We start from the raw sequence: 57410 nt of genomic DNA, 5'->3' as shown, positions 1-57410 counted from the left end.
TTGACCCGGCGCGGGAGTAGCGGAAGAACGCCCGCTCGGCGAGGAACGTCTGCCTGCACGACTCGCGCATCTCGGCGAGCGCGCCCTGGAGGCTGCGCGGGCACTGCTGGGCGACGACCACGGCGGCCTGCACCTCGGCGGCGGCTCGGGACTGCTCGACAGCGGTCCCCTGTCCGATCCGGGCCGGGGCCGGGGCCGGCGCGGGGGCCGTGCGCTCGATGGGCTGGGTCACAGGTACTCCTCGTCTCGGATGGCGGCCCAGGTGGGCAGAGAGATGGGGACGGGCTGGTCGGCGTAGCCGGGCCAGCGGCCCGAGGCGGTGCACTCGGCGAAGATCTGGCGGGCGCGGTGGTTGCGGGCCGCGCCGAGTTGCAGCGACGACGGCACGATCTGCGCGACCGTCACCAGGTACGGCGGCGCCTTTTCCTGCACGACCAGCAGGAACACCGCGTCCTCGCCGCCGAGGCCGCAGGCGCGGACCCCGTCGAGGTACCAGGCGGCCTGCTGGTGGTAGCCCCAGGCGGCGACCGCCTTCGTGATCCCGTCTGGGGAGGCGTCGGCGGCGGTCTTGTAGTCCGGCACGATCAGGCGCCGTCCCGGCTCCGGGGTGCGGGCCCAGTCCAGGCGGGCCCGGCACTCCACGCCGGTTGCCGCGTCCGGCCAGAACAGCGACAGCTCGGGCTGGCCGCTGCCGGGAGCGAAGAGGGCGCCGGCGACCGGGTGCTGGCGGATGGCGGCGGCCATGGCCTGCACCTGGTCGTAGTCGTCGGGCAGCAGCGCCAGGCCGCCCGCGGCCCGCACCTCCTCGCGCTCGGCGCGGGCGGCCTTCGTGCGCCAGTCGTCGAAATCGACGCGCACGAGGTCGGGGCCGTCGCCGAGGACGAGCCGGTGCGCGGCGCGCCCGTGTTCGAACGCGGCCTTCGGTTGCGGCGGGTGCTCGCGCTCGTAGGCGAACAGCGCGGGGCAGGACGGCGGCAGCAGCCGCCTCGCGCCGGTGGAGGAGAGGGCGGGGTGGGCGTGGTACTCGGCCTCGGGCATGTTCTCGACCACCCGGGGCCCGCCGGCCGGGACTTCCGTCCCGGCCGGCAGGGTGCTCGTCATCAGGCGGTACCGCCCTTCCGCTGTGCCGCCCACGTGGTGGTGCGGGTCTGGTGGGTGTCGTAGAGGCGTGGCCGGGTGCCCCCGTGGCTCGTGCACAGGTGGCCCGGCGTGGCCCCGCAGGTGGGGCAGGCCACCGCGAGCTGCGGCAGGGCCCACGCGGGCGCGCTGTCGGGGGCGGGGCGGCTCACCGGCGGCCCCCCCTCAGACGGCGCGCGGCGCGGCGGGTGAGGCGCCGGTCGCGCCACGTCGCGTCCAGGCCGAGGCGCATCAGCGCGAGTCCGGCGACGGCGGCGGCGAGGAGCCACCACGTCTGCGCCCACATCAGCCCTCACCCCCGGCGCGCTTGGCGTGGCGGCGGCGCGACCCGGCGGAGGATCGGCGGGGCCGCCCGGTGGGGTTCAGGCCCACCGGGTCACACGGCCCCGGGTGCCGGGCCGGGAGCGGGCACTCGCCACCCCGGGCCAGCGGGGCGCCACAGGTCTCGGCGGTCACCGGCCCTCACCCTCGGCGGCCGGGCGCCCGTACTCCGGGCATCCGCTGTCGTGGGTGTGGTCGTCGGAGTCGCAGGTGCACCGGTCGTGCCCGTGGACATGCCACTCGCGGCCCTCACGCCGGGCGCGGGCCAGGTCCTCCCGGCCCGGCCGGACGGCGGCCAGCTGGTCCTGCTGCTCGGCGACCGTCGCCCGGGCGGCGGCGAGCTGGTCGGTCAGGGCCTCGATCTGCCGCAGCTGGTCGGCGGCCATCTCGCGGGCCTTCTCCAGATCGCGTGCCTGCCGCTCGACCTCGGCGAGCAGTCGGGGGATGTCGGTCCGGGCACGGGCGACGAATGCCGCATCGCTGTACCCGGTATGGACATCGGCGATCACACCGTCGTGCAGCGACCCCACACCGAGCACAAGCCGCGGCTGCGCCTCTACGGCGTAGGCGCCCTGCTCGTCACGGGCGCTTCCCCAGTGGCCCGGGGTCGCGGCCTCGGCGCGAGCGCGGATCTCGTCCAGCTCGGCCGCCGTCAGCGGCGTCAGCGGCGGCTGCCCGGTCATCGCGCACCGCCCGTCGCGAGCGCGGCGTACCGGTCGTCGTCGCGGTCGAGCAGGTGCCGCAACTCCGCGCGGCCGAGCGGCAGGGCGTCGTGCAGGGCGCGCACCGCATCCGCGGCGATCAGGTGGCGCAGCGCGCGCTCCTCCCGGGCCGTGCGCAGCGGCTCCCCCGCCACCGGCACCGCCTCGAAGCCGGCGCGCGTGGGCGAGATCACGCCCAGGTGACGGCCCTCCGCGGTGGCGACGAGCACGGGGCCGTCGCCACCACGCAGGATGAGGCTGCGGCCGTCGATGGCCACATGCTTCGCCAGGCCGCTGGCGAGGACCAGCAGAGACGGGTGCGGGTCCGGGTCGAACCGCACGGAGTCGGGGATACTGGGGGCCATCGGGCCCCTCCTTCCTTCAGTGGTTGATCAGGTGGGGTTCGAGGTCGGCGCCGGTCTCTCACACCGGCGTCGGCCACCACGCCGCCTCAAGCAGCGCGCTGGGCCAGTTCGTCCGCGGCGGCCTTCGCGGCCAGCCATGCGAGGACGTCGCGCCGGTCGTAGAGCACGTCGCGCCCGATGCGGACGCCCTTCGGCCCCGTTCCGCGTCGGCGCATCTGGCGCACGGCGTCCGGCTTCTTTCGGATCAGGACGGCCACTTCGGCCGTCTTCAGGTAGGGCGAGGCGGTGCCCGTCTCGCTCATGTCAGGTCTCCTGTCGTGGGGGCTCGATTTCGGCGATTTCTCGCCCGAGAGCGGCTGCTATGCGGGCGAGCACTTCGGGTGTCGGGTTGCGCAGTCCCCGCTCGATGCGTGACAGGTGAGCAGGGGAGAGGTCGGCGGTGGCAGCGAATCGGCGCAGGCCGTAGCCACCCCGTTCGCGCAGCCGCCGGATCAGCGGTCCATCGGCTTGCACATCACTGACGATAGAAGGCGATGTGTGACGAGTCAAGACGAACATTGACGAGCATCGACTACGTAAGACGAAGTAGATGTCGACGTGTATGCAGCGTGCCTATCCGGTGGTAATGGCGGGTCCTCGTCTCGTGTCGACCGTGATTGACCGATACTGTTGCCGGTTGTTGCCCGCACCAGTCGGGTGGGGCGGGCACACACAGAGAGGTCAGCGATGAACACAGATCCGGGAGGGTGGGCGCGCCTCGCCCGAGCCCTTCGGGAGAGCCGCCGCGACAAGGGGCTCACGCAGGCCGCCCTCGCCGAGAGGGCGCATGTATCAACGTTCGCGGTCGTGGCCGCAGAGAGAGGCGAGCCACCGAAAAAGCGCATGCCACCGACGCTTCCGAAGATTGCGCGAGCGCTCGGCTGGCCCCCGCGGGCCATAGAGGCCATCCTCGAGGGCGGCGACCCGCCAGAGGGCTGGGGGCGACCTGCCGTCCTCGACGCGGAGATGCTGGAGAGCGTCATGACCAAGGCGATGGTCACCGCCACCAACCACGTCACAGCGGCCGAGATGAGGGAGGCCATCGGCATCACGATGGACGAACTGCGCCGACTAGGGGTGTTTTCACAGGCGGATGGCGTGCAACCAAACAAGACGATGTAAGACGACTAGTGACGATCCGTCTACGCAGGGATAAGCTGCCGACCCGAGCAACGGCGCTCGGGTGACGAGCGGGGAGGCGCGTCATGCACCACAGGCAGCACGTGAAACCAGTGATCGTCACCGACGAGTTCCCACCCACCGTCTCAGCCGTATGCGTCAAGATCAGCGGTCAGCCGTTCGCTGTCGTCAGTCGGGCGGCTGTCGCTGATCTTGGGCGCCACGCCGAGATCATGAGAGCGCTGACCATTGGGGGGATCAGTCGGCAGGCCATATGCGAGGTGCTCGATGGGGTACGTAGCTGACCGCTGGCACAAGAGCCGGCCGAAGCCCGGTGAGCCAGAGTGCGGCGAGCACAAGGGCAAGGTCGCCAGCCGGGCGCACGGTAAGGGGAAGCGGTGGCAGGCCCGCTATGACGGCCCCGACGGCGGGGAGCGCACCAGTCTTCACCGCACGGCGGCGGAGGCGGAGCGGGAGATCATCAAGCAGGAGTCGGCGAAGATGACCGGCTCGTGGGTGGACCCGAAGGCGGGGAAGGTCACGGTTGAGACCTATGCGTTCGACACGTGGCTGCCCGCGCAGAACATCAACGGCCGCACCGAGATTGAGTACCGCGGGGTCCTGAACCGGTACCTGGTCCCGGAGTGGGGCACGCGGGAGATCCGCTCCATCAAGCCCTCCGAGGCTGGCGCGTGGCAGCAGCTCCTTCTCGCCAAGTACGAATTGAGCGGCTCCACCCCGAACAGCGTCGCGCGCCGGGTGCGCTCCGTGTTCCGGCTCGCGGTGATCGACCGCGTGATCGCGGTCAGTCCGTTCGCGGGCATCAAGGCGCCGACGCTGGTCGAGTCCACGGTCGACCCGCCAGACCTGGCTGAGGTCCTCGGACTCGTGGACGCCGCCTACCATGTCCGGTGGCGCGCGATGATCGACCTGACCGCGATGACAGGCCTGCGATCGGGCGAGATCCGCGGGCTCCGTGTGGACCGCATCGACCGCGAGCGCGGGGTGCTTCGTGTCGAGGAGCAGCTGGTGTACGAGCGCGGGCGCGGGCTGTACTTCGACGACCTGAAGACGGGCGCCGGCCGCCGGGTTCTGCCGCTGACCGACGAGGCGCTCACGCTGCTCGCCGAGTACGTTACTGCCCACCCCCCAGCTGTGGATGGCGAGTGGGCGGGGCTCGTGTTCACGATGCCAGGGGGGGAGCCGATCGGCGAGTCGACGCTCGACTGGGCTCTGAAGAGCATCTGCCGGCGGGCCGGAGGGCCCGCACGGCATTGGCACGAGCTGAGGCATCATTACGCCTCCGTGCTCATCGCAGGCGGGGAGAATCCGAAGGTCGTACAGAAGCGCCTGGGCCACAAGGACGTGCTCACCACGCTGCGGGTGTATTCGCACCTCTGGGCGGAGGCCGAGGAGCGCACTCGCGGCGTCCTGGACGACGCGAGGCGGAAGGCGCGGGAAGCGGCTGCGGTCCGGCGGGAAGGATTCCTGTCGGGCGGAATGATTCCGGAAGGCCAGGGTACTCGCGTGGCATCTGGCCTGGTCAGTGCGTAGACCGGATACTCACCACTGGATGTTCCAGGCGGAGAACGCGAGCCAGGGCGCCTGAGCCCGGACCGCGGACCGCCGGCGCCCGGCAGCGGGCGCCCCCCGCACGAGGCCCCCGCCGCCCGAAAAGGGGGGCCGGGGCCTTCGCCACTCGTGGCGTGGCCGTCCCCGAGGGGACGGCCACGCCACACGCCGTATTTGCGGGTGTGTTCCCGGGCGTTCCGGGGCGGCGGGCGTTGAATTTCCCGCCCAGCGGGGAGGCATTCATCATCGGCCCGCCGCGAGCGGCCAACCACGCGTACGCTCACAGTAGTTGGGAGAACGCGTGGAGTGCCGAAGGGTGCCCGCGGCCGCACCGAAGGGGGTTATGCCATGGCCGATCCGCTCTCGGCCGACGCGCTGGTCGCGGCGCTGCGGGAGGAGGGCGTCACGCTGGTCGAGCACCGCGGCTGGCGCACGCACAACCGCAACGGCGCGGGGCCGTGGGGCCCGGTGCACGGGGTGATGATCCACCACACCGCCACCTCGGGCACCGAGTCCTCGGTGGAGCTGTGCTACGACGGCCGCTCCGACCTGCCGGGGCCGCTGTGCCACGGCGTGATCGCGAAGGACGGCACGGTCCACCTCGTCGGGCACGGGCGCGCCAACCACGCGGGCAAGGGGGACGGGGACGTCCTCGCCGCCGTGATCGCCGAGCGTGCACTGCCCGCGGACAACGAGGCCGACACCGACGGCAACACCCGCTTCTACGGCTTCGAGTGCGTCAACCTCGGCGACAACCGCGACCCGTGGCCGGCGGCCCAGGTCGAGGCGATCGTCCGGGCCTCGGCCGCGATCTGCCGCGCCCACGGCTGGGGCAAGGCGGGCGACACCTCGGTGATCGGCCACCTGGAGTGGCAGCCGGGCAAGATCGACCCCCGCGGCCCCGGCATCGGCATGGAGGACGTGCGCTCCCGGGTCGCCGAGCGCCTGCGGCACCCGGCCGGCTGGAGCCGGGAAGCCCCGCCCTCCGGCCAGGACAAGGAAGGAGAGGACCCCATGCCGAAGTGGTCCCTGCTCAGCACCACGGACTACGCCCGCACCGTGCGGCCGGGCGAGTGGACGACGCTCAACTTCAACCGCGCCCACGAGGGCGGCGCCTGGGTCAGCCGCGACCCCCAGCCCTCCATCCTGGTCGGCCCCGCCTACTACACGGCCTCGGTCGGCGTGCGGGTGCGGGGGCTGGCCGCGGGGCAGGAGTTCCAGATCCGGCTGGCCGAGTACCGCGAGCGGGACGACGGCGGCTACGAGCGCACCGGCAGCCTGCCCATCAGCTCCCCGGTCCACGACGCGGGCGAGGGGCACTTCTCGCACACCTGGACGGGCTTCCTCTCCGGCAGCCGCAAGGGCCGCCTGCGCGTGGAGGTGCTGAGCAACGGCGAGGGCGAGGCGACCGTGGACTGGGCCCGTGCCGAGACGCTCTACTGGCCCGCCTGAGGCGCGCGGGGCCGGGTGGCCGGGCGGGTCCCGGGGCAGTACGGTTCCGCCATGCGCTACGAGGCACGGCACAGTGCGGACCGCGGCTGGTACGTCGTCTCCGACGAGGGGCACCTCGCCCACGTTCCCGACCCCGACCCGGGCAGCCACCACCCGCGCGCCGCGCTCTTCGAACGCGAGGAGGACGCCGTGCGCTGCGCCCAGGAGCTGACCCGGCTCGGCGCGCTCAGCTGAGCCGGCGCCGGCCGGGGAAGCGGACCCGCGGGTCCGGTCCCCGCCCGCCCTGCTCGTAGAATCGGCCCCACCATGCCGTACTTCGACCACGCCGCCACCACGCCGATGCTTCCCGAGGCCATCGCGGCGATGACCGAGCAGCTGGCCCGCACCGGCAACGCCTCCGCGCTGCACGGCTCGGGAAGGCGGGCGCGGCGCGCCGTCGAGGAGGCGCGGGAGTCGCTCGCCGGCGCGCTCGGCGCCCTGCCGAGCGAGGTGGTCTTCACCGCGGGCGGCACCGAGGCGGACAACCTGGCGGTCAAGGGCCTGTACTGGGCCCGCAGGGACGCCGACCCCCGCCGCACCCGGGTGCTGGCCAGCCCCGTGGAGCACCACGCCGTGCTCGACGCCGTCCAGTGGCTCGCCGACCACGAGGGGGCCACCGTCGACTGGCTGCCGGTGGACCGTTACGGCCGGGTGCACCCGGACGCCCTGCGCGCGGCCGTCGAGCGCGGCCCTGACGAGGTCGCCCTGGTCACCGTCATGTGGGCCAACAACGAGATAGGCACCGTCCAGCCGGTGGCCGAACTCGCCGCCGTGGCCGCGGAGTACGGCATCCCGATGCACGCCGACGCGGTCCAGGCCGTCGGCCAGCTCCCGGTGGACTTCGGGGCCTGCCCGCTCGCCGCGGTCACCGTCTCCGGGCACAAGATCGGCGGCCCCTACGGCATCGGCGCCCTGCTCCTGGGCCGGGAGTGGAGCCCCACGCCCGTGCTGCACGGCGGCGGCCAGGAGCGGGAGATCCGCTCCGGCACCCTGGATGTGCCCGCCGTGACCGCCTTCGCGGTGGCCGCCGAGCTGGCCGTGGCCCGCCGCGAGCGGTTCGCCCGGGAGATCGGCGCGCTGCGCGACGAGCTGATCGCCGCGGTCCTGGCGGCCGTTCCCGACGCCGTGCTCGGCGGGGACCCGGACCCGGCCGGGCGGCTGCCGGGCAACGCGCACTTCGCCTTTCCCGGCTGTGAGGGCGACTCGCTGCTGCTGCTGCTCGACGCCCAGGGCATCGAGTGCTCCACCGGCTCGGCCTGCACCGCGGGCGTCGCGCAGCCCAGCCACGTGCTGCTCGCCGCCGGGGCCGACCGCGAACTCGCCCGCGGCACCCTGCGGTTCTCGCTCGGCCACACCTCGGTCAAGGAGGACGTGGCCGCGCTCGCCGAGGCCATCGGCCCCGCGGTGCGGCGGGCCCGCGCGGCCGGCCTGACCTGAACCGGCGCGTAGGCTTGAGGCGTGATGACCGAGACCCACCGCGAGCCGGGCCGGGCCCGGCGCCCCCTGCGGGTGCTGGCCGCCATGTCGGGCGGCGTGGACTCCGCCGTCGCCGCCGCCAGGGCCGCCGAGGCCGGGCACGAGGTGACCGGCGTCCACCTCGCCCTCTCCGCGAACCCGCAGTCCTTCCGCACCGGCGCGCGCGGCTGCTGCACCCTGGAGGACTCCCGCGACGCCAGGCGCGCCGCCGACGTCATCGGCATCCCCTTCTACGTGTGGGACCTGGCCGAGCGCTTCCGCGCCGACGTGGTGGACGACTTCGTCGCCGAGTACCGGGCGGGGCGCACGCCCAACCCGTGCCTGCGCTGCAACGAGAAGATCAAGTTCGCGGCGCTGCTCGACAAGGCGCTCGCGCTCGGCTTCGACGCGGTGTGCACCGGCCACTACGCCACCGTGCGGCGCGGCGCGGACGGCGAGCGGGAGCTGCACAGGTCCGCCGACCAGGACAAGGACCAGAGCTACGTGCTCGGGGTGCTCGACCAGCGGCAGCTGGCCCACGCCATGTTCCCGCTGGGCGACACCCGGGCCACCAAGGCGGAGATCAGGGCCGAGGCCCAGCGCCGGGGGCTCGCGGTGGCCAGGAAGCCGGACAGCCACGACATCTGCTTCATCGCCGACGGCGACACCCGGGGCTTTCTGGCCGGGCGGCTCGGCAGCGCCGAGGGCGAGATCGTGGACGAGGACGGCCGCGTGGTGGGCACCCACCAGGGCGCGCACGGCTTCACCATCGGCCAGCGCCGCGGCCTGCGGCTGGGGCATCCGGCCCCCGACGGGAAGCCGCGCTACGTGCTCGACATCTCGCCGGTGGACAACCGGGTCACGGTCGGCCCCGCCGAGTCCCTCGACGTGGTCGCGCTGACCGGAATCCGCCCCCGCTGGTGTGGCCGGACGCCCACCGGGCCCGGCGCGTACACCGCGCAGCTGCGCGCCCACGGCGGGGAGACGCCGGTGACGGCCGAACTCGCAGGCGAGGAGCTGCGGGTGCGTTTCGCCAGCCCGGTCCGCGGCGTCGCCCCTGGGCAGGCGATCGTCCTGTACGACGGGAGCAGGGTGGTGGGTTCCGCCACCATCGCCGCCACCGAGCGCCGCACCGCGCACGTCGCCTGAGCCGCCGCCCGCGGCGCGTTCAGGCGGGCGACTCCAGGTCGCGGCGGCGGTTGGCCAGCACCGGGACGGCCGCGCGGGCCCGGTCCGTCTCGGCCGCGTCCAGGGTGTGCAGCAGCAGGCCGGGGGCCGCCCCGAGCCTGGCCCTGACCTCGCCGAGCGGGGAGACCACCATGCTGTGGCCGATGCCGGTGGGCGCCCGGCCCGCCGGGGGCTTCCCCACGGTGGCGGGGTCGGCCTGCCCGGCCGCGACCACCCAGCAGGTGCTGTCCAGCGCCCGGGCGCGCACCAGCACCTCCCACTGCTCCCGCTTGCCGGGGCCGGCGCCCCAGGAGGCGGGCAGCAGGACGGCCTGCGCCCCCTGGTCCGCGAGCCGCGTGAACAGCCCGGGGAACCGCACGTCGTAGCAGGTGGCGAACCCCAGCCGCACCCCGTCCAGGTCCGCCAGCACCGTCCGGTCCCCGGGCGCGACCGTCGCGGACTCGGCGAAGCCGAAGGCGTCGTAGAGGTGCAGCTTGTCGTAGTGGGTGTCCACGCCACGGCCGGTGATCAGCAGGGTGTTGCGCACCCGCCCGTCGGGCGCCGGCGTGAACATCCCGGCGACGACCAGCACTCCGGCGCGCGCCGCGGCCTCGCGCACCCCCGTTGCCCACGGCCCGTCGAGCGGCTCGGCCACCGGCCCGAGCGGGATGCCGAACCTCGCCATCGTCGCCTCGGGGAAGACCACCGCCCCGGCCCCCGCCTCGGCGGCGGCCCGCACCCGTTCCGAGACGGTGGCCAGGTTGGCCGTCGGCGAGACGTCCGCCGCCAGCTGGCACACCGCCACGCGCACCTCTCCCACCCGGGGACCTCCTCGTCGGTTGCTCGGTTGCTCGGTTGCCCGGTTGCCCGGTTGCCCGGTTGCCCGGTTGCTCGGTTCGCCGGCGCGCGGCCCCGGCGGCGACGGCCGCCGCCGGCTCCGCGCGGGCCGTGGGAGACCATGGTCCTATGGCAACGCATGTGATCACAGGGGCGGGTTCCGGCATCGGCGCGGCCCTCGCCGGGCGGCTGGCCGAGCGGGGGGACGAGCTGTGGCTGTGGGCCCGCGACGCGGGGCGCGCCAGGGAGCTCGCGGAGCGTTTCCCCGGCGCCGGGACCCTGGTGGGCGACCTGGCCGTGCCCGAGCGGCTGTCCTGGGCGCTCGGCCACCAGTCGCCGCCCGAGCGCGTCGACTCCCTGCTGCACGCGGCGGGCGTCGTCGAGCTCGCCCCCGTCGGCGAGTTGACCCCCGCCGTGTGGCAGGCCACGCTCGCGGCCAACCTCGTCGCCCCTGCCGAGCTGACCCGGCTGCTGTTGCCGCAGCTGCGCGCCGCCCGCGGCCACGTGGTGTTCGTCAACTCGGGCGCCGGGCTGCGGGCCCACCCGAACTGGGCCGCGTACGCCGCCAGCAAGCACGGGCTGCGCGCCCTGGCCGACGCGCTGCGCGGGGAGGAGGCCGCACACGGGGTGCGGGTGACCACCGTCTACCCGGGCCGTACCGCGACCCCGATGCAGGAGAAGGTGCACCGGCAGGAGGGCAGGGAGTACGACCCGGAGCGCTGGCTGACGGCGGACTCGGTGGCCACCACCGTGCTCACCGCCCTCGACCTGCCGCCGGGCGCCGAGATCACCGACCTGAGCGTGCGCCCCGCCGGCTGACCGCCCGCCCCTGCCGCGCCGGCCCGCCCCCGTACGCCCCGGTCGCGCCCGGCCGCGGATCGCCGCGCGGCCCGGCCGCCGTACGCTGCGGGGGTGACCGAGACAGTTGAGTTCCCCTGGGGCCCGGCCGCCGCGACCGGGGTGGGTTCGATGCCGGGCCAGGACGCGCGGGAGACCGCACGGATCGTCACCGGCTCGCTTGAGGGACCCACGCACCTGCCCTTCCTGCCCGAGCTGCCGGCCCGCGGGCCGGGCGCGGACCTGATCGGGCGGACGGCGGGCCTGCTGGCCGAGCTGTTCGCGCGCCTGGAGCCGAGCGGCTGGCGGATCGGCGACCGGCCCGGCCGCGACACCCGCAGGGCGCGGGCCTGGCTGCGCGAGGACCTCGACGCGCTGGAGGAGTTCACCCAAGGGTACGAGGGGCCGCTGAAGGTCTCCGCGGTCGGCCCCTGGACGCTGGCCGCCGCGCTGGAGCGGCGCAACGGCGAGGCGATGCTGGGCGACCCGGGCGCCCGCAGGGACCTGGCCGAGTCGCTGGCCGAGGGGCTGCGCGGCCACCTCGCCGAGGTGCGCCGCCGGGTGCCGGGGGCGCGCGTGGTGCTCCAGCTCGACGAGCCCTCGCTGACGGCCGTGCTGACCGGCCGGGTGCCCACCGCGAGCGGCTACCGCCGCCACGAGCCGGTGGACCGCGCGCTCGTCGAGGAGACCCTGCGCGCGGTGGTGGCGGTCGCCGGCGGCGACCCGGTGGTGGTGCACAGCTGCGCGCCGCGGGTGCCGTTCGGGCTGCTCGCGCGGGCCGGGGCGACGGCGGTCTCCTTCGACTTCGGCCTGCTCACCGAGAGTGAGGACGAGGCGATCGGCGAGGCGGTGGAGGGCGGGCTCGCCCTGTTCGCCGGGGTGGTGCCGGCCGGCGGCCAGGGGGCGGCGCCAGGGGAGGCGGCGTTGTCAGACCCGGCCGGTACTGTCGGTGGAGTCAGGTCGCTTTGGCGCAGGCTGGGGCTTTCCCCCGGGCTCCTCGCACAGGCCGTCACGGTCACTCCGGCGTGCGGGCTCGCGGGTGCCTCCCCGGCGTATGCGCGGGCGGCGCTGACGCACTGCGTCCGGGCCGCGAGATCCCTCGCGGACAACCCTGAGTGACGGGAGAGAGTCCATGGCTGGCGAAGGGTCTGCCGAGCGGAAGTCCGCCGTGCCCGCGCAGGCGCGCGAGCGGCACGCGCGGCTCGCCGAGCAGGTCGAGGAGCACCGCTTCCGGTACTACGTGAAGACGCCGGTCATCAGCGATGCGGAGTTCGACCGGCTGCTGCGGGAGCTCCAGGAGCTGGAGCGGGAGCACCCCGAGCTGTGCACCCCGGACTCGCCCACGCAGAAGGTGGCGGGGGCGTACGAGACCGAGTTCACCTCCGTCGCGCACCGCGAGCGCATGCTCTCCCTGGACAACGCCTTCGACGACGCCGAGCTCGACGCCTGGGCGGACCGGATCGCCGAGGAGCTCAGCGGCATCCCGTACCAGTTCCTGTGCGAGCTGAAGGTGGACGGCCTCGCGGTCAACCTGACCTACGAGCACGGCAGGCTCACCCGCGCCGCCACCCGCGGGGACGGCCGCACCGGCGAGGACATCACGCCCAACGTCCGCACCATCGAGGAGGTGCCCAACCGCCTCACCGGAGCGGACATTCCGGACCTGGTGGAGGTGCGCGGCGAGGTCTTCTTCCCGATGGCCCGCTTCGAGGAGCTGAACGCGCGGCTGGTCGAGGCAGGCGAGCGCCCCTTCGCCAACCCGCGCAACGCGGCGGCGGGCTCCCTGCGCCAGAAGGACCCCAAGATCACCGCGAGCCGGCCGCTGCAGATGGTGGTGCACGGCATCGGGGCCAGGGAGGGCCTGCGCATCGACCGGCTGTCGGAGGCGTACGGGCTGCTCAAGGGCTGGGGCCTGCCGACCGCGCGGGCCGCCAGGGTGGTCGACTCCATCGAGGGCGTGCGGGAGTTCATCGCCTACTACGGCGAGCACCGGCACGCGGTGGAGCACGAGATCGACGGGGTGGTGGTCAAGGTCGACCAGGTCCCGCTCCAGGGCAGGCTCGGCAGCACCTCCCGCGCCCCGCGCTGGGCCATCGCCTGGAAGTACCCGCCGGAGGAGGTCAACACCAGGCTGCTCGACATCAGGGTGGGCGTCGGCCGCACCGGCCGGGTCACCCCCTACGCGGTGGTCGAGCCGGTCACCGTGGCCGGCTCCGAGGTGGAGTTCGCCACCCTGCACAACCAGGAGGTCGTCAAGGCCAAGGGCGTGCTGATCGGGGACACGGTGGCGCTGCGCAAGGCGGGCGACGTGATCCCCGAGATCCTCGGCCCGGTGGCCGACCTGCGGGACGGCTCGGAGCGGGAGTTCGTGATGCCCGCGCAGTGCCCGGAGTGCGGCACGCCCCTGATGCCCATGAAGGAGGGGGACGTCGACCTGCGCTGCCCCAACGCCCGTTCCTGCCCGGCCCAGTTGCGCGAGCGGATCTTCTACCTGGCGGGCCGCAGGTGCCTGGACATCGACCACTTCGGCTATGTCGCCGCCACCGCGCTGACCCAGCCGCTGGAGCCGGCGGAGCCGCCGCTGCGGGACGAGGGCGGCCTGTTCGACCTCACGGTGGAGGACCTGCTGCCGATCCGGGCCTACGTGCTCGACCAGGACACCGGCCTGCCCAAGCGGGACCCGGAGACGGGCGAGCCCAAGGTGGCCGAGGTCTTCGCCACCAAGCAGGGCGAGCCGAAGAAGAACACGCTCGCCCTGCTGGAGGGCATCCGCGAGGCGAAGACCCGCCCGCTCGCCCGCATCCTCACCGGCCTGTCGATCCGGCACGTCGGGCCGGTGGCGGCGGAGGCGCTGGCCCGGGAGTTCGGCTCGCTGGACCGGATCGCGGCGGCCGACGAGGAGGAGCTGGCGGCCACCGAGGGCGTCGGTCCCACCATCGCGGCCTCCCTGAAGGACTGGTTCGCCGTGGACTGGCACCGCGAGATCGTCGAGCGGTGGCGGGCCGCCGGGGTCAGGCTCGCCGAGGAGAGGGGCGAGGACACGGGGCCGCGCCCGCTCGAAGGGATCACCGCGGTGGTCACCGGCACCCTCGGCGGGTACACGCGGGACGCCGCGAAGGAGGCGCTGGTGAGCCGCGGCGCCAAGGTGACGGGCTCGGTGTCGAAGAAGACGAGCTTCGTGGTCGTCGGCGAGAGCCCGGGCTCCAAGTACGACAAGGCGATCCAGCTGAAGGTCCCCGTGCTCGACGAGGCGGGCTTCGAGGTCCTGCTGGAGCGCGGCCCCGAGGCCGCCAGGCAGGCCGCGCTGCCCGCCGGGCAGGAGGAGCCGGCCGAGGAGCCGGCCGAGAAGCCGGCCGAGGACGTGGCCGAGACCGCGGAGTCCGGGCCGGGGGAGGCCGGGTAGGCCGGGGGCCGGGTCCGGGGGAGGCCGGGGAGGCGCGCGGCGCCGGGGGTGGTTCCCGCGGGGGGAGCCGCGGGAATCGGTCGCGTGCTCATGACACGGGCAAGGGCGGTCCCGCGGGCGGGAAGCCGCCGCGCCGGCGGCGGCCGGTTCCGGCCGGCCCCGGTGCCGGGCGGGGGCGGCGTGGGGTGGCGAGGGCGCCGGCGCGCCGGCCTGGCGCGCCGGTGGCGAGCGGGTGGCGCACCGGTGGCGGAGCGTACTTTCCGGCGGCGGCAGGCTTGTTCTTCGCACGCCAGGGGCATATGCCCTCGGTATTGCCAAAGGAATGTGACTGGCCGAAAGCCACGCGGTCCGCGGTGCCGTTCGCTGCCCCCGGCGGCGCCGAGCGGCCTAATGTGGGGTGGTGCGCCTGCCCCGGGCGCCGGCGAGAGCGGCCGTGAGAGGGACCTGTATGCAGTCAGCCCCAGAAGGGAGACGGCTTCCCGGAGGCGGCCACGCCTGGCTCTCCCGCTACGTCAGGCCCGCCGTGCTCGCCGCCGCCTCGGCCGCGCTCCTGATCGGCGTGCTGCGGGTCCTCGACCACGGGCAGGCCCTGTTCCCCGGCGACCGCCCCGGCTGGGGGTTCGCCCTCCTCACCGGCATCGTCGTCGCCCACCTGGTCGCCCTCGGCCGGGACCGCTGGTGGGGTTTCGGCAGCGGCTCTGGCGCGGCGCTCGCCCTGTCCATGCTGCTCCTCTACGGCTGGCTGCCCGCCGTCCTGGTCAGCCTCTCCGTGGTCACCCTGGCCGGCGCCGCCCGCCGCGACCGCTGGCCGCAGGCCCTCCTGCACGGGGCGATCGACGTCCTCGGCGTCGGCGCGGCCGCCCTCGTCCTCGCCGCCTGGGGCGAACGGCCCAGCATCGAGCACCGCTGGGAGCCCGCCGCCTGGGAGGCCACCACCGCCCTCCAGCTGCTCCTCGGCGCCCTGGCCTACCTCGTCCTCACCCGCGCCCTGCACTGGCTCAGCAGCGACCCGCCGGGCGGGCTGCCCTCGATGGCGGGCACCGCCCTGCTGAAGCAGGCGCTCATGGCGCTCGCCCTGCTGTGCGTCGCCCCGCTCATCGTCGTCGTCGCCGTGGGCAAGCCGCTGCTGCTCCCGCTGTTCGCCGTCCCGCTGATCGCCCTCGACTTCACCTTCTGGATGGCCCGGGCCCGCGTCGAGGACCAGCTGATCGACCCGCTGACCGGGCTCCCCAACCGCCAGTGGCTGCTCGAACGCACCAGGGGCGCCCTCGACGAAGCCGAACGGGCGGGCGAGCGGGCCGCGTTGCTCCTCATCGACCTCGACAGCTTCCGCTCGGTCAACGACACCCTCGGCCACCTCGCGGGCGATCAGCTGCTGCTGCGCGTCGCCGACCGCATCGGCGGCTGCCTGCCGCCCGGGGCCGAGGCCGCCAGGCTCGGCGGGGACGAGTTCGCCGTCCTGCTCCCCGCCGTGGAGTCCGTCACCAGCGCCCAGCACGCGGCCCGCGCCCTCGTCGGCGCCCTCAGCGCCCCCCTCGACCTGGGCGGCCTGACCCTCGTCGTGGAGGCCAGCGCCGGGGTAGCCGTCTTCCCCGAACACGCCCCCGAGGCCGAGGGCCTGCTGCGGCGCGCGGACGTCGCGATGTACGACGCGAAGAACGACCGCAGCGGCGTCGAGGTCTACGACGCCTCCCGCGACGGCAACACCCCCGACCGGCTCGCCCTGCTCGGCGACCTGCGCCGCGCCCTCGACACGGGCGAGATCGAGCTGCACTACCAGCCCAAGGTCCGCTTCGACGGCGCCGTCGCCGGCCTGGAGGCGCTGCTGCGCTGGCGGCATCCGGAGCGCGGCAAGGTCCCGCCCGACGAGTTCATCGCCATCGCCGAGACCTCGGGCCTCATGCCGCGGCTGACCGAGTACGTGCTGGAGACCGCGCTCGGCCAGCTCGCCCGCTGGCGCGCGCAGGGGCTGACCGTCCCCGTCGCGGTCAACGTCTCCCCGCGCGACGTGCACAGCCCCGGGTTCGCCGGCACCGTGGCCGCCCGCCTCGCCCGGCACGGCGTCCCGCCCGGCTCGCTGCAGCTGGAGATCACCGAACACGTCATGCTGGAGGACCCCCAGCTCGCGGCCGACACCCTGGCCGGGCTCACCGGGCACGGCGTGCGGATGTCCCTGGACGACTTCGGCACCGGCTACTCCTCCCTCGTCCACCTGCGCCGGCTCCCGGTCAGCGAGCTGAAGATCGACCGCTCCTTCGTCGCCCGGCTCACCGTGGACAGCGAGGACGCCGAGATCGTGCGCTGCACCATCGACCTCGCGCACTCCCTCGGCCTGGTCGTCGTCGCCGAGGGAGTGGAGGACGACGAGACCTGGGAACGCCTGCGCGACCTGGGCTGCGACGCCGTCCAGGGCTGGCTGGTGGCCGCCGCGATGCCGGCCGCCGAGACCACGGCCTGGCTGCGCGCCCGCGCCGGCGGGCCAGGACCGGCCGAGGACGTGCCCGTCGAGGGGCAGGCCGTCGGCTGAACCCGCCCCGGCCCGCCCGGCCGGGCCGGAATCCGGGCGCCGCCCACCTCCCGCGCGCCATAGGATTGCCCCGACCCAGCAAACCCGCGACGAGCAAGAGGATCGCCACATGCCCGGCATCACGCGCGAGGAGGTCGCCCACCTCGCCCGGCTGGCGCGTCTGGAGCTGACCGACGAGGAGCTCGACCACTTCGCCGGACAGCTCGACGACATCATCGGCGCGGTCGCCCGCGTCTCCGAGGTCGCCGCCGAGGACGTACCGCCGACCTCCCACCCGCTGCCCCTGACCAACGTCATGCGCGCCGACGAGGTCCGCCCGGGCCTCACCGCGCAGCAGGCGCTGTCCGGCGCCCCCGCCCAGGAGCAGCAGCGTTTCAAGGTGCCGCAGATCCTGGGGGAGGAGTGACCGTGGCAGACGTGAAGGACCCGGCCGGCCTGACCCGGCTGACGGCGGCCGAACTCGCCGCGCGGATCGCCGACGGCACGACGAGCGCCGTCGAGGTGACCGAGGCGCACCTGGCCCGCATCGAGGCCGTGGACGAGAAGGTGCACGCCTTCCTCCACGTGGACCGCGAGGGCGCCCTCGCCCAGGCCAGGGCGGTCGACGCCAAGCGCGCCGCAGGGGAGCGGCTGGGACCGCTGGCCGGCGTGCCCCTGGCCATGAAGGACATCTTCGCCACCGAGGGCGTGCCCACCACCGTCGGCTCCAAGATCCTCGACGGCTGGCTGCCGCCCTACGACGCCACCGTCACCAGGCGGCTGAAGGAGGCCGGCCTGGTGCTCCTCGGCAAGACCAACATGGACGAGTTCGCCATGGGCTCCTCCACCGAGAACAGCGCCTTCGGCCCCACCGGCAACCCCTGGGACCTCACCCGCGTCCCCGGCGGCTCGGGCGGCGGCTCGGCCGCCTCGCTCGCCTCCTTCCAGGCGGCCCTGGCCATCGGCACCGACACCGGCGGCTCCATCAGGCAGCCCGCCGCCCTCACCGGCACCGTCGGCGTCAAGCCCACCTACGGCGGCGTCTCCCGCTACGGCATGGTCGCCTTCTCCTCCTCCCTCGACCAGGGCGGCCCCTGCGCCCGCACGGTGCTGGACGCCGCGCTGCTGCACGAGGTGATGGCGGGTCACGACCCGCTGGACTCCACCTCGGTTGACGCCCCCGTGCCCCCGGTGGTCGAGGCGGCGCGGAACGGCTCGGTCGCCGGGCTGCGCGTCGGCGTCGTCAGGGAGTTCGGCGGCGAGGGCTTCCAGGCCGGGGTCACCCAGCGCTTCGCGGAGGCCGTCGAGCTGCTCCGGGAGCTGGGCGCCGAGATCGTCGAGCTGTCCTGCCCCTCCTTCGACAAGGCCCTGGCGGCCTACTACCTCATCGCCCCCTCCGAGTGCTCCTCCAACCTGGCCCGCTTCGACGCCATGCGCTACGGCCTGCGCGTCGGCGACGACGGCACCAGGTCGGCAGAGGAGGTCACCTCCCTCACCCGCGAGGCGGGCTTCGGACCCGAGGTGAAGCGCCGCATCATGCTGGGCACCTACGCCCTGTCCTCCGGCTACTACGACGCCTACTACGGCAGCGCCCAGAAGGCCCGCACGATGGTCGCCCGCGACTTCGCGGCGGCGTTCGGGCAGGTCGACGTCGTGGTCTCGCCGACCACCCCCACCACCGCCTTCGCCATCGGCGAGCGCGTCGACGACCCGATGGCGATGTATCTGGCCGATCTGTGCACCATCCCGGTGAACCTGGCGGGCAACGCCGCGCTGTCCCTGCCCTGCGGCCTCGCGCCGGAGGACGGGCTCCCGGTGGGCCTGCAGGTCATCGCCCCGGCCATGGCCGACGACCGGCTCTACCGCGTGGGAGCCGCGGTGGAGGCCGCGTTCCAGGCACGCTGGGGACACCCGATCCTGGAGGAGGCGCCCGTCCTATGAGCAAGAAGCCCAAGTCAAAGGCCAGCACGTACCTGTCGATCGGCACCACGCTCTTCGGCGCGTTCAGCGTCGCCAGGCAGCTGCGGGACGCCAGGGAAGAGGGTGACAATCTGCGCCTCGCGGACGCCGTCATCTCGGCTGCGGCGGTCGTCACCGGCCTCGCCCTGCTGGCCCGCGACCTGCGCCGCCTGAACCAAGAGGAAGCTTCCGAGAGGTAGACCGTGACCGTCACAGAGCTGGTGCCGTACGAGGAGGCGCTCGCGGCCTTCGACCCCGTCATGGGCCTCGAGGTCCATGTCGAGCTCGGCACCAAGACCAAGATGTTCTGCGGCTGCGCCACCACCCCGGGCGCCGAGCCGAACTCCCAGACCTGCCCGACCTGCCTCGGCCTGCCCGGCTCGCTGCCCGTGGTGAACGAGATCGGCGTCGAGTCGGCCATCAGGATCGGCCTGGCCCTCCGCTGCGAGATCGCCGAGTGGTGCCGCTTCGCCCGGAAGAACTACTTCTATCCGGACATGCCGAAGAACTTCCAGACCTCCCAGTACGACGAGCCCATCGCGTACGACGGGCACCTCGACGTGCAGCTGGAGGACGGCGAGGTCTTCCGGGTGGGCATCGAGCGCGCCCACATGGAGGAGGACACCGGCAAGTCCACCCACATCGGCGGCGCGGCAGGCCGCATCCACGGCGCCTCGCACTCGCTGATCGACTACAACCGCGCCGGCATCCCGCTGATCGAGATCGTCACCAAGCCGATCGTCGGCGCCGGGGCGCGCGCGCCCGAGGTCGCCCGCGCCTACGTGGCGGAGCTGCGCGAGCTGATCAGGTCGCTCGGCGTCTCCGAGGCCAGGATGGAGCTCGGCCAGCTGCGGTGCGACGTCAACCTGAGCCTGCGCCCGCACGGCCGGGAGACCTTCGGCACCCGCAGCGAGACGAAGAACGTCAACTCGCTGCGCAGCGTGGAGCGCGCGGTGCGGTTCGAGATCCAGCGGCACGCCGGGGTGCTCTCCGACGGCGGCACGGTGGTGCAGGAGACCCGCCACTTCCACGAGGAGAACGGCACCACCACCTCGGGCCGGGTCAAGGAGGAGGCGGAGGACTACCGCTACTTCCCCGAGCCCGACCTCGTGCCGCTCGCCCCGGCCAGGGAGTGGGTGGAGAAGCTGCGCGCCGAGCTGCCCGAGCTCCCGCTCGCCCGGCGCAACCGGCTCCGTGAGGAGTGGGGCATCTCCGCCCACGAGATGCAGTCCGCGCTCAACGCGGGCGCCGTCGACCTGATCGTCGCCACCGTCGAGGCCGGCGCGGACGCCGCGGCGGCCCGCAAGTGGTGGCTTGGCGAGCTGGCCAGGCGGGCGAACGAGCGCGGCGTGGAACTCGCCGGGCTGCCCATCGCGCCCGCCCAGGTCGCCAGGGTCGCCGCCCTGGTGGCGGAGGGCTCGCTCAACGACAAGCTGGCCCGGCAGGTCATCGACGGCGTGCTGGAGGGCGAGGGCGAGCCCGACGAGGTCGTCGAGAAGCGCGGCCTGCGGATCGTGTCCGACGAGGGCGCGCTCGGCGCGGCGGTCGACGAGGCCATCGCGGCCAACCAGGCCGTGGCCGACAAGGTGCGCGGCGGCAAGGTCGCCGCGGCCGGTGCCCTGGTGGGCGCGGTGATGAAGGCCACCCGGGGCCAGGCGGACGCCGCCAGGGCCAGGGAACTCATCCTCGAACGGCTGGGCGTGAGCGGCGGCTGAGGCCCCGCCTGCGCTTGCCCACGCGGCGCTCCGAGGCCCCGTCCGCCCGCATCGGGCGGGCGGGGCCTTTCGCCTGTCCGGCGCGGGCCGGGAACGGGCGGCGGACGCCCGATGCGGCGGCCCGCCCCGCGCGGGCGTGCTGCCCCGCACGCGCCCGCCCGCCCCGCACGCGCCCGCCCCGCACGCGCGCCCGCGCCGCCCGCACGCGCCCGTGCATGCCGCCACCCGCCGGGGAACGGGCCCCCGGCCGCCCCGGACCCGGCACCGTGCCCGTCCCGGCCCGGAGCCCAACCGGCAGGGCGAGAGCCCCGGTTGAGGCCCCTGGCGCTCCATCGGCCGCGCCCGAGCGCCCGTTGCGCCGCGGCCCCGCCCGGGCCGCCCTGGCCCCCGGCCGCCCCGGGGCGGCGCGCGGGGCCCGGCGGGCGCCGTGGCCGGCCTCTCCGGCCGCCGCACCCGTATCCCCGTGCGACGCACGGGCGTTCCCCGCGCCGCACCGGCCCGCCCGCGCCCCCGGGGGCGCGGGCGCCTAAGGCCCCCGTAAGGCACCCCCTGCCTGCGGATTTCCCCGGACTCACGGCGTCAGGGCCTGCCTAAGGCCCCCCGCGGCCCGTCGTGAGGCCACCGCGCCGGGGCCTAAGGCACCGGGGCGCCGCGAAGACCCGCAAGGTTCCCGATGTGCCGGCCCCACCTGGGGGACGACTGTGGAGTCACCGGCGGGGCCAGGAGGCCGCAGCCGGAAAGCGGAGGCGAACGAGACCGAGGAGAACGGCCGTGTATCACGAACTCGCCCTGGCCAAGCAGCGGATGGACGACCTGCTGGCGCAGGCGGAGCGGGAGCGGGTGGCGAACCGCGTGCTGAAGTCGGGCAAGGCTTCCCGCAAGGGCTCCCACGAGGACTCCCACGAGGACCCGGGGAACACCCCGGGGACGTCGAGGAAGAGGGGAGGCAGCAGGGGAATCGGGCGCAGGGGCCGCCCGGACGTGGAGTACACCGAGGCCGCGCGGGTCGCCGGGCCGGCGGCTCCCCGCGGGCGGCGGCTCCGCTGGGGCACGGGCGCATGAGCGGGCGCGGCGGCGAGGCGGCGGACGCCGCCGGAATCGGCCCGGCCCCCGGCCTTGCCCCTTTGTCGGTCGCCTGTGCGATGCTGCGAGACATGCAGAGCAGAACGGTCAGCCCCGTCTTCATCGGCCGCGGCACCGAGCGCGCCTCGCTGGAGGAGGCGCTGGCCCGGGCCGAGGAGGGGGCGCCTCAGGCGGCGGTGATCGGCGGCGAGGCCGGGGTGGGCAAGTCCAGGCTCGTGGAGGAGTTCCTCACCCGGGCCAGGACCTCGGGCGCCGTCACCGCCACCGGCGTCTGCGTGGAGGTGGGCGCGGAGGGCATGGCGTTCGCCCCCGTGTCCACCGTGCTGCGGGGCCTGTACCGCCAGCTCGGCGAGGAGCTGAGCCAGGCCGCCGGAGGGTTCGGCGGCGAGCTGGCTCGGCTGCTCCCCGAGCTGGGGCGGCCGGCCCTCGGCGGGCATCCGCTGTGGGACGGCGAGGTCAGGGGGCGGCTGTTCGAGCTGACCGCGCGGCTGCTCGAAACGCTGGCCCAGGAGCGGCTGCTCGTGCTCGTGGTCGAGGACCTGCACTGGTCCGACCAGTCCACCAGGGACCTGCTGGGCTATCTGCTGCGCTCGCTCCAGCGCGGGCGGCTGCTGCTCCTGGCCACCTACCGCTCCGACGACATCCACCGCCGCCACCCGCTGCGGCCCTTCCTGGCCGAGCTGGACCGGCTGCGGACGGTGCGGCGCCTTGAGCTGCCCCGCTTCTCGCGCGAGGAGGTCCGCGGCCAGCTGTGCGGCATCCTGGGCGCCGAGCCCTCGCCCGAGCTGTGGGAGCAGGTCTACCTCCGCTCCGACGGCAACGCCTTCTTCGTCGAGGAGCTCGCCAGCGTCTCGGGCGACGGGCAGGGCATGCTCAGCGACTCGGTGCGCGACCTGCTGCTCGTGCGCGTCGAGGCCCTGCCCGAGACGGCGCAGCGGGTGGTGCGGCTGGTCGCCGAGGGCGGCTCCAAGGTGGAGTACGGGCTGCTGCGCGCGGTGTCGGGGCTCGGCGAGGACGAGCTGATCGAGGCGCTGCGCGCCGCCGTGGGCGCCAGCATCCTGCACGCCGACGAGGACGACACCTACCGCTTCCGGCACGCCCTGATGCGCGAGGCGGTGGACGACGACCTGCTGCCGGGCGAGCGCTCCCGGCTGAGGCGGCGGTTCGCCGAGGCGCTGGAGCGCGAGCCCGGGCTGGTGGCGCCCGGCGCCCTCCCGGCCCGCCTCGCGAGCTACTGGTACCACGCGCACGACCCGGCCAAGGCGCTGCCCGCGGTGCTCAAGGCGTCCACGGGGGCCAGGTGCCAGCACGCCTACGCCGAGCAGCTGCACCTGCTGGAGCGCGCCCTCGAGCTGTGGGACAGCGTCCCGATGGAGCTGCGCACCAGCCTGCGGATCGCCGAGGAGGCCGAGTCCTACCCGCTGTGCGACTGCAGCGACGAGGTGCTCAGCCAGCTCGACCTGCTCGCCGAGATGGTGCTCGCGGCCCGGTTCGCCGGCGAGCCGGAGCGCGGCGTCTCGCTGATCAAGCGGGCGCTGCGGGCGCTGGAGGGGCGCGGCCACCCGCTGCGCGAGGCCTGGTTCTGGACCGAGCGCTCCCGCCTGATGCGCAACCTGGGCCGCTCCAACGGCTGGGAGGAGCTGGCCAGGGCCCAGAAGCTGATCGAGGACATGCCGCCCTCCCCGGTGCACGCCAGGGTCGTCACCGAGGCCGCGGTGTGGGGCGCGGTGTACGAGCCGGGGCCGGGCACGCTGACCGTGGCCGAGCGCGCGGTCGCGCTGTGCGAGGAGGTCGGCGACGAGCTCGACGGGCTGCACGCGCGGCTGAGCCGGGCCGCGATGCTGGTCGAGACGGGCCGCGGGGACGAGGGCTTCGCGGTGTTCCGGGAGGTGGCCGGCCGGGTGGAGGACGAGGACCTCGTCGGCGTCTTCACCCGCAGCCACATCAACCTCCAGTCGCTGCTGGAGTCCACGGGCCGCTCGGAGGAGGCGCTTGAGGTCGCCGAGGAGGCCATGCGCATGGCCTACCGGTACGGCCTGCGCGACACCCAGTCCTGGATCTCGGGAAACCGGTCGGACGCCCTGTTCTCCCTCGGCCGGTGGGAAGAGGCCAAGGCGGCCGCCCTGGAGGCGAGGAAGCACGCGCGGACCCCGACGACCAGGGCGCTGGCGGCCCAGCGGCTGGTCAGGCTGGCCCTGGCCCAGGGCGATCTCGCCGCGGCCGGCGAGGGACTGCAGCGGATGGAGGAGGCGCACCGCTACTACGAGGGCCCGGCCCCGCAGTACGCGCACCCCGCGGCCCAGTACCGCATCGCGTTCGCCGCGGCCGAGGGCCGCATCCTCGACGCCAGGCGGCTGTTCGCGCAGGCCGTCGACGCCGGGCTCGCGCCTGGCTGCGGCTGTTACACCTGGCCGATGCTGGACGCCGCGGTGCTCGCCGAGTCCCAGTCGCGGGGCGTTCCCGCGGCCGAGCCGGGGCACGCCGAGGCGCTCGCCCGCATCCGGGGCCTGGCGGCCGAGCTGCGCCGGGACTATCCGGTGTGGGCGGCGTACGGGCTGATGGTGGAGGCGGAGGCCGCCCGCGCCGAGGGGACGGCCAAGGTCGCGGACTGGGCCGCCGCCTGCGCCGCGTTCGAGGAGCTCACCCGGCCGTACGAGCTGGCCAGGAGCCGGGCCAGGCTGGCGGAGGCGCTGCTCGCCGAGGGCGAGCGGGAGCGGGCCGGGGCGCTGCTCGCGCAGGCGCACGCGGTGGCCGCGGGCCTGGGCGCCGAGCCCCTGGTGGCGGAGATGGCCCGCCTCGCCCAGCGCGGGCGGCTGTCGCTGCAGGAGCAGAGCGCGGGGTCCTGCGAGCCGGAGACCTTCGGGCTGACGCCGCGGGAGCGCGACGTGCTGGCGCTGGTGGCGGCCGGGCGGAGCAACCGCCGGATAGCCGAGGAGCTGTTCATCTCGCCCAAGACGGCCAGCGTCCACGTGTCCAACATCCTGGCCAAGCTTGAGGTGGGCAGCCGGGGCGAGGCCGCGGCCCTGGCGCACCGGCTCGGCATCGTCGGCGGCCGCGGCCTGACCGGCGCCGGGACCGAGGGGCCCGCCTGAGCGGTCAGGCCGCGCCCCGCCGGGCGGCCGGGGGCCGGGCGGGGGCGCCCCGGCGCGCCGCTCAGCGGACGCGGACGAGCAGCACCCGGTCGTCGCCCGCCGCCGGACTGCCGCGGCTGTCGGTCTCGTTGGTCACCACCAGGAGCCGGTCCTCGCCGAGGGCGAGCACCGATCGCAGCCGGCCGTACTCCCCTTCGAGGAAGGACTGCGGCTCCCCCGCGGGCTCCGCCCCGTCGAGCGGGACGCGCCACAGCCGTTCGCCGCGCAGGGCGGTCAGCCACAGCGAGCCGCGCTGGTAGGCGAGCCCGCTGGGCGAGGCCGCCTCGGGCGGCCACTGCTCGACCGGGTCCACGAAGCCCTCCTCCTCGCCGCCGCGCCCCTCCTGCCGGGGCCAGCCGTAGTTGCCGCCGGGCCGGATCAGGTTCAGCTCGTCGAAGGAGTGGTCGCCGAACTCGGTGGCCCACAGCCGCCCCTCGGCGTCCCAGGCCAGGCCCTGCACGTTGCGGTGGCCGAGCGAGTAGACGGGGGAGTCCGGGTCGGGATTGTCCGCGGGCGGGCGGCCGGTGGCGGGATCGATCCGGAGGATCTTGCCGGCCGGCGAGTCCGGGTCCTGGGAGAGGGTGCCGGAGTTGTCGGTGTCCCCGGTGGAGACGTACAGCATGCCGTCGGGCCCGAAGGCGAGCCGCCCGCCGTTGTGCACGACCTCGCCCCTGGGGATGCCGGTCAGCACGTCCGTGGGCCGGGTGAGCCGTTCGCCGGCGGGTGCGGTGGCGTCGTAGCGGAAGGAGGTGACGCGGTTGTCCCCGCGGGTCGTGTAGTACACGAACAGGCGCCCGGTGGAGGCGAAGCCGGGGTCGAGCGCGAGGCCGAGCAGCCCGCCCTCGCCGCCCGGGGTCACGCCCGGCACCCGCCCCACCTCGGTGACCTCGCCCGAGCCGGCGGCGATCCGGCTGAGGGTGCCCTCGTCCCGCGAGCAGATCAGCAGGTCGCCGCCGGGGAGCCGGGCGATGCCCCAGGGCGAGTCCAGGCCGCGCGCCACCGTCGCGATCACCTCGGCCGAGCCCTCGGCGGGGGCGGCGGAGGCGCCGGGAGAGGACGGGGCGGGGTCGCTGCTCGACCCGGACGGGCGCGGGCTCTGGTCCGCCTCGCCGCCCGCCTCGCCGCCCCCGCAGCCGGCGAGCAGGGCGAGCGCCGCCAGCGCTCCGAGGACGGGACGGGCGCGGCGGACCGCCCCGGCGGCCCGCCGGGCGCCGCGGGCGTGGCGTGGGCACATCGGCGGAGCCTCCCGGCGGTCGGGCCTTCCCGCTCCCGCGCCCATGGCGCGGACGGCTGCCTCCCCTTCCCGGTGCCCGGGAAACGGGCGGCTACTCCCAGGACCCGCGGGCCTGCGGCAGCGCGCCGATCTCCGCCAGGTCCGCGGCGCCGAGGGCGAGTTCGGCCGCCGCGGCGTTCTCCCTGGCCCAGCGCTCCTTCTTGGTGCCTGGCAGCGGCACCACGTGCGGGCCCTGCGCCAGCAGCCAGGCGAGCGCCACCTGCGCCGGGGTGGCCCCCGGGTGGCGCTCCGCCACCCGGCGCAGCCCGGCGACGACCGGCTGGTTGGCGGCCATCATCTCCGCGGTGAACCGCGGGTGCCTGGCCCGCAGGTCGTCCGGCTCGAAGCCGCCGCCCGGCACCAGCGTGCCGGTCAGGAAGCCGCTGCCGAGCGGCATCGCCGCGAGGAAGCCCACGCCGTGTGCCGCGCACCAGGGCACGAGGGACTCCAGCGCGCCGCAGGACCACACCGAGAGCTCCGCCTGCACCGCGCTCACCGGGAACACCCGCTGCACCCTGTCCAGCAGCCGCAGCGTCGCCGCGTACGCCGCCTCTCCCGGCGCGCGCCGCCGCCCGCGCGCCTCGGTCGCGCACAGCCCGAGCGCCCGCACCTTGCCCGCCCGCACCAACTCGGCCATCGCCCCCCAGGTCTCCTCCACCGGGACCTCGGGGTCGGCGCGGTGCAGCTGGTAGAGGTCGATGACGTCCGTCTGGAGGCGGCGCAGCGAGGCGTCGCAGGCCCGGCGCACGTACGCCGGGCTGCCGTTGGCCACCAGGTGCTGCTCGCCGGAGAGCAGGCCGCCCTTCGTGGCCAGGAACACCTCGCCGCGGCGCTCCTTCAGCACCCGGCCGAGCAGCAGCTCGTTGGTGAACGGGCCGTACACGTCGGCGGTGTCCAGCAGCGAGCAGCCCGCGTCGAGCGCCGCGTGCACCGCGCGCAGCGAGGACTCGCCGTCCCGTTCCGAGGCGCTGTAGCCCGCGCTCATGGGCATGCAGCCGAGGCCGATGGCGCCCACCGTAAGCGCCCCCGTGCCGAGAGATCTGTACCGCACCGACGCCGTTCCTTCCCTGGCTCGCCCCGCCGCGTCCCGCCGGCGCCCCGTCGGCTCCCCCCACGGGTGCCGCCGCCGGCCCCCGGGCTGCCGGCCGCCGCCGTGCCCGCCACGGTTCGTCCACCGGGCCCCCACCAACGTAGTCGCCCCGGCCGACGGCGGCGCCACGCACCCGTGGGCCGGACGGGCGGAACGCATAGCCTGACGCCATGAGTACCGACGTATGGCTGCCGCTCCCGCTCGAAGACCTCGCCCCCCTGCCCCCCTCGCTGAACTGTCTCTACTGGGACGGGGACGGGGAGTTCCCCGCCGACCCGGCGCGCTGCGCCCTCTACGTCGTGCCGTACATGCGCGGCCAGGAGGTCAGCCTGCGCCCGCTGCGCGAGATGACGTCGGTGCGCGTCGTCCAGACCCTGACCGCCGGCATCGACCACATGCTGCCCGGCATTCCCCTCCTCCCCAAAGGGGCGCAACTGTGCAACGCGGGCGGCTTGCACAACACCAGCACCGCCGAACTGGCCCTCACCCTCGCGCTGGCCGCGCTGCGGGACATCCCCGGCGCGGTGCGCGCCCAGGACGAGGGCCGCTGGGCGCCCGCCTTCCGCACCTCGCTGGCCGATCTCAGGGTGCTGATCCTCGGCTACGGCGGGATAGGCGCCGCCATCGAGGACCGGCTGCTGCCCTTCGAGGTCGCCTCGGTGACCCGGGTCGCGAGCAGGCCGCGCACGGCCCCGCGCGGCCCGGTGCACGGGGTGGCCGACCTGCCCGCGCTGCTGCCAGGGGCCGACGTGGTGATCGTGGCGACCCCGCTCACGGACGCCACCCGCGGACTGGTGGACGCCGCCTTCCTCGCCCGGCTGCCCGACGGCGCGCTGCTGGTGAACGTCGCGCGGGGGGCCGTCGTGGACACCGCCGCGCTGCTCGCCGAGACCGCCTCGGGCCGGCTGCGGGCCGCCCTCGACGTGACCGACCCGGAGCCGCTGCCGGCGGGCCACTCGCTGTGGCGGGCGCCGGGGGTGCTGATCACCCCGCACGTGGGCGGGCCCTCGACGGCGTTCAAGCCCCGGGCGGTCCGGCTGCTGCGCGGTCAGCTCGGCAGGTTTGCCGCGGGGCAGCCGATGGAACACGTCGTGGCGACGGCGGACGAGACCACGTCCGCGAGCACCGCGTAGGAGCGGCCCTCGGCAACCCCGGGGCCCTCCCCGGGAAGGAACGGGTGCACGGGCGGGGCGCACCCCCGGCCGGGACCGGCCCGGGGGTGAGGCCCGGGGCCTTGGGCCGAAGGCGGGGCACGACGGGGGCCGACGGGGGCCGACGGTGGGCAACGCGTGGGAGGCGAGGGAGCCTGGGATAAGTTTGCCCCTCGGTGATGCTACGCATGGTGACTTGTCTATGTCGCTGAGTGACGAGTCTGGTGTATCGTCCGTCCAGGACGAGCCGAGTCCGGCACGAGAGGGGGGCGACAGGCGAATGCAGCTGCCACGGTCGAACCGGCACCCCGACACCCACCGCGCGGGCCCGGAAAAGCGCGCCGGCCTCGTCAGGCGCGCGAGCCGGCCCGCGTCCCGCCCGGCCCCGCAGGAGCCGGCGGCCCCCGGCCCCCACCCCGCCCCCGCGGAACCCGTGAGACCCGCGGAACCCGCGGCACCTTCGGAGCCCGTGAAACGCGCGGGCCCTCCGGCACCCGCGGAACCCGCCGCCCCGGCGGGCCTCAGGGACCCCGCGGACCAGGCGGAGGCGCCGGCGCCGGTCCCGCCGCCCGGTCCCGCCCCGCAGCTCGCCGTGGCCGCGGTCTGCGCCGGCTACGCGGCGGGGGCCGTGCTCGGCTGGGGCTCGCCAGGCGCGGCCCGCGTCATGGGCGACTTCGGGCTCAGCGCCGCCGGCCTGCTGGCCGCCGGCTCCTGCCTGTGGTACGCGCGCGGCCACGCCGGGGACCTGCGCCCGGCCTGGGTCCTGTTCGGGCTCTCCTCGATGATGATCGGCCTGGGCAACGCGGTCTGGGGCTGGTACGAGGTCGTGCTCCACCAGCCGGTGCCGCCCTCCTCCTGGGCGGACCTCTGCTTCCTGCTCTTCGCGCCGCTGGCCATCGTCGGCCTGCTGATGCTGGCCAAGCGGCCGGTCACCGCCTCGGGCTGGGTCTGCCTCGGCCTGGACGTCTGGCTGATCGGCGGCTCGCTGATGACCCTCTCCTGGAGCGTGGCCCTGGCGCACACGGCCCGGCTGCAGGACGTCTCCGTGCCGCGCGCCGCCCTCGCGCTCGCCTACCCCCTGCTCGACATCGCGCTGGTCAGCATGGTGCTGGTGCTGCACTTCCGGCGCACGGGGCCCAGGCAGCGCAAGGCGGTGAACACGGCGATCGGCGCGCTCGCCCTGACCGTGCTGTGCGACGCCCTGTTCACCTCGCCCCTGCTGCGGGAGCGGTACACCTCGGGGCAGTTACTCGACGCGGGCTGGTTCGCCGCCTCGCTGCTGCTCGCCTCCGCCCCCTGGCTGGCCGACCGCTGCCCGCTGAGCGCCCTCGGCCCCGTCCGGGCCGAACGCCCCGGCGCCGAGCCCGTCCGCCCGCTGGCCGGCTCCTTCGCCGCCCTCACCCCGTACCTGGCCGCCGCCGTCTGCGTGCTGAGCATCCTCGTGACGATACTCAGCGGACACGAGGTGGACGGCGTCGTCGTCTGCACCGCCTGCGCCGTGGTCCTCGCCCTCCTCCTGCGCCAGGGCCTGACCCTCAGGGACAACGTCTCGCTCGCCAGGGAACTCGCCGAAAAGGAGAACTACTTCCGCTCCCTGGTGCAGGGGTCGAGCGACGTCATCATGATCGCCGCCCCCGACGGCGTCCTGCGCTACGTCAGCCCGGCGGCCACCGGGGTCTACGGCAGGCAGGCCGAGCAGCTGATGGGCAGCGAGCTCTCCGCCCTGATCCACCCGGACGACCTCGGCCGCGTCCTGCACGAGCTGCGCCGCTTCCTGTCCGTGCCGCCCGCGCGCGAGCCCGCCACCCGGATCGAGTGCCGCGTCAGGCACGGCGACGGCCGCTGGCTCAACGTCGAGTCGAGCGTCAACCACCACGAGGGCGGCCTGATCTTCAACAGCCGGGACGTCACCGAGCGGGTCAGGCTCCAGGCGCAGCTGCAGCACAACGCCTCCCACGACGCCCTGACGGACCTGCCCAACCGCGCCCTGTTCACCGAGCGGGTGCGCCTGGCCCTCGGCGGCGGGCGCGGCGGCGACCCGGAGACCGCGGTGCTCTTCATCGACCTCGACGGCTTCAAGGCGGTCAACGACTCGGTCGGCCACCAGGCGGGCGACGAGCTGCTGATCCAGGCCGCCAGGCGGCTGCGGGAGTCGGTCCGCGCCGGGGACACCGCCGCCAGGCTGGGCGGCGACGAGTTCGCGGCCCTCATCGTCGGCGAGGCGGGGGCCGCCGCGGGCTCGCGCGAGTACCGGATTCTGGAGATCGCCGAGCGGGTGCGCGCCGCCCTCTCCAGGCCCTACGTGGTCGAGGACCGGGAGCTGCGGGTCGCCGCCAGCATCGGGATCGCCTTCGCCGAGCCGGGCGCCACCCCGGCCGAGCTGATGCGCAAGGCCGACCTCGCGATGTACCGCGCCAAGCACGCGGGCAAGGCCAGGGTCGAGCTGTACGCCCCGCACCTGCAGCCAGGACCCGCCCGGCGCCCCGGCCCCGCCGAGGGGCTGCGGCGCGCCCTGCACGCGGGCGAGTTCACGCTGCTGCACCAGCCGATCGTGGACCTGGCCGACGGCCGGGTCACCGCGGTCTCGGCCCAGGCGAGGCTGCGTTCCGGGCACCGGCCGCCGGCGGTCCCCCTCGACCTGCTGCGCGCCGGCCCCAGGGCGCCCGGCCCGCCGGGTCCCGCCGGGCCCGGCGGCCGGGCCGGCGAGGTCACCGGCTGGCTGCTCGAACTGGCCGTCGCCGAGGCGGGCCGCCGCCTGCGCCGGGGGTACGACGTGCCGGTCAGCGTCCGGGTCGCCGACTCCTGGCTGGCCGACCACGGCCGTGGCGCACACGGCGTCGAGGCCCTGCTGCTGCGGCACGGCCTGCCCGCCAGGACGCTGATGATCGAGCTGCCCGAGGCCGAGTCCGTGCTGGCCTCGCAGGAGCTGCGCCGCAGGCTGACCGACCTCAGCCGCCTCGGCGTCGGCATCGCCCTCGGCGGCTTCGGCAGCGGCAGGACGGCGGCCGCCGCCCTGCACCGGCTGCCGGTGGACCTGGTCCGGCTGGACGGCGAGCTCGTGGACGGCCTGCTCGAATCGCCGCCCCTCCACAAGATCGCGGCCGGGCTGCTGCGGATGGCGGCCGACCTCGGGGTCGACTCCCTGGCCGACGACGTGGACCACCCCGAGCAGGCCGCGGCCCTGCGCGCCATGGGCTGCCACTGCGGGCAGGGCCTGGCCATCAGCGAGCCGCTGGAGGCGGGCAGGCTGCGGCGGCTGCTCGACGAGGGCCGCGTCCGCATGGCCCAGGGCCCGCCGCCGGCCGCGCCGGAGCCGCCCGCCGCCCCCGAGCCGCCCGCCGCGCGCCGCGACGGCAAGAGTGCCCCCGCCCCCGCCGACTCACCCACCTGAGGGACCCCATGCCCGATCGCCCGGCCGTCGCCGCGCCCCCGTCCCTCCCCGTTCCTCCGCGTTCCTCCGCGTTCTTCCGCCCGCCTCCCGCCCCGGGGGCGGGCCGGGAGGCGGGCCGTACCCGCTGGTCGCGGCGCCGAGATAGTCGGTTTTCCTACTAGGCCCGCATAGTGAGATCTCATTCACGCTCGCTTGACACGCGGCGGGAGAGAAGAGCAATGTCTGAGCCATGCGCACTCGAATTCTCGTACTTGGACGGCGCGTCGGCTGATCCGGGAATACCCCCGTGACCCCCAGCGACGCGCTCCCCCTCGCATGCCTCAGGCACGAGGGGTTTTTTGTTGCATCAGCACCTGCCGCCCGCCTTCAGGCAGGCAGCACCCGAAACCAGCGTCACCCGCTCACCACCCCGAGAAGAGATCGCCGATGACCGAACAGGCCGCCGGGGCACCCAAGCCGCAGCCGCGTGCCCCCCGAGGCGCAGCACCGCAGCCCACCGCCACCATCGAGAACGTGACAGGCGCCCAGTCCCTCATCCGCTCGCTCGAAGCGGTCGGCGCGGACACCGTCTTCGGCATCCCCGGCGGCGCGATCCTCCCCGCGTACGACCCGATGATGGACTCCACCGCGGTCCGTCACATCCTCGTCCGCCACGAGCAGGGCGCGGGCCACGCGGCCACCGGCTACGCCCAGGCCACCGGCCGGGTCGGCGTCTGCATGGCCACCTCGGGGCCCGGCGCCACCAACCTGGTCACCCCGCTCGCCGACGCGCACATGGACTCGGTCCCCATCGTCGCCATCACCGGGCAGGTCGCCAGCAAGACCATCGGCACCGACGCGTTCCAGGAAGCGGACATCTGCGGCATCACCCTGCCGGTCACCAAGCACAACTTCCTGGTCACCGACCCCGACGAGATCCCGCGCACGATCGCCGAGGCCTTCCACATCGCCTCCACGGGGCGCCCGGGACCGGTCCTGGTCGACATCGCCAAGGACGCCCTCCAGGGCACCACGACCTTCTCCTGGCCGCCGGTCACCGACCTGCCCGGCTACCGCCCCGTCAGCCGCCCGCACGCCAAGCAGATCCGCGAGGCCGCGCGGCTGATCGCCCAGGCCAGGCGCCCGGTGCTGTACGTCGGCGGCGGGGTCGTCAAGGCGGGGGCCGCCGCGGAGCTGCGCGAGCTGGCCGAGCTGACCGGCGCCCCGGTCACCACCACGCTGATGGCCCTGGGCGCCTTCCCCGACAGCCACCCCCAGCACCTGGGCATGCCCGGCATGCACGGCACCGTGGCGGCCGTCACCGCCCTGCAGAAGGCCGACCTGATCGTCGCCCTCGGGGCCCGCTTCGACGACCGCGTCACCGGCCGGATCGACTCCTTCGCGCCGCACGCCAAGATCGTGCACGCCGACATCGACCCGGCCGAGATCGGCAAGAACCGCGTGGCAGACGTGCCGATCGTCGGGGACGTCAAGGACGTGATGGCCGACCTGGTCACCGCGCTGCGCTCCGCGGACGCCCCGCGCGGCGCGGACGCCGCCGCCCGCTACGCGAGCTGGTGGGAGCAGGTGAACCGCTGGCGCGAGACCTACCCGCTCGGCTACGACCTGCCGGAGGACGGCACGCTCTCCCCGCAGCAGGTCATCGAGCGCATCGGCGCGCTCGCCCCGTCCGGCACGGTCTTCACCGCGGGCGTCGGCCAGCACCAGATGTGGGCCGCGCACTTCCTGCGCTTCGAGCACCCGGGCACCTGGCTGAACTCTGGCGGCCTGGGCACCATGGGCTACGCGGTGCCCGCCGCGCTCGGCGCCAAGGCCGGCCGCCCCGACACCCCCGTCTGGGCCATCGACGGCGACGGCTGCTTCCAGATGACCAACCAGGAGCTGGCCACCGCCGCCCTGAACAACATCCCGATCAAGGTCGCCATCATCAACAACGGCGCCCTCGGCATGGTCAGGCAGTGGCAGACCCTCTTCTACAACCAGCGGTACTCCAACACCCGGCTGCACGACGGCACCCCGAGCAGCGCCGGCACCCGCATCCCCGACTTCGTCAAGCTGTCCGAGGCCATGGGCTGCGTCGGCCTGCGCTGCGAGGACCCGGCCCAGCTCGACGCCGTGATCGAGAAGGCCAACGCCATCAACGACCGGCCCGTCGTCGTGGACTTCATCGTCCACGAGGACGCCATGGTCTGGCCGATGGTCGCCGCGGGCACCTCCAACGACGAGGTGATGGCGGCCCGCGGGGTGCGCCCCGACTTCGGCGACGCCGACTGACCACCGCGCCCCCGGCCCCCGGCCCCGAGCAGCCGCCGACCACCGCCGCAGACCGACCCGCGGCCCGTCCCGCCCGAGGTAACCAACCGACATGTCCAAACACACGCTCTCCGTCCTGGTGGAGAACAAGCCCGGTGTCCTGTCCCGGATCACCTCGCTCTTCTCCCGGCGCGGTTTCAACATCGACTCGCTCGCCGTCGGCACCACCGAGCACCCCGAGGTCTCCCGCATCACCATCGTGGTGAGCGTCGAGGCGCTGCCCCTGGAGCAGGTCACCAAGCAGCTCAACAAGCTCGTCAACGTGCTGAAGATCGTCGAGCTGGAGCCGGGCTCCGCCGTGCACCGCGAACTCGTCCTGGTGAAGGTGCGCGCCGACAACGAGACCAGGTCCCAGATCGTGGAGATCGTCCAGCTCTTCCGCGCCAAGACGGTGGACGTGGCACCCGAGGCCGTGACGATCGAGGCCACCGGCAGCAGCGACAAGCTGGAGGCCATGCTGCGCATGCTGGAGCCGTTCGGGATCAAGGAACTCGTGCAGTCCGGGGCGATCGCGATCGGCCGTGGTGCCAGGTCGATCACCGACCGGTCGCTTCGTGCCCTGGACCGGACCGCATAGCGAGACCCGGCCGCCGCGTCCCCCCGCTACGTCATACGGTTGGTCCACGCGGCGGACCTTCGCACCTGCCGGGAACCTCGGGAAGACTGCGGCAAAACCCGGGAGGCTCTCCCTTGGACCACGGGAGAGTTCCGGGAAACACGCCCGCGGAAATCGCCGGGGGCCCGCGGCGGTGAACGCGGTGGATATCCGCGACAGACAACCGCGATAAACCAACAAGGAGAAGACCCAAAGTGGCCGAGCTGTTCTACGACGACGACGCCGATCTGTCCATCATCCAGGGCCGCAAGGTCGCGGTCCTCGGTTACGGCAGCCAGGGGCACGCCCACGCGCTGTCCCTGCGGGATTCGGGCGTCGACGTCCGGGTCGGCCTGCACGAGGGCTCCACCTCCCGGGTGAAGGCCGAGGAGCAGGGCCTGCGCGTCACCACCCCCGCGGAGGCCGCCGCCGAGGCCGACGTGATCATGATCCTGGTCCCCGACCCGATCCAGGGGAAGGTCTACGAGGAGTCCGTCCGCGGCAACCTCAAGGAGGGCGACGCGCTCTTCTTCGGCCACGGCTTCAACATCAGGTTCGGCCTGATCGAGCCCCCGGCCGGCGTGGACGTCTGCATGGTCGCCCCCAAGGGCCCCGGCCACCTCGTGCGCCGCCAGTACGAGGAGGGCCGCGGCGTTCCGTGTATCGCGGCCGTCGAGCAGGACGCCACGGGCAACGCCTTCGCCCTCGCGCTCTCCTACGCCAAGGCCATCGGCGGCACCAGGGCCGGGGTCATCAAGACCACCTTCACCGAGGAGACCGAGACCGACCTCTTCGGCGAGCAGGCGGTGCTCTGCGGCGGCACCTCGGCGCTGGTCAAGGCGGGCTTCGAGACCCTGGTCGAGGCCGGGTACCAGCCGGAGATCGCCTACTTCGAGTGCCTCCACGAGCTGAAGCTGATCGTCGACCTCATCTACGAGGGCGGCCTGGAGAAGATGCGCTGGTCGGTCTCCGAGACCGCCGAGTGGGGCGACTACGTCTCCGGCCCGCGGATCATCACCGACCAGACCAAGGCCGAGATGAAGCGCATCCTCGCCGAGATCCAGGACGGCAGCTTCGCCAAGGCGTGGATGGCCGAGTACAACGCCGGCCTGCCGCGTTACAACGAGTACAAGAAGGCCGACGGCGACCACCTGATCGAGACCACGGGCAAGGAGCTGCGCAAGCTCATGAGCTGGGTGGACGAGGAAGCCTGACCCCAGCGCGCACAGCGGGCACCGCGGGGCGAGGGTCCCCGCGGTGCCCAGGCCCGCGGAAGCACGAGGCGGCGGGGGTGCGCAGGGGACTGCCCGACCCCCGCCACGCCGATACACTGCACTGCACGAAGCGCGTCACAGGCTCACAGCGTCGTGCGTCTCCGCGTGGCTGCCTACCTCTCCACCGCCTCGGCCGTCGGGACGCGGCCTCCCGCAAAGGATCAGTGAGACTCCGTGAGCAAGCCCGTCGTACTCATCGCTGAAGAGCTTTCCCCCGCCACCGTCGACGCCCTCGGGCCCGACTTCGAGATCCGGCACTGCGACGGCGCCGACCGCGCCGACCTGCTGAGCTCCCTCGCCGACGTGGATGCGGTGCTGATCCGCAGCGCCACGAAGGTGGACGCCGAGGCCATCGCGGCCGCCCGGCGCCTGAAGGTCGTGGCCCGCGCCGGCGTCGGCCTCGACAACGTCGACGTGGCCGCCGCCACCAAGGCCGGGGTCATGGTGGTCAACGCGCCCACCTCCAACATCGTGACCGCCGCCGAGCTGGCCTGTGGGCTGATCGTCTCCACCGCGCGGCACATCCCGCAGGCCAACGCCGCGCTGAAGAACGGCGAGTGGAAGCGCAGCAAGTACACCGGCGTCGAGCTCTCCGAGAAGACCCTCGGCGTGGTCGGCCTCGGCCGCATCGGCGTGCTGGTCGCGCAGCGGATGGCCGCCTTCGGCATGCAGATCGTGGCCTACGACCCCTACGTGCAGCCCGCCCGCGCCGCGCAGATGGGCGTCAAGCTGCTCACCCTCGACGAACTGCTCGCGGTCTCCGACTTCATCACCGTCCACCTCCCCAAGACGCCCGAGACGCTGGGCCTCATCGGCGACGAGGCGCTGCACAAGGTCAAGCCGACCGTCCGCATCGTCAACGCGGCCCGCGGCGGCATCGTGGACGAGACGGCGCTGCTCAGCGCCCTGAAGGAGGGCCGGGTCGCCGGCGCCGGGCTCGACGTCTTCGCGAGCGAGCCGTGCACCGACTCCCCGCTCTTCGAGTTCGACAACGTCGTGGTCACCCCGCACCTGGGCGCCTCCACCGGCGAGGCCCAGGAGAAGGCCGGCATCTCGGTGGCCAAGTCGGTCCGCCTCGCGCTCGCGGGCGAGCTGGTGCCCGACGCGGTCAACGTCCAGGGCGGCGTCATCGCCGAGGACGTGCGCCCCGGCCTGCCGCTGGCCGAGAAGCTGGGCCGGATCTTCACGGCGCTGGCCGGCGAGGTCGCCCAGCGGCTCGACGTCGAGGTCTGCGGCGAGATCACCCAGCACGACGTCAAGGTGCTCGAACTCTCCGCGGTCAAGGGCGTCTTCGAGGACGTGGTGGCGGAGACCGTGTCCTACGTGAACGCGCCGCTGTTCGCCCAGGAGCGCGGCATCGAGGTCCGGCTGACCACCAGCTCCGAGTCGCCGGACCACCGCAACCTCATCACGGTCCGCGGCACCCTCACCAGCGGCGAGGTGATCTCGGTCGCCGGCACCCTGGCCGGGCCCAAGTTCCAGCAGAAGATCGTCGGGATCAACCAGCACACCGTCGACCTGGCCGCCTCGGACCACATGGCCTTCCTGCGCTACACCGACCGGCCCGGGGTCGTCGGCACCCTCGGCCGCATCCTCGGCGAGGCCGGCATCAACATCGCGGGCATGCAGGTCGCCCGCGCCGAGGAGGGCGGCGAGGCGCTGATCGCCCTCACGGTGGACGGCACCATCCCCGCCACGGTCCTCTCCGAGGTCGCCGCGGAGATCGGCGCCACCTCGGCCAGGAGCGTCGACCTCACCGACTGAGCCCCCGCCAGGCCCCGGGCCCGCCTCGCCGGCCGCCGCGGGCCGTTCCGGCCCTCTCGCGCACCGCCCCGCCGCCCCAGGGAGGCGGGGCGGCGCCCTTTCAGGCCCGAGGCCCAGGCCCCGTGCCCGGCCCCCGGCCTTGGCTCAGCCCGGCAGGAACACCGGCCGCCCGGCCGGCTTCCCGGCGTGCAGCCGTTCGAGGGCGAGGGGCGCCTCCCGGAGGGGGTAGGTCTCCACCGGCACGTCGAGACCTCCGCCGCGCGCCAGCGCGAGCACCTCGGCCAGCTCGCCCCGCGAGCCCCAGTGCGGCGCGGAGACCGACACCTCGAAAGCCGTGGTGCCCGCGCCCACCGCCAGGGCCCCGCCACCGGGGCCGAGGATCGCCACCTCCCCGCCCACCGCCGCCACGGCCCCCGCGGTGCCCACCGTGTGCGGGGTGCCGGCGAAGTCGAAGACGGCCGCCGCGCCCTCCTGGCCGGTCAGCTCCCTGACCAGGTCCGCCGCCCGCGCGTCCGCGGGAAGCGCCTCGTGGGCGCCCGCGGCGCGCGCCGCCTCCAGCGTCTCCGGCGCGGTCTCCAGCGCGATCACCCGGCTCGGGCTCAGGGCGCGCAGCAGCCGGATCGCGATCCCGCCCTCCCCCCGCGCGCCGATCACCACCGCGGTGCCGCCCGCAACCAGCCTCGGCAGGGAGCGCTTCACCGCGTGGTACGCGCCCAGGCCGGCGTGGGTCAGCGGGGCCGCCGCCACCGGGTCGAGCCCGTCGAGCGGCAGCAGGAACCGCGCGTCGTCCACCAGCAGCAACTCGGCCATCCCGCCGGGGGCGCCGAGCCCGGGCGGGTAGCGGCCGAGCCCGGCCGCCCTGCGGCAGAGGTTCTCCGCGCCCCGCGCGCACGGGCCGCAGCGCCCGCAGCCCTGCGGCGCGTACAGGGCCACCGCCTCCCCCTCGGCGAGGGCGTCCACGCCCGCGCCCAGCGCGGCCACGGTGCCGGTGACCTCGTGGCCGAGGGTCAGCGGCAGCGGGTGGGGGAAGCTCTCGGCGGGCCAGCTCATCAGGGCGATGTCGGCGGGGCAGGCCGCCGCCGCGGTCACCCGCAGCAGCACCTGCCCCGGCCCGGGTTCGGGGTCGGGCACGGTCACCACCTCGGGCGCCGCCCCGATCTCCCGGTACTGCACCGCCCTCACGGCGCCCGGCCGTCGCGGGGGGTCGCCTCGCGCTGCCGCGGCAGCGGGCGGGGCTGGCCACCCTCGCCGGTCAGCGCCGCGAAGGCGCGTTCGACGAGCGTGGGCAGGTCCGCCCGGGCACCGCCCGCCACCCACAGCTCCTGGGCCGCGGCGAGCGCCCCGGCGGCGGCGTTCACCAGCACCGCGGGGCGCGGGTCGCGGGCCGGGTCCACGCCCAGCCGTGCCGCGACCACCCGGACCGCCTCGTCCTGGGCCTCCGACCTGATCCGGCGCAGGGCCGCGAGGAGCGCGGGCTCGCGGCGGGTCAGGCGCAGCAGCTCCACCACCCGCGGCCTGCGGTGCCAGGCGGGCTCGGCCTCGTCGGACAGCCAGGCCAGGGCCGCGGCGCGGTAGGCGGCCAGCGGGGGCTCCTGGGGCGGGCGCGCCCGCAGCAACTCGTTGATCCGTTCGCCGTCCGCCCGGAGCACGTCGAGCACGGCGCTCTCCTTGCTGGTGAAGTGGCGGCTGAACGTACGCCTGGCCACGTCGGCGCGTTCGGCGATCCGCTCGACGGTCACCGCCCGCAGCCCCTCGTCCAGGACCAGTTCGAAGGCCGCGCTCGCCAGCGACTCGCGGGTCCGGCGCGCCCTGCGGCGGCGCCGGTCAAGGGCCGGAGGTCCGGCCGGTAGATCAGTGGTCACGAACCCCAGCCTACGTCTTTCGTGTCTCAATGGGACTTATGACGCGAAGAGACCTTTCCATGGCGAAATGTCACCTCGTGTCGCGTTCTGTCGTGGTCGGAAACCGGTGCCGTCCTGGGAAGGCGGGGACGGCACCGGTCCGGGCAGGGCGGCGCGCGGCGCGCGTCAGCCGCCTGCCAGCTCGTACGCCTTGTCGGGCGAGAACGAACCGGCCGGTCCGTCGCAGCCGTCGAGCTCCCCTGGCCGCTTGACCCACAGGTAGGCGTCGATGGCGGCGTTCCCGGTGTCCGCGGTCGGGTTCTGGCCCACCAGCCGGCCCGGCGGGTCGCACCACTCGCCGCCCGCGGGGCCGTTGCCGTTGCGGCTGGTGTCGACCACCGCGCCCAGGTCCGCGTCGCCGAGCGCCGCGAGCACCGCCTGGGCGAAGGCGGTCTCGTCCGCGGTGGTGTTGTAGTTGGAGACGTTGGTGTAGATGCCGTCCCCGCTCTCCAGCACCCCGGCCTCCCGGAGGATCTGCGCCATGTCGCCGGGGGAGTGCCAGGCCGAGTGGCCCGCGTCGAAGTAGACCCTCGCCTCGGGGTCGGCCGCGTGCATCGCGTCGGCGGCCTGGGCGAGCGCGCCGAAGCGCTCGGCGCGTCCCGCATCGTCGAGGCAGGTGGTCAGGGCCAGGGCGTCCGGCTCCAGGATCACCACGGCGGGGCCGCTGCCGAGGCCGGCCGCGAAGCCCTCCGCCCACTCCAGGTAGCTCGCGAAGTCGGGGGCGCCGCCCGCCGAGGCGCCCCCGCAGTCGCGGTTGGGGATCATGTAGGAGACGAGGACCGGCACCTCGCCCGCGGCCGCGGCGGCCGAGGTGACCGCGCCGACGTCCTCGGTGACGGTCTCGGGCTCGTAGTTGGAGAACCAGGTCGCCTGCGGCTGGGCGGCGATCCTGTCGGCTATCAGCGGCTGCCTGGGGTCGTCCGGATTCTCGGCGACCCATTCCTGGACCAGGCCCGGGTAGTTGTGGAAGACGGTTCCCTCCGGCAGGCCGGCGGGCGCGGGGCCGCTCTGCGCGGGGGTGCCCTGCGCCGGGGCGAAGGCGCCCAGGCTCAGCAGCCCGCCCAGGGCGGCCGCGGTGGCGGCGAGGGCGCGTCGCCGCCGCGCGGTGGTGTCTGCGGCTCGTGGGATGCGCACGATGGATCGTTCCCTTCGGGACGATGCGGACGTGGGGGGACATGGGAGCGCTCCCATAGGGAGAAGAACATAGCGGCTCCGGCGGCGTTGGTAAACCGTCGTGACGGTGCGGAAGACGGCTTCCGCGACGGGCGGGAATCCGGACGGCGGAGCGAACGGCCTCCCAGAACCCGTCCGTTGACCGAACGCATGTTTCGGCCGTGTGTCGCCGGGTAGTGGGCACGTGAATTTGGGAGCGCTCCCAGAACCGGAACCCCACAGCCGGAAGACGGAGAACGCAACGATGCATCTTCAGGAACTGGTCCACCTGCCCCGCTGGACGCTGCGCGCGCTCGCGCTGCTGTCCGCGGCGCTCCTGTGTCTCATCCCCATGGCGGACAACGCCTCGGCCCACGGGTCCCTCGTCGACCCCGCCTCCCGCAACTACGGCTGCTGGGAGCGCTGGGGCGACGACTTCCAGAACCCCGCCATGGCGGACGAGGACCCGATGTGCTGGCAGGCGTGGCAGGACAACCCGAACGCCATGTGGAACTGGAACGGCCTCTACCGCAACGGCGTCGCCGGGCAGTTCGAGTCGGCCATCCCCGACGGGCAGCTGTGCAGCGGCGGCCACGCCGAGAGCGGCCGGTACAACTCGCTGGACGCGGTCGGCCCCTGGCACATGACGGACGTGTCCTCCAGCTTCACCATGGACCTGTACGACCAGGCGAGCCACGGCGCCGACTTCATGCGGGTCTACGTCACCAAGCAGGGCTTCGACCCCGCCACCCAGGCCATCGGCTGGGACGACCTGCAGCTGCTTGAGGTCACCGGCAGCTACGCGCCTAGCAACCACTACATGATTCCCGTCAGCACCTCGGGCCTGAGCGGGCGCCACGTCATCTTCACCATCTGGCAGGCCTCGCACATGGACCAGTCGTACTACCTGTGCGCCGACGTGAACTTCGTCTGATCACCGGCGGATCCGGGCTCGGCCGCCGGCCGGCCGCCGCCGGCCGATCGCGTTCCCGGCGGCCGGGCCGTGACGCGGCGGTTGCCCCTCGCGCCACCTGAGGGGCCGTCACCCCGCCGGTCCGTCCCGGGCGCTCACCGGGTCCCGCCGGATGCCGACGCGTCCGGCGGGACCCGGCCGCGCCGCCCCGGCCGCGCGGCGCCGCGGCCAGGCCCGGCCCGCCGCGGGCGGCGTCAGTCCCGCGGGGGCGGCCCGAGGCGGGCCGCCTTCAGGGACATGTGGAGCAGGAGCCGGTCCTCGCCCTCGTCGAGGGAGAGGCCGGTGAGGCGCTCGACCCGGCCGAGGCGGTAGTAGAGCGTCTGACGGTGGATGCCGAGGGCGGCCGCCGCCTGGCCGGCGTGCCCGGCGCGGTCGAGGAAGACCTCGGCGGTGCGGGCGAGTTCGCGGTGCTCGCCGCGCAGCAGCGGCCGCACCGCGGGGTCGGGCCTGGCCGCGGGCAGCGCCGTCAGCATGCGGTACGCCCCGAGCCCCTCCCACTCGGCCACGCCGCGGAACCTGGCCGCCGCCTCCGCGCTCCTGGCCGCCGCAAGCGCCTCGCGCCAGGCCTCGGCCAGCGCGTCCACGCCGGGACGCGCCCCGCCGATGCCCACCCGGGCGCCCTCCGCGTGCAGCCGCCCGGCCACCGCGCGCGCCGCCGCCTCCCTGGCGAGCACCGCCACGACGCGCCAGGCCGCCTCCCGCCCTCCGGGCGGCGCCGCCGGGGCGGTGGCCGGGAGGGTGCAGGCGGCCAGCGCGCCGTGCAGCCCGGTGGGCACGTCGCGGGTCGCCTCCCAGCCGGTGGCGGCGAGCAGCCGAAGCCGGCCCTCCGCCGCCGGGCCGAGCGCCTCGGCGAGCGCGGCGAGGTGGCCGGGGGAGGAGGCGGGCGAGGAGGTGAGGGCCTCGCGCAGCAGCTCGCCGAGCCGCGCGCCCGCCCTGGCCTCCTCGGCGAGCAGCGCCCCGATGCGCTCCGCGGCCGCCGCGGCGGCGGCCAGCCTGGGGTCGTCCAGGGCGAGCGCGCCGTCGTCGAGCAGCCAGATGTAGCCGTAGCCGACGCCGCCGTGCCGCACCGGCAGGCACAGCCGCCCGGTGAGCACCCCGGCGGCCGGGTCGGGCGGAATCCGCACCGGGGCCTTTGCCCGCGCGATGCCGAAGCCCTCGAACCACTCCCGCACCGCGGCCGTCGAACGCCGCCTGAGGATGGACCGCGTGCGCACCGGGTCGAGCGCGCCCTCGTCCGCGCTGTCGTGCGCCCCGTAGGCGATCAGCCCGAAGTCCCGGCCCTCGAGGGTGGCCGGGGCGCCGAGCAGCGCGCAGACCTCGTCGATCAGCTCCTGGTACTCCGTGCGCATCGCCGCCGCTCACCTCCCCGCCTGGCGCCTGCCCGAGGCCCTTCGCCCTCGATTCTCGTACAGCCGCGGGGAAGCGTTCCCCGCCCGCCGCCGCCTCTCCGCGCCCGGGCGCGCCCCGCCGCCCGCGCCCGGTTCATACAGACGTATGAGATCCGGGACACGGTGGCAGGACAGCTGTCGATGGCGGGCGAAGCGGGCGATCCTTAACGTCTCGGGTGAGGCCGGGCGGACCGGCCGCGCCGGGCTTTCGCCGGCCGCACAGCCCACCGAGGAGGTGCCCGTGCTCGGACCCGCGCTGCTCGCGGCGGCCCGCAACGACGGCATCCGCCGCTTCGTCTCCGCCGCGCCCCTCACCCGGCCCGTCGTCGACCGCTTCGTCGCGGGGGAGCGGCTTGACCAGGCGACGGCCGTGGCCGCCGGGCTGGCCGCCCGCGGCCTGCGGGTGACCCTCGACCACCTCGGCGAGGACGTGCACGACCCGGCCGAGGCGCTGCGCGCCAGGGACGCCTACCTCGCCCTCGCCGAGGCCCTCGGCCGGCTCGGCCTCGGCGAGCGGGCCGAGATGTCGCTGAAGCTTTCCGCCTTCGGCCAGGCCCTCCCCGGCGGCCACGACCTCGCGCTGCGCCACGTCCTGCCCGTCGTCGAGGCCGCCGCGGCCGCCGGCACCGCGGTCACCCTGGACATGGAGAGCCACCCGACGGTCGACTCGACCCTCGCCGTCCACGCCGAGCTGCGCCGGCGCTTCCCGGAGACCGGCGCCGTCCTGCAGTCGGCCCTCCTGCGTACCGAGGAGGACTGCCGCGCGCTGGCCGCGGCGGGCGCCAGGGTGCGGCTGGTGAAGGGGGCCTACCGGGAGCCGGCGGAGGTGGCCCACCAGGCGCGCCGGGAGGTGGACCGCGCCTACGTGCGCTGCCTCGGCCTGCTCTTCGCCGGCGAGGGCTACCCGATGGTCGGCACCCACGACCCGCGCCTGCTGGCGATCGCCGAGGCGATCGCCACCCGCCGCGGCCGGCCGGCCGGGTCCTTCGAGTTCCAGATGCTGTTCGGCGTCCGCGAGGCGGAGCAGCGGCGGCTGGCCGCCCGCGGCCACCGGGTGCGGGTGTACGTCCCCTACGGCACGGACTGGTACGCGTACTTCATGCGCCGCCTGGCCGAGCGCCCCGCCAACCTCGCCTTCTTCGCCCGCTCCCTGGTCTCCCGCGGCTGACCCCGGGCGCCGGAGCGCCGGGCCCCCGGCCCGGGAGCGCCGCCCGCAGACCCCCGACCGATCCGACCCGAGAAGGAGCCCACGGCCATGGACGCCGTCACCCAGGTCCCCCTGCCGGTCAACGAGCCCGTGCACACCTACGCCCCGGGTTCCCCCGAGCGCGCCCGCCTGGAGCGCAAGCTCAAGGAACTGGCCGAGAACCCCGTCGACCTGCCGATGACCATCGGGGGCCGGCGCCGGATGGGCGGCGGGGAGCGGTTCGACGTGGTGCAGCCGCACCGCCACCGCGCCCGCCTCGGCACCTATGCGAACGCCACCCGCGAGGACGCGCGCGAGGCCATCGACGCGGCCCTGGCCGCTGCGCCCGGCTGGCGCGCCCTGTCCTTCGACGACCGGGCGGCGGTCTTTCTGAAGGCCGCGGAGCTGCTCTCGGGTCCCTGGCGCGAGACGATCGCCGCCTCCACGATGCTGGGCCAGTCCAAGACCGTGCAGCAGGCGGAGATCGACGCCCCCTGCGAGCTGGTCGACTTCTGGCGGTTCAACGTGCACTTCGCCCGTGAACTCCTCGCCGAGCAGCCCCCGATCCAGCCCAAGGGCGTGTGGAACCGGATGGACTTCCGCCCGCTCGAGGGCTTCGTCTACGCGATCACCCCCTTCAACTTCACGGCGATCGCCGGGAACCTCCCGACCGCCCCGGCCCTCATGGGCAACGTCGTCGTGTGGAAGCCCTCGCCGACGCAGACGCACTCCGCGGTGCTGCTGATGCGGCTGCTGGAGGAGGCGGGCCTGCCGGACGGGGTGATCAACCTGGTCACCGGCGACGGGATCGAGGTCTCCGAGGTCGCCCTGCCCCATCCGGAGCTGGCCGGCATCCACTTCACGGGCTCCACCGCGACCTTCCGCTACCTGTGGCAGCAGGTGGGGGCGCACATCGAGCGGTACCGCAACTACCCGCGGATCGTGGGTGAGACCGGCGGCAAGGACTTCATCGTGGCGCATCCGAGCGCCGACCCGGACGTGGTGCGCACCGCGATCGTCCGCGGGGCCTTCGAGTACCAGGGCCAGAAGTGCTCCGCCGCCTCGCGCGCCTACCTGCCGCGCTCCCTGTGGGAGGGGGGCCTGCGGGACTCGCTGGTGGCCGAGACCGAGGCGCTGTCGATGGGCGACCCCACCGACCTGTCGCACTTCATGGCCGCGGTCATCGACGAGCGGGCCTTCGCCAAGAGCAAGGCGGTCATCGACCGGGCCGCCGCCGACCCGGCCTGCGAGATCGTGGCGGGCGGCAGCTACGACGACTCCGTGGGCTACTTCGTCCGGCCCACCGTCCTGACCTGCTCGGACCCGGAGCACGACGTCTTCGTCACCGAGTTCTTCGGGCCCATCATCGCCATCCACGTGTACGAGGACGGCGCCGAGGACGAGGCCGGGAACGAGGGCGGAGACGGGGACGGGGTGGGCGGCGCGGGCGCGGCGGAGGGGAGCGCGGCGGAGCGCGCCTTCGACGCGATGCTCGGCCAGATGGAGTCGGTCGCCTCCTACGCGCTGACCGGCGCCGTCCTGGCCAGGGACCGCCAGGCGGTCGCGCGGGCGACCGAGCGGCTGCGCTTCGCGGCGGGGAACTTCTACGTCAACGACAAGCCGACGGGCTCGGTCGTGGGCCAGCAGCCCTTCGGCGGGGCCAGGGCCTCGGGCACCAACGACAAGGCCGGCTCGAAGTTCAACCTGCTGCGCTGGGTGTCCCCGCGGGTGATCAAGGAAACGCAGGTGCCGCCGACCGACCACCGGTACCCGCACATGGGCTGAGCGAGCCGCAAGGGGGCCGATCGCGTCAAGTACTAGGACGCTCAACTATTTGGAGAGACATCACCGCGGATCGTGGGTATTTTTGTGGAGGTCGATCGCCGGGCAGCGTCGCCCCCCTGTCACCGCAGGACCCCACGGGAGCTGATCCGTCATGCTGTACGCACCCCCAGAGTCCCGGCCCGCCCCCGCCGCTGAGGCGGAACGCGCCCCCGAGGCGGTGCTGGGCCGCGCGCAGGCCCGCGAGGCGGCCCGCGCCGCCAGGGAGGTGCTGGTCCGCCAGGTCTCGGCCGCGCTCCAGCGGGCGCTCGACCGCAGGGACGACGCCGCGGGACCCGAGGACTGAGCCGCGCGGCCGTGGACGCCGGGTGTCCGGATGGTGGACGCCGGGCGTCCGGCCCCGGGGCGGCGCGTAAGGTCCGCTGCATGGCTCGCAGCATCGATCTCGCGGTGATTCCCGGCGACGGCATCGGCCCTGAGGTGGTCGCGGAGGGATTGAAGGTCCTCACCGCGGCGCTTCCCGGGGATGTGAAGCTGGAGACCACCCGTTACGATCTGGGCGCCACGCGCTGGCACGCCACGGGTGAGACGCTCCCCGACGCGGACCTCGAACGGCTGGCCCGGCACGACGCGATCCTGCTCGGCGCCATCGGCGACCCCTCCGTGCCCTCGGGCGTGCTGGAGCGCGGGCTGCTGCTGAAGCTGCGCTTCGCCTTCGACCACTACGTGAACCTCAGGCCGAGCCGGCTCTTCCCAAACACCCCGACCCCGCTGGCGGGCCGCCCCGGCATCGACTTCGTCGTGGTCCGCGAGGGCACCGAGGGCCCCTACGTCGGCAATGGCGGCTCGATGCGCACCGGCACCCCGGCCGAGGTCGCCACCGAGGTCAGCCTCAACACCGCGTACGGCGTGGAGCGGGTCGTGCGGGACGCCTTCGCGCGCGCCGCGGCCCGCCCGGCGAAGAAGCTGACGCTGGTCCACAAGAACAACGTCCTGGTGCACGCCGGGCACCTGTGGAAGCGCACCGTCGACCGGGTCGCCGAGGAGTACCCGCAGGTCGCCACCGACTACCTGCACGTGGACGCGGCGACGATCTTCCTGGTCACCCAGCCCGAGCGCTTCGACGTCATCGTCACCGACAACCTGTTCGGCGACATCATCACCGACCTGGCCGCCGCGATCACCGGCGGCATCGGCCTCGCGGCCTCGGGAAACATCAACCCGGCAGGCACCTACCCGTCGATGTTCGAGCCGGTCCACGGCTCCGCGCCGGACATCGCGGGCACCGGCAAGGCCGACCCGACCGCCACCGTGCTCTCGGTCGCCCTGCTGCTGCGCCACCTCGGCCACGAGGCCGAGGCCGCCCGGATCGAGGAAGCCGTCACCGCGGACCTGTCCGGGCGCGACGCCGCCGCGCCCCGCTCCACCTCCGCCATCGGCGACGCCCTGGCGGCGCGAGTAGCCGGCTGACCCAGCGGTCACACACACGTACGCCGCCGGGTCCCCGCGCCCGGCGGCTGGGCAAGACGGCCGCCGGGTGGAACCATCGTCCCAGGGCCGCCCCCGTGTGCCCACACCGCGGTGCCCCGCGTGATAATCCCCGTGGGGCCGTCGGCTCCCCGATTGCTCGGACGTCCTAGTACCGGCCGGGCGAGGGGGCACGCGGTCCGCCCCTACCTACGTGAAGGACCAGCTGATCATGACGACGCCCCGCATCGCCTTCGACCTCAAGCCCTCCTCCCAGCCGGCGCCGGAGGAGGAGCGCGCCGCCGCGCTCGCCAACCCCGGCTTCGGCAGGTACTACACGGACCACATGATCACCATCAAGTGGACCGAGGGCAGGGGCTGGCACGACGCACAGCTACAGCCCTACGCCCCCCTGCAACTCGACCCCGCGACGATGGTCCTGCACTACGGCCAGGAGATCTTCGAGGGGCTGAAGGCCTACCGGCAGCCCGACGGCGGCATCGCGGTGTTCCGGCCCGAGGCCAACGCCCGGCGCTTCCAGCTCTCCGCGCGCCGCCTGGGCATGCCCGAGCTTCCGGTGGAGACCTTCGTCGAGGCCATCGACCTGCTCGTCGCCCAGGACCGCGCCTGGGTGCCGGCGGAGGGCGAACAGTCGCTCTACCTGCGGCCGTTCATGTTCGCCACCGAGGTGGGCCTCGGCATCAACCGGCCGGCGAACGAGTTCCTCTTCATGGTCATCGCCTCCCCGGCCGGCGCCTACTTCCCGCGCGGCATCAAGCCGGTCTCGGTGTGGCTCTCCAAGGAGTACGTGCGCGCCGCCCCCGGCGGCACCGGAGAGGCCAAGTGCGGCGGCAACTACGCCGCCGCCTTCGTCGCCCAGTCCGAGGCCCTCGCCCAGGGCTGCGACCAGGTCGTCTGGCTCGACGCCGTCGAGCGCAGGTGGATCGAGGAGATGGGCGGGATGAACCTCTACTTCGTGCGCGGCAGCGGCCCGGCGGCGGAGATCGTCACCCCGCAGCTCACCGGCACCCTGCTGCCCGGCATCACCCGCGACTCGCTGCTCGCCATCGCCGCCGACCTCGGCTACCGCACCGGCGAGGTCCGCATCTCCACCGACGACTGGCAGCGCGGGAACGCCGAGGGCAGCATCACCGAGGTCTTCGCCTGCGGCACCGCCGCCGTCATCACCCCGGTCGGCTCGGTGAAGTCCGCCGACGCCGCCTGGACGGTCGGCGACGGGGAGCCCGGCGAGATCACCATGCGGCTGCGCGAGACCCTGGTCGGCATCCAGACCGGCCGGGTCGAGGACCGGCACGGCTGGATGCACCGGGTCGACTGAGCCCGGTCCGGCCGGCACGCGACCCGGGCCGGCCGGCCCGCCCGGAACGGTCCGGGCCGCAGGGGCCGCCGCCCCGGACCGTTCGGCCCGGCCCCGCCCGGCGCGTTCCGGATGGTGAGACGGCAGGTGGCACGGGCACCGACCTGTGCCACACTGCTCCCGTGTTCTCGTTCGCCATGATTATTGGTGATGAGCGCGCCGGTCCGCAGTGACCGTCCCCGCCCTCCCGGGCGGCGGCGCCCGCTGACGCAGACCCGCGCGCAGACCTCTCGCACCCGCGAGGGGTCTTTTCGTTTTCCCGGTCTTCCACGGCCTTCCGCGGCCCGGCCCCCCGAGTCCGCGGTTCGCCCCGGTGTTCCGGGAGCCCCCCCGCGCGGTACCCGGTCGGCGGGCCCTCATCCCAGCCGGCAGCCCGAGCCGCGACACCCGACAGGAGCCACCCCCCATGACCGCCACCACCGAGCAGGATCAGGAGTCCCGGCGCCCGAGCGACGCCTTCCACGTCTTCGACACCACGCTGCGTGACGGCGCGCAGCGCGAGGGCATCAATCTGAGCGTCGCCGACAAGCTGGCCATCGCCCGCCACCTCGACGACTTCGGCGTCGGGTTCATCGAGGGCGGCTGGCCGGGCGCCAACCCCAGGGACACCGAGTTCTTCGCCCGGGCCCGGGAGGAGATCGCCTTCCGGCACGCCCGGCTGGTCGCCTTCGGATCCACCCGGCGCGCGGGCACGCCCGTCGAGGAGGATGCGCAGGTGCGCGGGCTGCTGGACTCGCAGGCGCCGGTGATCACCCTCGTCGCCAAGTCGCACGACCGCCACGTCGAGCTGGCCCTGCGCACCACCCTCGAAGAGAACCTCGCCATGATCCGGGACACGGTGGCGTACCTGACCTCGCACGGCCGGCGGGTCTTCGTGGACTGCGAGCACTTCTTCGACGGCTACGCGGCCAACGCCGAGTACGCCCTCGACGTGGTGCGCACCGCCGCGGGCGCGGGCGCCGACGTCGTCGTCCTGTGCGACACCAACGGCGGCATGCTCCCGGCGCGGGTACAGGCCGTGGTCCGCACGGTGCTCGCCGACACCGGCGCCAGGCTGGGCATCCACGCCCAGGACGACAGCGGCTGCGCCGTGGCCAACACCCTGGCGGCCGTGGACGGCGGGGCCACCCACGTGCAGTGCACGGCCAACGGCTACGGCGAGCGCGTCGGCAACGCCAACCTGTTCCCCGTGGTCGCCGCCCTCGAGCTCAAGTACGGCAAGCGGGTTCTGCCCGAGGGGGCGCTGCGGGAGATGACCCGCGTCTCGCACGCCATCGCCGAGGTCGTCAACCTGCCGCCTGCCACCCACCAGCCCTACGTCGGGGTCTCGGCCTTCGCCCACAAGGGCGGGCTGCACGCCTCGGCGATCAAGGTCGATCCCGACCTCTACCAGCACATCGACCCGGAGCAGGTGGGGAACTCGATGCGGATGCTGGTCTCGGACATGGCCGGCCGGGCCTCCGTCGAGCTGAAGGGCCGCGAGCTGGGCTTCGACCTGGAGGGCGACCGGGAGCTGGTCGGAAGGATCGTGGCCAGGGTCAAGGAGCAGGAGCTCAAGGGCTTCACCTACGAGGCGGCCGACGCCTCCTTCGAACTGCTGCTGCGCGACGAGCTGGAGGGCGGGCCGCGCCGCTTCTTCCGCCTGGAGTCCTGGCGGACGATCACCGACCAGCGGGCCGACGGCGGCATGGAGAACGAGGCGACGGTGCGGCTGTGGGCCAAGGGGGAGCGGGTGCTGGCCACCGGCGAGGGCAACGGGCCGGTGGACGCCCTGGACCGCGCGCTGCGTTCGGCCCTGGAGCAGACCTTCCCCGAGCTGGCCCGGCTCCAGCTGGTGGACTACAAGGTTCGCATCCTGGAGGGGACGCACGGCACCCAGTCCACGACCCGGGTGCTCATCTCCACCAGCGACGGCACCACCGAATGGTCTACAGTCGGCGTCGCGAGCAACGTCATCGCGGCCTCCTGGCAGGCCCTGGACGACGCCTACACCTACGGCCTCCTGCGGGCCGGCCTGCGTCCGAAGGAGAGCCCCGCGGAGAGTCCCGCCCGGCAGCCCGCTGGGCCCGCGGCGTAGCGGCCAGGGGGAGACGGCAGCCGGATACCGCCCGAGGAGTGGCACTGTCGGAAGCCCACAGTGCCACTCCGGGCGATTCTGTGAGGTCACTCCACTGGCCCCCTGGTGAGCACCCTCGTTCTGTCTAGCGTTTCCATGAATCGGGCGCGGAGACTGTACGGATCTGATGAAGGCGCGCGAGCCGGGGATTCCGTAGGGTCTGTACATGACCGATCTATCCGAGTCAGAGCGCGCCGGCACGGCGGCCACCGTCGACGCCAGGGGGCGCGTGGCGGAGCTGCTGGCGATCCGCGAGGAGGCGCTGCGCGGCCCTTCGGAGAAGGCGACCGAGGCGCAGCATGCGAAGGGGAAGCTGACCGCCAGGGAGCGGATCGATCTGCTGCTCGACGAGGGCTCGTTCCGCGAGGTGGGGGAGCTCAGGCGGCACCGGGCGACCGGATTCGGGCTGGAGACCAAGCGCCCGTACACCGACGGCGTGGTCACCGGCTGGGGCACGGTCGACGGCAGGAGGGTGTTCGTCTACGCGCACGACTTCCGGATCTTCGGCGGCGCGCTCGGCGAGGCCCACGCGGCCAAGATCCACAAGATCATGGACATGGCCATCGCCGCGGGCGCGCCCCTGATCTCGCTGAACGACGGCGCAGGCGCCCGCATCCAGGAGGGCGTCACCGCGCTCGCCGGCTACGGGGGGATCTTCCAGCGCAACACCAGGGCCTCGGGCATGATCCCGCAGATCTCGGTGATGCTCGGCCCCTGCGCGGGCGGCGCCGCCTACTCCCCGGCCCTGACGGACTTCGTGTTCATGGTCAGGGACACGGCGCAGATGTTCATCACGGGACCCGACGTCGTGCAGGCGGTCACCGGCGCCGAGGTGAGCCACAACGAACTCGGCGGCGCCGACGTGCACGCGGGCACCTCCGGGGTGGCCCACTTCGCGTACGACGACGAGGAGTCCTGCATCGAGGAGGTGCGCTACCTCCTGTCGCTGCTGCCGAGCAACAACCGCGAGAACCCGCCCTCGGTCGCCACCGAGGACCCGGCCGACCGGCGCTGCGAGTCGCTCGTCGACCTGGTGCCCGCCGACGCCAACCGCCCCTACGACATGCGGGCGGTGATCGAGGAGATCGTCGACGAGGGCGAGTTCCTGGAGGTGCACGAGCGCTGGGCGATGAACATCATCTGCGCGCTGGCCCGGCTGGACGGCCAGGTGGTCGGCATCATCGCCAACCAGCCGCAGGCGATGGCCGGGGTCCTGGACATCTCCGCCTCGGAGAAGGCCGCCAGGTTCGTGCAGATGTGCGATGCGTTCAACATCCCGCTCGTGACGCTGCTCGACGTGCCCGGCTTCCTGCCCGGCGTGGACCAGGAGCACGGCGGCATCATCCGGCACGGCGCCAAGCTGCTCTACGCCTACTGCAACGCCACGGTGCCGCGGATCTCCGTCATCCTGCGCAAGGCGTACGGCGGCGCGTACATCGTCATGGACTCGCAGACGATCGGCGCCGACCTGACCTTCGCCTGGCCGACCAACGAGATCGCGGTGATGGGGGCGGAGGGCGCGGCCAACGTCATCTTCCGCCGCCAGATCAACGCGGCCGAGGACCCGGAGGCCATGCGCGCGCGCCTGGTCAAGGAGTACAGGACCGAGCTGATGCACCCGTACTACGCGGCGGAGCGCGGCCTGGTCGACGACGTCATCGAGCCCGCGGAGACCAGGCAGGTGCTCATCAGCTCGCTGGCGATGCTGCGCACCAAGCACGCCGACCTGCCGGTCCGCAAGCACGGCAACCCGCCCCAGTGAGTGAGGAGAGCCAGGGATGAGCGCCGAGCCGAACCACGGAGGGGCCCGCGCCGCGGGCGGGGACCCGCAGCTGGTGCGGGTGGAGAAGGGGCAGGCGAGCGTCGAGGAGCTCGCGGCCGTGACCGCGCTGCTCGTCGCCAGGGCCGCACGGCGCCCCGAGGAGCCGGGGCAGTCCGCCCGCAGCACCGCGGTGTGGCGGCGCCTTGAGCGCAGCGGCGGCTACCGCCCGCCGCACAGCTGGCAGGGCTGAGCCCTCCCGGCACGAGAACAGCCCCCGGCCGTGCGCGTGGCCGGGGGCTGTCGTGGCGAGGCGCCGGGTCCCTCAGGACTCGGGCTTCTCGATCAGGACGGTGCGACGGGGGTTCGCGATGCTGCTCGGCAGCTCCTGCGCCGAGCCCTTCGGACGCTCGCCCGGCGCCAGGCCGGCGGCGTCCTTGAGGTGTGCGAGAGTGGTGCGGCGCGGGTTCGCGATGGAGCGCATGGTCATGGTGGTCTTCACGTGGCTCTGCCTGGCTCTCCGGGACTGACGTGCTTGTCATTCCTGTGCGTTCTGTAAAGCACGAGGCTATGGCTCTATACCCGTCCGGGGTGTGGGCTGAGTCAATTGCAGGGTGTGAGTTTCCTCACTTACCTCCGGCGAAAGCCGCATATCGGGCATTCGGTAATTCGGTCAAACGCGTCACTTCAGTGCATCTCGCCTCCTTCTACTCTCCCGTAGGCGTAAGAAGTGTGGGGAATTGGTGGCGCCGGGGTGGTCAAAAGTCCGATTTCTCCACGACTTGCCTCCACGGGCCGTGATGGCACATCTCCGGAGCGTCATAGATGTCACGGCTGTGTTCCGGGCCCTTGTTGGAGATCGGTCACTGTGCTGGAATTCCACGGACCGTCGCGGGTCGGCCACGAAGTGGGGGGCGCAACCAGCGCCGCACACGGGCCGGTCGTCAGCGCGGCGGTTGTCCACGACCGTTACGGGGCTCGCGTGCCCCCGGCTCGACTCCGCCTCGCCGCACCGGCGACGGGGCGCCTGGTCCAGAGGTTGCGACGCTAGTGCAGGGACGTTTCAAGAGGGATGGCAGCGCTGCGGGGGATGCGGAGCCGGGCGGTGGCACAGACCGCGACTCCTCCGCCGGGCCTGCCCCGGGCAGCGACCAGGCACGGCCGGCCATGAGCGGTGAGCAGCCGGCCCGCGACCACGCGGCCGAGGAGGCCGCGGAGGGGAACGCCTCGCCGGCGCCGAGCAGACCGAGCCGCGCCGGCTCCAGGCTCGCGCTGCGCAACTGGCACATCAGCACCCGGCTGGTCTCGCTGATCGCCCTCCCCGTGGTGGCGGCGACCATCATGGGCGGCCTGCGCATGCAGACCTCCATGGAGAAGGTCGACCAGCTGGACGACATGCAGCTGCTGACCGACATGACCCAGCAGGCCACCCTGCTCGCCGCCGCCCTCCAGGAGGAGCGCGACCGCTCGGCCGGCCCGCTGATCACCGGCAAGGACCCGCAGACGGAAGAGGTGGCGGCGCCGCGGGAGCGGACGAACGAGGCGATGATCTCGTTCAGCGACGCCACCCTGCACATCGACGGCACCGACGAGAACATGCGCGGTGTCCAGGCCACGGTCATCGACATCGGCCGCTCGCTGAACCAGATCAGCCAGATCCGCAACCAGGCCTACGAGGACCCGAACTACATCTCGCAGACCGTCATCGCCTACGACGGCCTGATCGAGGCGCTGCTCAACCTCTCGCTCGACATGGCGCAGGCCACGAGCAACGGCGACATGATCCGCAGCACCCGCGCCCTCGCCGCCTTCTCCTCGGCGAAGGAACACGCCTCCATCCAGCGCGCGATCATCACCGCCGGCCTCGCCCGCCAGGAGAACGACGGGGACCACGCCCAGCTGTCCGACGCCGACTGGCGCTACGGCCGCACCCACCAGCAGAACGAAGAGGCGCAGCTGGACAGCTTCGCCCAGCTCTACGGCGACGGCCAGAAGAGCCAGGACCTGCTGCGCCCCCTGGAGGGCGGCCTGGTCAACGTCGTCTCCGCCGACGACTACGCGCGGCAGGTCTTCGCGGCCGAGGAGAGCATCCAGAGCGAGCCGCCGAGCTACCCCGACTGGTTCGACGACGCGCGCACCAAGATCGACGCGATGAACGACATCGAGGCCCAGCTCCTCGACGAGATGCAGGCGCAGGCCCAGCAGCTCCAGGACGAGGCCGAGCGCGAGGCCATCATCAACGGCGTCATCGTGCTCCTCGTCCTCGGCATCTCCCTGGTCGGCGCGTTCATCGTGGCCCGCTCGATGGTCCGCTCGCTGCGCCGGCTCCAGCACACCGCCCAGGAGGTCGCCCGCAAGCGGCTGCCCGAGGTCGTGCGCCGGATGTCCGAGGCCGAGCCCGAGGACGTCGACACCTCCGTGGAGCCGGTGGGCGTCTACACCAGGGACGAGATCGGCCGGGTGGCCCAGGCGTTCGACGACGTGCACCGGGAGGCGGTCAGGCTCGCGGGCGAGCAGGCCCTGCTGCGGGGCAACGTCAACGCGATGTTCACCAACCTGTCGCGCCGCAGCCAGGGCCTCATCCAGCGCCAGCTGTCCCTCATCTCCGAGCTGGAGTCGCGCGAGGCCGACCCCGACCAGCTGTCCTCGCTGTTCAAGCTCGACCACCTGGCGACGCGCATGCGCCGCAACGGTGAGAACCTGCTGGTCCTCGCGGGCGAGGAGCCCGGCCGCCGGTGGACCCGGCCGGTGCCGCTGGTGGACGTGCTGCGCGCCGCCGCCTCCGAGGTGGAGCAGTACGAGCGCATCGAGCTGAGCGCGGTGCCCAAGACGGACGTCGCGGGCCGGGTCGTCAACGACCTCGTGCACCTGCTCGCCGAGCTGCTGGAGAACGCCACCTCCTTCTCCTCCCCGCAGACCAAGGTCAAGGTCACCGGTCACGCGCTGCCCGACGGGCGGGTCCTGGTGGAGATCCACGACACCGGCATCGGCCTGTCCCCCGAGGACCTGGCCGAGATCAACGACCGGCTGGCCAACCCGCCCACCGTCGACGTCTCCGTCTCCCGCCGCATGGGCCTGTTCGTGGTCGGCCGCCTGTCCCTGCGGCACGGCATCAGGATTCAGCTGCGGCCCTCGGACTCGGGCGGCACCACGGCCCTGGTCATGCTCCCGGCCGACGTGGCGCAGGGCGCCAGGCCGCAGCGGCCTGGCGCCGCGGCCCAGGGCGGCCCCGCGACGCACACCGTGGAGCGGGAGGCGCCGCCGCAGCGCCGCGCCGCCGCCGTCGACTCAGGACCGGACACCGCGCAGCTGCCCGGCTGGCAGCGCAGCCTCGAACGCTCCGCCGCCGAGCCCATCCGCGGCCAGTCCTCGGGCCGGCAGCGTCCCGCGCTGCCCCCCAGGCAGCCCGCCCCGGCCGCGGCCGAGTCCGAGTACGGCTCCTTCGGCGAGCAGCGCGAGGCCGGGGACTTCGGAGACTTCGGCGCCTTCCCGCCCGCCGGGCCCGGCCCGCAGCCCGCGCCGGAGCGCCCGCTGCCCGGCGCCGCCCCGGCCGGCCGCCCGAGCTGGGCGAGCAGCGCGGAGGACAGCGGCCGAATACCGGTCGCCCGCGAGGCGGCCGAGCAGCCGCGTGGTCACGACGAGTCCGAGACGAGCGGCGAGTTCCCCCGGCCCACCGCGGGCGGTGCGGCGGGCGGACGCTCCGCGCTCGCGGACGCGTTCAGCTCCCGGCAGCGGCCCGCCCGGCAGCCCGCCCCCCAGCCGGCACCTCAACTGCCCGACGACACCACGGAGTTCGGCTTCCCCGGCCAGCGCCCCGGGACGGGGCAGGGACCCGGTCGGGGCACCGGCCAGGACACCGGCGAGTACCCCGCCCCGCCCCGCCAGGTGCCGCCGCTCCGGCAGGAGCCGCAGCCGCAGCAGCGGCGGCCCGCGGCGCCCGAGCCCCAGCCGCAGCCCTCCTGGCGGCCCGACGAACTCCGCGACCCGCTGCCCGCCTACGAGCCGCAGCGCGCCCCGGAGCGCACGCCCATCTTCGAGGAGATGGAGACCACCTGGTTCGGCACCAGGCGCTCGCCGGTGTCCCAGGCCCCGCCGTCGTACTCCTCCGCCGAGGGCACCGCGCCCGCGGGCCAGGGCGAGCCGCGGCCCGCGGCGCCCCGGCGGGAGCCGCGCGGCGAGATCGGCCAGCCCTGGCGCTCCTCGCCGAACGACGAGCGGTGGCGGCAGGCGGAGCAGCTGCGGCAGCCGTCCGCGGGCGGCGTGACCAACTCCGGCCTGCCCCGGCGGGTGCCGCGGGCCAACCTCGTGGCCGGCGCGGCCTCGCAGCAGCAACAGCAGGCCGCCCAGGCGGGTCCTTCGGTCTCGCGTCGCCCGGACGACGTCCGCGGCCGGCTGACCAACCTCCGCCGCGGAATTCAGCAGGGACGCCAGGCCGGTTCCTCGGCCGGCCGGATGGATCGGGGCTCAGGCCCCACCTACCAGTAGGAGCGTAAGGGTGAGCCCGATGAGCCAGGCGGCGCAGAACCTGAACTGGTTGATCACTAATTTCGTGGACAACACCCCTGGGGTGTCGCACACGGTGGTGGTGTCCGCCGATGGTCTTCTTCTGGCGTTGTCGG

General features: G+C 74.3%; 48 protein-coding genes and 1 pseudogene (1 of these 49 running past the window's edge). 33 read left to right on the top strand and 16 right to left on the bottom strand.

Going from position 1 to position 57410, the window contains the following annotated elements:
• The 8 genes from D7294_RS16855 to D7294_RS16825 form a co-directional block, all read right to left on the bottom strand.
• Positions 1-232 carry the beginning of a hypothetical protein gene (locus D7294_RS16855; RefSeq protein WP_120680528.1) on the bottom strand. It extends 599 nt beyond the left edge of the window, so only the first 232 of its 831 coding nucleotides appear in the window; its start codon is at positions 230-232; its stop codon lies off the left edge, out of view.
• Complete coding sequence (locus tag D7294_RS16850; protein ID WP_120680526.1) at positions 229-1101, bottom strand: PD-(D/E)XK nuclease-like domain-containing protein; 873 nt, start codon at positions 1099-1101, stop codon at positions 229-231. Before D7294_RS16850 ends, D7294_RS16855 begins: the two co-directional genes overlap by 4 nt.
• Entirely contained in the window at positions 1101-1289 is a 189-nt protein-coding gene (locus D7294_RS16845; RefSeq protein ID WP_120680524.1) for a zinc finger domain-containing protein, read from the bottom strand. The genes D7294_RS16850 and D7294_RS16845 overlap by 1 nt, the downstream gene beginning before the upstream one ends.
• Entirely contained in the window at positions 1286-1423 is a 138-nt protein-coding gene (locus tag D7294_RS31965) for a hypothetical protein (protein WP_158674640.1), read from the bottom strand. The genes D7294_RS16845 and D7294_RS31965 overlap by 4 nt, the downstream gene beginning before the upstream one ends.
• Before the next feature lie 166 nt (positions 1424-1589).
• Complete coding sequence (locus D7294_RS16840; RefSeq protein ID WP_120680522.1) at positions 1590-2141, bottom strand: hypothetical protein; 552 nt, start codon at positions 2139-2141, stop codon at positions 1590-1592.
• Positions 2138-2524, bottom strand: coding sequence for a hypothetical protein (locus D7294_RS16835; RefSeq protein ID WP_120680520.1), 387 nt, complete (start codon positions 2522-2524; stop codon positions 2138-2140). Before D7294_RS16835 ends, D7294_RS16840 begins: the two co-directional genes overlap by 4 nt.
• A gap of 86 nt (positions 2525-2610) precedes the next feature.
• Complete coding sequence (locus tag D7294_RS16830) at positions 2611-2826, bottom strand: helix-turn-helix domain-containing protein (RefSeq protein ID WP_120680518.1); 216 nt, start codon at positions 2824-2826, stop codon at positions 2611-2613.
• Between the two features lies 1 nt (position 2827).
• On the bottom strand, positions 2828-3082 hold the full coding sequence (locus D7294_RS16825) for a helix-turn-helix domain-containing protein (protein WP_174248369.1): 255 nt from the start codon (positions 3080-3082) through the stop codon (positions 2828-2830).
• Positions 3083-3250: 168 nt separating this feature from the next.
• Between D7294_RS16825 and D7294_RS16820 the strand changes: the two genes are divergently transcribed.
• From D7294_RS16820 to mnmA, 6 genes and pseudogenes are all read left to right on the top strand, one after another.
• The gene (locus D7294_RS16820) at positions 3251-3685 is read left to right on the top strand and encodes a helix-turn-helix transcriptional regulator (RefSeq protein ID WP_120680514.1); all 435 of its coding nucleotides are present in this window, start codon (positions 3251-3253) and stop codon (positions 3683-3685) included.
• Positions 3686-3970: 285 nt separating this feature from the next.
• Entirely contained in the window at positions 3971-5236 is a 1266-nt protein-coding gene (locus D7294_RS16810; RefSeq protein WP_120680510.1) for a tyrosine-type recombinase/integrase, read from the top strand.
• 366 nt (positions 5237-5602) lie between these two features.
• Positions 5603-6202, top strand: a pseudogene (locus D7294_RS33965) (N-acetylmuramoyl-L-alanine amidase); the annotation flags it as partial.
• A gap of 555 nt (positions 6203-6757) precedes the next feature.
• Entirely contained in the window at positions 6758-6940 is a 183-nt protein-coding gene (locus D7294_RS16800; protein ID WP_147450846.1) for a hypothetical protein, read from the top strand.
• A gap of 72 nt (positions 6941-7012) precedes the next feature.
• Positions 7013-8182, top strand: a complete 1170-nt coding sequence (locus tag D7294_RS16795; protein WP_120680504.1) for a cysteine desulfurase family protein — start codon at positions 7013-7015, stop codon at positions 8180-8182.
• 24 nt (positions 8183-8206) lie between these two features.
• Entirely contained in the window at positions 8207-9349 is a 1143-nt protein-coding gene (mnmA, locus tag D7294_RS16790) for a tRNA 2-thiouridine(34) synthase MnmA (protein WP_120680502.1), read from the top strand.
• Positions 9350-9368: 19 nt separating this feature from the next.
• On the opposite strand, the gene D7294_RS16785 is transcribed toward mnmA, so the two are convergent.
• On the bottom strand, positions 9369-10178 hold the full coding sequence (locus tag D7294_RS16785; protein ID WP_120680890.1) for a carbon-nitrogen hydrolase family protein: 810 nt from the start codon (positions 10176-10178) through the stop codon (positions 9369-9371).
• 155 nt (positions 10179-10333) lie between these two features.
• Here D7294_RS16785 and D7294_RS16780 point away from each other — a divergent pair, with 155 nt between their 5' ends.
• The 10 genes from D7294_RS16780 to D7294_RS16735 all read left to right on the top strand — a co-directional run bounded on the left by D7294_RS16780 (position 10334) and on the right by D7294_RS16735 (position 24799).
• On the top strand, positions 10334-11023 hold the full coding sequence (locus tag D7294_RS16780; protein ID WP_120680500.1) for an SDR family oxidoreductase: 690 nt from the start codon (positions 10334-10336) through the stop codon (positions 11021-11023).
• 93 nt (positions 11024-11116) lie between these two features.
• Entirely contained in the window at positions 11117-12160 is a 1044-nt protein-coding gene (locus tag D7294_RS16775) for a methionine synthase (protein WP_241562422.1), read from the top strand.
• A gap of 13 nt (positions 12161-12173) precedes the next feature.
• Complete coding sequence (gene ligA / locus D7294_RS16770; RefSeq protein ID WP_120680496.1) at positions 12174-14444, top strand: NAD-dependent DNA ligase LigA; 2271 nt, start codon at positions 12174-12176, stop codon at positions 14442-14444.
• A 448-nt stretch (positions 14445-14892) separates the two neighbouring features.
• Positions 14893-16971 (top strand): putative bifunctional diguanylate cyclase/phosphodiesterase, encoded by a 2079-nt coding sequence (locus tag D7294_RS16765; protein WP_120680494.1) that lies wholly within the window; start codon positions 14893-14895, stop codon positions 16969-16971.
• A 109-nt stretch (positions 16972-17080) separates the two neighbouring features.
• A complete protein-coding gene (gene gatC / locus D7294_RS16760) occupies positions 17081-17377 on the top strand; it encodes an Asp-tRNA(Asn)/Glu-tRNA(Gln) amidotransferase subunit GatC (protein ID WP_120680492.1) in 297 nt (98 codons plus the stop codon).
• Between the two features lie 11 nt (positions 17378-17388).
• Positions 17389-18891: an Asp-tRNA(Asn)/Glu-tRNA(Gln) amidotransferase subunit GatA gene (gatA, locus tag D7294_RS16755; protein ID WP_174248378.1), complete on the top strand. Its 1503-nt coding sequence runs from the start codon at positions 17389-17391 to the stop codon at positions 18889-18891.
• Positions 18888-19109, top strand: coding sequence for a hypothetical protein (locus D7294_RS16750; protein WP_120680490.1), 222 nt, complete (start codon positions 18888-18890; stop codon positions 19107-19109). The genes gatA and D7294_RS16750 overlap by 4 nt, the downstream gene beginning before the upstream one ends.
• A 3-nt stretch (positions 19110-19112) precedes the next feature.
• On the top strand, positions 19113-20624 hold the full coding sequence (gene gatB, locus D7294_RS16745) for an Asp-tRNA(Asn)/Glu-tRNA(Gln) amidotransferase subunit GatB (RefSeq protein ID WP_120680488.1): 1512 nt from the start codon (positions 19113-19115) through the stop codon (positions 20622-20624).
• 771 nt (positions 20625-21395) lie between these two features.
• On the top strand, positions 21396-21686 hold the full coding sequence (locus D7294_RS16740) for a hypothetical protein (RefSeq protein WP_120680486.1): 291 nt from the start codon (positions 21396-21398) through the stop codon (positions 21684-21686).
• A 92-nt stretch (positions 21687-21778) separates the two neighbouring features.
• Positions 21779-24799, top strand: coding sequence for a helix-turn-helix transcriptional regulator (locus D7294_RS16735; RefSeq protein WP_241562421.1), 3021 nt, complete (start codon positions 21779-21781; stop codon positions 24797-24799).
• A gap of 61 nt (positions 24800-24860) precedes the next feature.
• Here D7294_RS16735 and D7294_RS16730 read toward each other — a convergent pair whose 3' ends face one another.
• Both D7294_RS16730 and D7294_RS16725 read right to left on the bottom strand, forming a co-directional pair.
• Positions 24861-26072, bottom strand: a complete 1212-nt coding sequence (locus D7294_RS16730) for a PQQ-dependent sugar dehydrogenase (RefSeq protein WP_120680484.1) — start codon at positions 26070-26072, stop codon at positions 24861-24863.
• A gap of 91 nt (positions 26073-26163) precedes the next feature.
• On the bottom strand, positions 26164-27162 hold the full coding sequence (locus D7294_RS16725) for an aldo/keto reductase (RefSeq protein ID WP_120680482.1): 999 nt from the start codon (positions 27160-27162) through the stop codon (positions 26164-26166).
• A gap of 209 nt (positions 27163-27371) precedes the next feature.
• On the opposite strand from D7294_RS16725, the gene D7294_RS16720 reads away from it, so the two are divergent.
• The 6 genes from D7294_RS16720 (at position 27372) to serA (ending at position 37689) form a co-directional block, all read left to right on the top strand.
• A complete protein-coding gene (locus D7294_RS16720; RefSeq protein WP_120680480.1) occupies positions 27372-28334 on the top strand; it encodes a 2-hydroxyacid dehydrogenase in 963 nt (320 codons plus the stop codon).
• A gap of 487 nt (positions 28335-28821) precedes the next feature.
• Positions 28822-31743 (top strand): putative bifunctional diguanylate cyclase/phosphodiesterase, encoded by a 2922-nt coding sequence (locus D7294_RS16715; RefSeq protein ID WP_422070711.1) that lies wholly within the window; start codon positions 28822-28824, stop codon positions 31741-31743.
• A gap of 426 nt (positions 31744-32169) precedes the next feature.
• Positions 32170-34017: an acetolactate synthase large subunit gene (locus D7294_RS16710; protein ID WP_120680476.1), complete on the top strand. Its 1848-nt coding sequence runs from the start codon at positions 32170-32172 to the stop codon at positions 34015-34017.
• A 91-nt stretch (positions 34018-34108) separates the two neighbouring features.
• On the top strand, positions 34109-34633 hold the full coding sequence (gene ilvN / locus D7294_RS16705) for an acetolactate synthase small subunit (protein ID WP_120680474.1): 525 nt from the start codon (positions 34109-34111) through the stop codon (positions 34631-34633).
• A 233-nt stretch (positions 34634-34866) separates the two neighbouring features.
• Positions 34867-35865 carry a ketol-acid reductoisomerase gene (gene ilvC / locus D7294_RS16700; protein ID WP_120680472.1) on the top strand — a complete coding sequence of 333 codons (999 nt, stop codon included), beginning with the start codon at positions 34867-34869 and terminating at the stop codon, positions 35863-35865.
• A gap of 234 nt (positions 35866-36099) precedes the next feature.
• Positions 36100-37689 (top strand): phosphoglycerate dehydrogenase, encoded by a 1590-nt coding sequence (gene serA, locus D7294_RS16695; RefSeq protein ID WP_120680470.1) that lies wholly within the window; start codon positions 36100-36102, stop codon positions 37687-37689.
• A gap of 144 nt (positions 37690-37833) precedes the next feature.
• On the opposite strand, the gene D7294_RS16690 is transcribed toward serA, so the two are convergent.
• The 3 genes from D7294_RS16690 to D7294_RS16680 form a co-directional block, all read right to left on the bottom strand.
• Positions 37834-38871 (bottom strand): alcohol dehydrogenase catalytic domain-containing protein, encoded by a 1038-nt coding sequence (locus tag D7294_RS16690; RefSeq protein ID WP_120680468.1) that lies wholly within the window; start codon positions 38869-38871, stop codon positions 37834-37836.
• Positions 38868-39551: a TetR/AcrR family transcriptional regulator gene (locus D7294_RS16685; protein ID WP_120680466.1), complete on the bottom strand. Its 684-nt coding sequence runs from the start codon at positions 39549-39551 to the stop codon at positions 38868-38870. Before D7294_RS16685 ends, D7294_RS16690 begins: the two co-directional genes overlap by 4 nt.
• Before the next feature lie 165 nt (positions 39552-39716).
• The gene (locus tag D7294_RS16680) at positions 39717-40724 is read right to left on the bottom strand and encodes a glycoside hydrolase family 6 protein (RefSeq protein ID WP_241562420.1); all 1008 of its coding nucleotides are present in this window, start codon (positions 40722-40724) and stop codon (positions 39717-39719) included.
• 283 nt (positions 40725-41007) lie between these two features.
• On the opposite strand from D7294_RS16680, the gene D7294_RS16675 reads away from it, so the two are divergent.
• Positions 41008-41676 carry a lytic polysaccharide monooxygenase auxiliary activity family 9 protein gene (locus D7294_RS16675; protein ID WP_120680461.1) on the top strand — a complete coding sequence of 223 codons (669 nt, stop codon included), beginning with the start codon at positions 41008-41010 and terminating at the stop codon, positions 41674-41676.
• A gap of 233 nt (positions 41677-41909) precedes the next feature.
• Here the strand turns inward: D7294_RS16675 and D7294_RS16670 are convergent, their stop codons facing one another.
• The gene (locus tag D7294_RS16670) at positions 41910-43064 is read right to left on the bottom strand and encodes a PucR family transcriptional regulator (RefSeq protein ID WP_120680459.1); all 1155 of its coding nucleotides are present in this window, start codon (positions 43062-43064) and stop codon (positions 41910-41912) included.
• 280 nt (positions 43065-43344) lie between these two features.
• On the opposite strand from D7294_RS16670, the gene D7294_RS16665 reads away from it, so the two are divergent.
• From D7294_RS16665 to D7294_RS16630, 8 genes are all read left to right on the top strand, one after another.
• A complete protein-coding gene (locus D7294_RS16665; RefSeq protein ID WP_120680457.1) occupies positions 43345-44271 on the top strand; it encodes a proline dehydrogenase family protein in 927 nt (308 codons plus the stop codon).
• 87 nt (positions 44272-44358) lie between these two features.
• Positions 44359-46074 (top strand): L-glutamate gamma-semialdehyde dehydrogenase, encoded by a 1716-nt coding sequence (pruA, locus tag D7294_RS16660; protein ID WP_120680455.1) that lies wholly within the window; start codon positions 44359-44361, stop codon positions 46072-46074.
• Positions 46075-46225: 151 nt separating this feature from the next.
• Positions 46226-46417 (top strand): hypothetical protein, encoded by a 192-nt coding sequence (locus tag D7294_RS16655; protein WP_120680453.1) that lies wholly within the window; start codon positions 46226-46228, stop codon positions 46415-46417.
• Positions 46418-46497: 80 nt separating this feature from the next.
• Positions 46498-47541 (top strand): 3-isopropylmalate dehydrogenase, encoded by a 1044-nt coding sequence (locus tag D7294_RS16650; RefSeq protein ID WP_120680451.1) that lies wholly within the window; start codon positions 46498-46500, stop codon positions 47539-47541.
• A 229-nt stretch (positions 47542-47770) separates the two neighbouring features.
• Positions 47771-48877: a branched-chain amino acid aminotransferase gene (locus D7294_RS16645; RefSeq protein WP_120680884.1), complete on the top strand. Its 1107-nt coding sequence runs from the start codon at positions 47771-47773 to the stop codon at positions 48875-48877.
• A gap of 445 nt (positions 48878-49322) precedes the next feature.
• The gene (gene cimA / locus D7294_RS16640) at positions 49323-50993 is read left to right on the top strand and encodes a citramalate synthase (protein ID WP_120680449.1); all 1671 of its coding nucleotides are present in this window, start codon (positions 49323-49325) and stop codon (positions 50991-50993) included.
• 205 nt (positions 50994-51198) lie between these two features.
• Positions 51199-52794: an acyl-CoA carboxylase subunit beta gene (locus D7294_RS16635; RefSeq protein WP_120680447.1), complete on the top strand. Its 1596-nt coding sequence runs from the start codon at positions 51199-51201 to the stop codon at positions 52792-52794.
• A gap of 16 nt (positions 52795-52810) precedes the next feature.
• Positions 52811-53044 (top strand): acyl-CoA carboxylase subunit epsilon, encoded by a 234-nt coding sequence (locus D7294_RS16630; RefSeq protein ID WP_120680445.1) that lies wholly within the window; start codon positions 52811-52813, stop codon positions 53042-53044.
• A gap of 72 nt (positions 53045-53116) precedes the next feature.
• Here D7294_RS16630 and D7294_RS32260 read toward each other — a convergent pair whose 3' ends face one another.
• Positions 53117-53293 (bottom strand): hypothetical protein, encoded by a 177-nt coding sequence (locus D7294_RS32260; RefSeq protein WP_174248368.1) that lies wholly within the window; start codon positions 53291-53293, stop codon positions 53117-53119.
• A 665-nt stretch (positions 53294-53958) separates the two neighbouring features.
• Between D7294_RS32260 and D7294_RS16625 the strand changes: the two genes are divergently transcribed.
• Together D7294_RS16625 and D7294_RS16620 are read left to right on the top strand one after the other, a co-directional pair.
• Positions 53959-57276: a sensor histidine kinase gene (locus D7294_RS16625; RefSeq protein ID WP_479681730.1), complete on the top strand. Its 3318-nt coding sequence runs from the start codon at positions 53959-53961 to the stop codon at positions 57274-57276.
• Positions 57277-57295: 19 nt separating this feature from the next.
• Positions 57296-57410, top strand: a 115-nt coding sequence (locus D7294_RS16620) for a roadblock/LC7 domain-containing protein (protein WP_174248376.1), incomplete at its 3' end; no start/stop codon positions are given.

Source organism: Streptomyces hoynatensis (assembly GCF_003626535.1).
GTDB classification, from domain to species: Bacteria; Actinomycetota; Actinomycetes; order Streptomycetales; family Streptomycetaceae; genus Streptomyces; species Streptomyces hoynatensis.
The sequence above is the reverse complement of the archived record's forward strand: the minus strand, read 5'-3'. Positions and strand labels throughout refer to the sequence as shown.

What these genes read in the sequence shown, in the direction of transcription:
- D7294_RS16850 (WP_120680526.1), bottom strand. Translation starts at nt 1,101, where the DNA reads ATGACGAGCACCCTGCCGGCCGGGACGGAAGTCCCGGCCGGCGGGCCC.
- D7294_RS31965 (WP_158674640.1), bottom strand. Translation starts at nt 1,423, where the DNA reads ATGTGGGCGCAGACGTGGTGGCTCCTCGCCGCCGCCGTCGCCGGACTC.
- D7294_RS16840 (WP_120680522.1), bottom strand. Translation starts at nt 2,141, where the DNA reads ATGACCGGGCAGCCGCCGCTGACGCCGCTGACGGCGGCCGAGCTGGAC.
- D7294_RS16835 (WP_120680520.1), bottom strand. Translation starts at nt 2,524, where the DNA reads ATGGCCCCCAGTATCCCCGACTCCGTGCGGTTCGACCCGGACCCGCAC.
- D7294_RS16830 (WP_120680518.1), bottom strand. Translation starts at nt 2,826, where the DNA reads ATGAGCGAGACGGGCACCGCCTCGCCCTACCTGAAGACGGCCGAAGTG.
- D7294_RS16825 (WP_174248369.1), bottom strand. Translation starts at nt 3,082, where the DNA reads ATGTTCGTCTTGACTCGTCACACATCGCCTTCTATCGTCAGTGATGTG.
- D7294_RS16820 (WP_120680514.1), top strand. Translation starts at nt 3,251, where the DNA reads ATGAACACAGATCCGGGAGGGTGGGCGCGCCTCGCCCGAGCCCTTCGG.
- D7294_RS16810 (WP_120680510.1), top strand. Translation starts at nt 3,971, where the DNA reads ATGGGGTACGTAGCTGACCGCTGGCACAAGAGCCGGCCGAAGCCCGGT.
- D7294_RS16800 (WP_147450846.1), top strand. Translation starts at nt 6,758, where the DNA reads ATGCGCTACGAGGCACGGCACAGTGCGGACCGCGGCTGGTACGTCGTC.
- D7294_RS16795 (WP_120680504.1), top strand. Translation starts at nt 7,013, where the DNA reads ATGCCGTACTTCGACCACGCCGCCACCACGCCGATGCTTCCCGAGGCC.
- mnmA (WP_120680502.1), top strand. Translation starts at nt 8,207, where the DNA reads ATGACCGAGACCCACCGCGAGCCGGGCCGGGCCCGGCGCCCCCTGCGG.
- D7294_RS16780 (WP_120680500.1), top strand. Translation starts at nt 10,334, where the DNA reads ATGGCAACGCATGTGATCACAGGGGCGGGTTCCGGCATCGGCGCGGCC.
- ligA (WP_120680496.1), top strand. Translation starts at nt 12,174, where the DNA reads ATGGCTGGCGAAGGGTCTGCCGAGCGGAAGTCCGCCGTGCCCGCGCAG.
- D7294_RS16765 (WP_120680494.1), top strand. Translation starts at nt 14,893, where the DNA reads ATGCAGTCAGCCCCAGAAGGGAGACGGCTTCCCGGAGGCGGCCACGCC.
- gatC (WP_120680492.1), top strand. Translation starts at nt 17,081, where the DNA reads ATGCCCGGCATCACGCGCGAGGAGGTCGCCCACCTCGCCCGGCTGGCG.
- D7294_RS16750 (WP_120680490.1), top strand. Translation starts at nt 18,888, where the DNA reads ATGAGCAAGAAGCCCAAGTCAAAGGCCAGCACGTACCTGTCGATCGGC.
- D7294_RS16735 (WP_241562421.1), top strand. Translation starts at nt 21,779, where the DNA reads ATGCAGAGCAGAACGGTCAGCCCCGTCTTCATCGGCCGCGGCACCGAG.
- D7294_RS16730 (WP_120680484.1), bottom strand. Translation starts at nt 26,072, where the DNA reads ATGTGCCCACGCCACGCCCGCGGCGCCCGGCGGGCCGCCGGGGCGGTC.
- D7294_RS16720 (WP_120680480.1), top strand. Translation starts at nt 27,372, where the DNA reads ATGAGTACCGACGTATGGCTGCCGCTCCCGCTCGAAGACCTCGCCCCC.
- D7294_RS16710 (WP_120680476.1), top strand. Translation starts at nt 32,170, where the DNA reads ATGACCGAACAGGCCGCCGGGGCACCCAAGCCGCAGCCGCGTGCCCCC.
- ilvN (WP_120680474.1), top strand. Translation starts at nt 34,109, where the DNA reads ATGTCCAAACACACGCTCTCCGTCCTGGTGGAGAACAAGCCCGGTGTC.
- D7294_RS16675 (WP_120680461.1), top strand. Translation starts at nt 41,008, where the DNA reads ATGCATCTTCAGGAACTGGTCCACCTGCCCCGCTGGACGCTGCGCGCG.
- D7294_RS16670 (WP_120680459.1), bottom strand. Translation starts at nt 43,064, where the DNA reads ATGCGCACGGAGTACCAGGAGCTGATCGACGAGGTCTGCGCGCTGCTC.
- pruA (WP_120680455.1), top strand. Translation starts at nt 44,359, where the DNA reads ATGGACGCCGTCACCCAGGTCCCCCTGCCGGTCAACGAGCCCGTGCAC.
- D7294_RS16655 (WP_120680453.1), top strand. Translation starts at nt 46,226, where the DNA reads ATGCTGTACGCACCCCCAGAGTCCCGGCCCGCCCCCGCCGCTGAGGCG.
- D7294_RS16650 (WP_120680451.1), top strand. Translation starts at nt 46,498, where the DNA reads ATGGCTCGCAGCATCGATCTCGCGGTGATTCCCGGCGACGGCATCGGC.
- D7294_RS16645 (WP_120680884.1), top strand. Translation starts at nt 47,771, where the DNA reads ATGACGACGCCCCGCATCGCCTTCGACCTCAAGCCCTCCTCCCAGCCG.
- cimA (WP_120680449.1), top strand. Translation starts at nt 49,323, where the DNA reads ATGACCGCCACCACCGAGCAGGATCAGGAGTCCCGGCGCCCGAGCGAC.
- D7294_RS16635 (WP_120680447.1), top strand. Translation starts at nt 51,199, where the DNA reads ATGACCGATCTATCCGAGTCAGAGCGCGCCGGCACGGCGGCCACCGTC.
- D7294_RS16630 (WP_120680445.1), top strand. Translation starts at nt 52,811, where the DNA reads ATGAGCGCCGAGCCGAACCACGGAGGGGCCCGCGCCGCGGGCGGGGAC.
- D7294_RS16625 (WP_479681730.1), top strand. Translation starts at nt 53,959, where the DNA reads ATGAGCGGTGAGCAGCCGGCCCGCGACCACGCGGCCGAGGAGGCCGCG.